Source organism: Citrobacter sp. RHBSTW-00029, assembly GCF_014104295.1.
In the GTDB taxonomy this organism is placed as follows: domain Bacteria; phylum Pseudomonadota; class Gammaproteobacteria; order Enterobacterales; family Enterobacteriaceae; genus Citrobacter; species Citrobacter youngae.
Genome location: NZ_JABXRT010000001.1, coordinates 4,711,079 through 4,761,285, shown reverse-complemented (window position 1 = coordinate 4,761,285; position 50,207 = coordinate 4,711,079). Strand labels below are relative to the sequence as shown.

At 49.9% G+C, this 50,207-nt stretch carries 49 protein-coding genes, 1 tRNA gene and 2 pseudogenes (1 of these 52 cut by a window edge); 26 read left to right on the top strand and 26 right to left on the bottom strand.

Annotated elements, in window-relative coordinates:
• Window positions 1–146: 146 nt before the first annotated feature.
• Window positions 147–1,127, bottom strand: a complete 981-nt coding sequence (locus HV041_RS23070; RefSeq protein ID WP_000019403.1) for an IS5-like element IS5 family transposase — start codon at window positions 1,125–1,127, stop codon at window positions 147–149.
• Window positions 1,128–1,258: 131 nt separating this feature from the next.
• Between HV041_RS23070 and HV041_RS23065 the strand changes: the two genes are divergently transcribed.
• The 8 genes from HV041_RS23065 (at window position 1,259) to HV041_RS23030 (ending at window position 9,091) form a co-directional block, all read left to right on the top strand.
• Window positions 1,259–1,939, top strand: coding sequence for a hypothetical protein (locus HV041_RS23065; RefSeq protein WP_249424105.1), 681 nt, complete (start codon window positions 1,259–1,261; stop codon window positions 1,937–1,939).
• Window positions 1,936–2,955, top strand: coding sequence for a glycosyltransferase (locus tag HV041_RS23060; protein WP_182294272.1), 1,020 nt, complete (start codon window positions 1,936–1,938; stop codon window positions 2,953–2,955). The genes HV041_RS23065 and HV041_RS23060 overlap by 4 nt, the downstream gene beginning before the upstream one ends.
• Entirely contained in the window at window positions 2,955–3,743 is a 789-nt protein-coding gene (locus HV041_RS23055; RefSeq protein ID WP_048213399.1) for a glycosyltransferase family 2 protein, read from the top strand. The genes HV041_RS23060 and HV041_RS23055 overlap by 1 nt, the downstream gene beginning before the upstream one ends.
• An 82-nt stretch (window positions 3,744–3,825) precedes the next feature.
• Window positions 3,826–4,593, top strand: a complete 768-nt coding sequence (locus HV041_RS23050; RefSeq protein WP_053065235.1) for an NAD-dependent epimerase/dehydratase family protein — start codon at window positions 3,826–3,828, stop codon at window positions 4,591–4,593.
• Window positions 4,583–5,410, top strand: a complete 828-nt coding sequence (locus HV041_RS23045) for a TIM barrel protein (RefSeq protein ID WP_048213401.1) — start codon at window positions 4,583–4,585, stop codon at window positions 5,408–5,410. The genes HV041_RS23050 and HV041_RS23045 overlap by 11 nt, the downstream gene beginning before the upstream one ends.
• Window positions 5,404–5,769 (top strand): EamA family transporter, encoded by a 366-nt coding sequence (locus HV041_RS23040; protein ID WP_048213402.1) that lies wholly within the window; start codon window positions 5,404–5,406, stop codon window positions 5,767–5,769. Before HV041_RS23045 ends, HV041_RS23040 begins: the two co-directional genes overlap by 7 nt.
• A gap of 3 nt (window positions 5,770–5,772) precedes the next feature.
• Window positions 5,773–6,939, top strand: a complete 1,167-nt coding sequence (locus HV041_RS23035; RefSeq protein ID WP_048213403.1) for a hypothetical protein — start codon at window positions 5,773–5,775, stop codon at window positions 6,937–6,939.
• Complete coding sequence (locus HV041_RS23030; RefSeq protein ID WP_121585107.1) at window positions 6,932–9,091, top strand: hypothetical protein; 2,160 nt, start codon at window positions 6,932–6,934, stop codon at window positions 9,089–9,091. Before HV041_RS23035 ends, HV041_RS23030 begins: the two co-directional genes overlap by 8 nt.
• A 123-nt stretch (window positions 9,092–9,214) precedes the next feature.
• Here HV041_RS23030 and HV041_RS23025 read toward each other — a convergent pair.
• From HV041_RS23025 to HV041_RS23005, 5 genes and pseudogenes are all read right to left on the bottom strand, one after another.
• Window positions 9,215–9,442 (bottom strand): annotated as a pseudogene (locus HV041_RS23025) (transposase); the annotation flags it as partial.
• A gap of 390 nt (window positions 9,443–9,832) precedes the next feature.
• Window positions 9,833–10,601 (bottom strand): annotated as a pseudogene (locus tag HV041_RS23020) (IS3 family transposase); the annotation flags it as partial.
• 97 nt (window positions 10,602–10,698) lie between these two features.
• Window positions 10,699–10,785, bottom strand: a tRNA-Leu gene (locus HV041_RS23015).
• Window positions 10,786–10,794: 9 nt separating this feature from the next.
• A complete protein-coding gene (secG, locus tag HV041_RS23010) occupies window positions 10,795–11,127 on the bottom strand; it encodes a preprotein translocase subunit SecG (protein WP_006687886.1) in 333 nt (110 codons plus the stop codon).
• A gap of 167 nt (window positions 11,128–11,294) precedes the next feature.
• Window positions 11,295–12,188: a LysR family transcriptional regulator gene (locus tag HV041_RS23005; protein WP_121585108.1), complete on the bottom strand. Its 894-nt coding sequence runs from the start codon at window positions 12,186–12,188 to the stop codon at window positions 11,295–11,297.
• 148 nt (window positions 12,189–12,336) lie between these two features.
• Between HV041_RS23005 and iadA the strand changes: the two genes are divergently transcribed.
• Together iadA and dcuC are read left to right on the top strand one after the other, a co-directional pair.
• Window positions 12,337–13,470, top strand: a complete 1,134-nt coding sequence (gene iadA, locus HV041_RS23000) for a beta-aspartyl-peptidase (protein WP_101741909.1) — start codon at window positions 12,337–12,339, stop codon at window positions 13,468–13,470.
• A 10-nt stretch (window positions 13,471–13,480) separates the two neighbouring features.
• On the top strand, window positions 13,481–14,947 hold the full coding sequence (dcuC, locus tag HV041_RS22995; RefSeq protein ID WP_121585109.1) for a C4-dicarboxylate transporter DcuC: 1,467 nt from the start codon (window positions 13,481–13,483) through the stop codon (window positions 14,945–14,947).
• Window positions 14,948–14,997: 50 nt separating this feature from the next.
• On the opposite strand, the gene glmM is transcribed toward dcuC, so the two are convergent.
• From glmM to rlmE, 4 genes are all read right to left on the bottom strand, one after another.
• Window positions 14,998–16,335 (bottom strand): phosphoglucosamine mutase, encoded by a 1,338-nt coding sequence (gene glmM, locus HV041_RS22990; protein ID WP_101741911.1) that lies wholly within the window; start codon window positions 16,333–16,335, stop codon window positions 14,998–15,000.
• Window positions 16,328–17,176 carry a dihydropteroate synthase gene (gene folP / locus HV041_RS22985; protein WP_048213410.1) on the bottom strand — a complete coding sequence of 283 codons (849 nt, stop codon included), beginning with the start codon at window positions 17,174–17,176 and terminating at the stop codon, window positions 16,328–16,330. The genes glmM and folP overlap by 8 nt, the downstream gene beginning before the upstream one ends.
• A gap of 217 nt (window positions 17,177–17,393) precedes the next feature.
• On the bottom strand, window positions 17,394–19,325 hold the full coding sequence (gene ftsH / locus HV041_RS22980; RefSeq protein ID WP_115642787.1) for an ATP-dependent zinc metalloprotease FtsH: 1,932 nt from the start codon (window positions 19,323–19,325) through the stop codon (window positions 17,394–17,396).
• A 99-nt stretch (window positions 19,326–19,424) separates the two neighbouring features.
• Window positions 19,425–20,054: a 23S rRNA (uridine(2552)-2'-O)-methyltransferase RlmE gene (rlmE, locus tag HV041_RS22975; RefSeq protein ID WP_004106110.1), complete on the bottom strand. Its 630-nt coding sequence runs from the start codon at window positions 20,052–20,054 to the stop codon at window positions 19,425–19,427.
• Window positions 20,055–20,179: 125 nt separating this feature from the next.
• Between rlmE and yhbY the strand changes: the two genes are divergently transcribed.
• A complete protein-coding gene (gene yhbY, locus HV041_RS22970) occupies window positions 20,180–20,473 on the top strand; it encodes a ribosome assembly RNA-binding protein YhbY (protein WP_003025016.1) in 294 nt (97 codons plus the stop codon).
• A 155-nt stretch (window positions 20,474–20,628) separates the two neighbouring features.
• Here yhbY and greA read toward each other — a convergent pair whose 3' ends face one another.
• The gene (gene greA / locus HV041_RS22965; protein ID WP_003025019.1) at window positions 20,629–21,105 is read right to left on the bottom strand and encodes a transcription elongation factor GreA; all 477 of its coding nucleotides are present in this window, start codon (window positions 21,103–21,105) and stop codon (window positions 20,629–20,631) included.
• A 248-nt stretch (window positions 21,106–21,353) separates the two neighbouring features.
• Between greA and dacB the strand changes: the two genes are divergently transcribed.
• On the top strand, window positions 21,354–22,787 hold the full coding sequence (gene dacB, locus HV041_RS22960; protein ID WP_101741912.1) for a serine-type D-Ala-D-Ala carboxypeptidase: 1,434 nt from the start codon (window positions 21,354–21,356) through the stop codon (window positions 22,785–22,787).
• Window positions 22,788–22,885: 98 nt separating this feature from the next.
• On the opposite strand, the gene cgtA is transcribed toward dacB, so the two are convergent.
• The 4 genes from cgtA to rplU form a co-directional block, all read right to left on the bottom strand.
• Window positions 22,886–24,058 carry an Obg family GTPase CgtA gene (cgtA, locus tag HV041_RS22955; protein WP_003828732.1) on the bottom strand — a complete coding sequence of 391 codons (1,173 nt, stop codon included), beginning with the start codon at window positions 24,056–24,058 and terminating at the stop codon, window positions 22,886–22,888.
• A 15-nt stretch (window positions 24,059–24,073) separates the two neighbouring features.
• A complete protein-coding gene (locus tag HV041_RS22950) occupies window positions 24,074–25,039 on the bottom strand; it encodes a DMT family transporter (RefSeq protein ID WP_048213413.1) in 966 nt (321 codons plus the stop codon).
• Between the two features lie 126 nt (window positions 25,040–25,165).
• Complete coding sequence (rpmA, locus tag HV041_RS22945) at window positions 25,166–25,423, bottom strand: 50S ribosomal protein L27 (RefSeq protein ID WP_003025030.1); 258 nt, start codon at window positions 25,421–25,423, stop codon at window positions 25,166–25,168.
• Window positions 25,424–25,442: 19 nt separating this feature from the next.
• A complete protein-coding gene (gene rplU, locus HV041_RS22940; protein ID WP_003025032.1) occupies window positions 25,443–25,754 on the bottom strand; it encodes a 50S ribosomal protein L21 in 312 nt (103 codons plus the stop codon).
• Between the two features lie 258 nt (window positions 25,755–26,012).
• Between rplU and ispB the strand changes: the two genes are divergently transcribed.
• Both ispB and sfsB read left to right on the top strand, forming a co-directional pair.
• Window positions 26,013–26,984, top strand: coding sequence for an octaprenyl diphosphate synthase (gene ispB / locus HV041_RS22935; protein WP_048213414.1), 972 nt, complete (start codon window positions 26,013–26,015; stop codon window positions 26,982–26,984).
• Between the two features lie 221 nt (window positions 26,985–27,205).
• Window positions 27,206–27,490: a DNA-binding transcriptional regulator SfsB gene (gene sfsB, locus HV041_RS22930; protein ID WP_048213415.1), complete on the top strand. Its 285-nt coding sequence runs from the start codon at window positions 27,206–27,208 to the stop codon at window positions 27,488–27,490.
• Window positions 27,491–27,547: 57 nt separating this feature from the next.
• On the opposite strand, the gene murA is transcribed toward sfsB, so the two are convergent.
• From murA to mlaF, 7 genes are all read right to left on the bottom strand, one after another.
• Window positions 27,548–28,807: a UDP-N-acetylglucosamine 1-carboxyvinyltransferase gene (murA, locus tag HV041_RS22925; protein WP_048213416.1), complete on the bottom strand. Its 1,260-nt coding sequence runs from the start codon at window positions 28,805–28,807 to the stop codon at window positions 27,548–27,550.
• Between the two features lie 53 nt (window positions 28,808–28,860).
• Window positions 28,861–29,115 (bottom strand): BolA family iron metabolism protein IbaG, encoded by a 255-nt coding sequence (gene ibaG, locus HV041_RS22920; RefSeq protein ID WP_005121314.1) that lies wholly within the window; start codon window positions 29,113–29,115, stop codon window positions 28,861–28,863.
• Window positions 29,116–29,284: 169 nt separating this feature from the next.
• A complete protein-coding gene (gene mlaB / locus HV041_RS22915; protein ID WP_101741914.1) occupies window positions 29,285–29,578 on the bottom strand; it encodes a lipid asymmetry maintenance protein MlaB in 294 nt (97 codons plus the stop codon).
• Window positions 29,578–30,213 carry a phospholipid-binding protein MlaC gene (mlaC, locus tag HV041_RS22910; protein ID WP_121585110.1) on the bottom strand — a complete coding sequence of 212 codons (636 nt, stop codon included), beginning with the start codon at window positions 30,211–30,213 and terminating at the stop codon, window positions 29,578–29,580. Before mlaC ends, mlaB begins: the two co-directional genes overlap by 1 nt.
• Window positions 30,214–30,231: 18 nt before the next feature.
• Window positions 30,232–30,789, bottom strand: a complete 558-nt coding sequence (mlaD, locus tag HV041_RS22905) for an outer membrane lipid asymmetry maintenance protein MlaD (protein WP_048213507.1) — start codon at window positions 30,787–30,789, stop codon at window positions 30,232–30,234.
• A gap of 4 nt (window positions 30,790–30,793) precedes the next feature.
• Window positions 30,794–31,576 carry a lipid asymmetry maintenance ABC transporter permease subunit MlaE gene (gene mlaE, locus HV041_RS22900; protein WP_048213419.1) on the bottom strand — a complete coding sequence of 261 codons (783 nt, stop codon included), beginning with the start codon at window positions 31,574–31,576 and terminating at the stop codon, window positions 30,794–30,796.
• 7 nt (window positions 31,577–31,583) lie between these two features.
• Window positions 31,584–32,396, bottom strand: coding sequence for a phospholipid ABC transporter ATP-binding protein MlaF (gene mlaF, locus HV041_RS22895; protein ID WP_048213420.1), 813 nt, complete (start codon window positions 32,394–32,396; stop codon window positions 31,584–31,586).
• Between the two features lie 214 nt (window positions 32,397–32,610).
• On the opposite strand from mlaF, the gene HV041_RS22890 reads away from it, so the two are divergent.
• The 11 genes from HV041_RS22890 to npr all read left to right on the top strand — a co-directional run bounded on the left by HV041_RS22890 (window position 32,611) and on the right by npr (window position 40,536).
• Window positions 32,611–33,588 (top strand): calcium/sodium antiporter, encoded by a 978-nt coding sequence (locus HV041_RS22890; RefSeq protein ID WP_048213421.1) that lies wholly within the window; start codon window positions 32,611–32,613, stop codon window positions 33,586–33,588.
• A gap of 13 nt (window positions 33,589–33,601) precedes the next feature.
• Entirely contained in the window at window positions 33,602–34,588 is a 987-nt protein-coding gene (gene kdsD, locus HV041_RS22885; RefSeq protein ID WP_048213422.1) for an arabinose-5-phosphate isomerase KdsD, read from the top strand.
• A gap of 20 nt (window positions 34,589–34,608) precedes the next feature.
• Window positions 34,609–35,175 (top strand): 3-deoxy-manno-octulosonate-8-phosphatase KdsC, encoded by a 567-nt coding sequence (gene kdsC, locus HV041_RS22880; protein WP_121585111.1) that lies wholly within the window; start codon window positions 34,609–34,611, stop codon window positions 35,173–35,175.
• A complete protein-coding gene (lptC, locus tag HV041_RS22875; protein WP_048213423.1) occupies window positions 35,172–35,747 on the top strand; it encodes an LPS export ABC transporter periplasmic protein LptC in 576 nt (191 codons plus the stop codon). Before kdsC ends, lptC begins: the two co-directional genes overlap by 4 nt.
• Complete coding sequence (gene lptA / locus HV041_RS22870; protein WP_048213424.1) at window positions 35,716–36,270, top strand: lipopolysaccharide ABC transporter substrate-binding protein LptA; 555 nt, start codon at window positions 35,716–35,718, stop codon at window positions 36,268–36,270. The genes lptC and lptA overlap by 32 nt, the downstream gene beginning before the upstream one ends.
• Window positions 36,271–36,276: 6 nt before the next feature.
• A complete protein-coding gene (gene lptB, locus HV041_RS22865; protein ID WP_048213425.1) occupies window positions 36,277–37,002 on the top strand; it encodes an LPS export ABC transporter ATP-binding protein in 726 nt (241 codons plus the stop codon).
• A gap of 46 nt (window positions 37,003–37,048) precedes the next feature.
• On the top strand, window positions 37,049–38,482 hold the full coding sequence (rpoN, locus tag HV041_RS22860) for an RNA polymerase factor sigma-54 (protein WP_048213426.1): 1,434 nt from the start codon (window positions 37,049–37,051) through the stop codon (window positions 38,480–38,482).
• A 22-nt stretch (window positions 38,483–38,504) separates the two neighbouring features.
• On the top strand, window positions 38,505–38,792 hold the full coding sequence (hpf, locus tag HV041_RS22855) for a ribosome hibernation promoting factor (RefSeq protein WP_005121327.1): 288 nt from the start codon (window positions 38,505–38,507) through the stop codon (window positions 38,790–38,792).
• A gap of 83 nt (window positions 38,793–38,875) precedes the next feature.
• Window positions 38,876–39,367: a PTS IIA-like nitrogen regulatory protein PtsN gene (gene ptsN, locus HV041_RS22850; protein ID WP_048213427.1), complete on the top strand. Its 492-nt coding sequence runs from the start codon at window positions 38,876–38,878 to the stop codon at window positions 39,365–39,367.
• A 45-nt stretch (window positions 39,368–39,412) separates the two neighbouring features.
• Window positions 39,413–40,267 carry an RNase adapter RapZ gene (gene rapZ, locus HV041_RS22845; RefSeq protein WP_048213428.1) on the top strand — a complete coding sequence of 285 codons (855 nt, stop codon included), beginning with the start codon at window positions 39,413–39,415 and terminating at the stop codon, window positions 40,265–40,267.
• Complete coding sequence (gene npr / locus HV041_RS22840; protein ID WP_003828770.1) at window positions 40,264–40,536, top strand: PTS phosphocarrier protein NPr; 273 nt, start codon at window positions 40,264–40,266, stop codon at window positions 40,534–40,536. Before rapZ ends, npr begins: the two co-directional genes overlap by 4 nt.
• Window positions 40,537–40,547: 11 nt before the next feature.
• Here the strand turns inward: npr and mtgA are convergent, their stop codons facing one another.
• The 4 genes from mtgA to HV041_RS22820 all read right to left on the bottom strand — a co-directional run bounded on the left by mtgA (window position 40,548) and on the right by HV041_RS22820 (window position 45,617).
• Entirely contained in the window at window positions 40,548–41,267 is a 720-nt protein-coding gene (gene mtgA, locus HV041_RS22835) for a monofunctional biosynthetic peptidoglycan transglycosylase (protein WP_121585112.1), read from the bottom strand.
• Complete coding sequence (elbB, locus tag HV041_RS22830) at window positions 41,264–41,917, bottom strand: isoprenoid biosynthesis glyoxalase ElbB (protein ID WP_048213430.1); 654 nt, start codon at window positions 41,915–41,917, stop codon at window positions 41,264–41,266. The genes mtgA and elbB overlap by 4 nt, the downstream gene beginning before the upstream one ends.
• A gap of 229 nt (window positions 41,918–42,146) precedes the next feature.
• Entirely contained in the window at window positions 42,147–44,483 is a 2,337-nt protein-coding gene (gene arcB / locus HV041_RS22825; RefSeq protein WP_048213431.1) for an aerobic respiration two-component sensor histidine kinase ArcB, read from the bottom strand.
• 204 nt (window positions 44,484–44,687) lie between these two features.
• The gene (locus tag HV041_RS22820; protein WP_121585113.1) at window positions 44,688–45,617 is read right to left on the bottom strand and encodes a TIGR01212 family radical SAM protein; all 930 of its coding nucleotides are present in this window, start codon (window positions 45,615–45,617) and stop codon (window positions 44,688–44,690) included.
• A gap of 686 nt (window positions 45,618–46,303) precedes the next feature.
• Here HV041_RS22820 and gltB point away from each other — a divergent pair.
• Window positions 46,304–50,207 carry the 5' portion of a glutamate synthase large subunit gene (gene gltB / locus HV041_RS22815; protein ID WP_182294288.1) on the top strand. It continues 557 nt past the right edge of the window, so only the first 3,904 of its 4,461 coding nucleotides appear in the window; the start codon lies at window positions 46,304–46,306; its stop codon lies off the right edge, out of view.

Below are 50,207 nucleotides of genomic sequence, written 5' to 3'. Positions count from 1 at the left end.
GGAAGGTGCGAATAAGCGGGGAAATTCTTCTCGGCTGACTCAGTCATTTCATTTCTTCATGTTTGAGCCGATTTTTTCTCCCGTAAATGCCTTGAATCAGCCTATTTAGACCGTTTCTTCGCCATTTAAGGCGTTATCCCCAGTTTTTAGTGAGATCTCTCCCACTGACGTATCATTTGGTCCGCCCGAAACAGGTTGGCCAGCGTGAATAACATCGCCAGTTGGTTATCGTTTTTCAGCAACCCCTTGTATCTGGCTTTCACGAAGCCGAACTGTCGCTTGATGATGCGAAATGGGTGCTCCACCCTGGCCCGGATGCTGGCTTTCATGTATTCGATGTTGATGGCCGTTTTGTTCTTGCGTGGATGCTGTTTCAAGGTTCTTACCTTGCCGGGGCGCTCGGCGATCAGCCAGTCCACATCCACCTCGGCCAGCTCCTCGCGCTGTGGCGCCCCTTGGTAGCCGGCATCGGCTGAGACAAATTGCTCCTCTCCATGCAGCAGATTACCCAGCTGATTGAGGTCATGCTCGTTGGCCGCGGTGGTGACTAGGCTGTGGGTCAGGCCACTCTTGGCATCGACACCAATGTGGGCCTTCATGCCAAAGTGCCACTGATTGCCTTTCTTGGTCTGATGCATCTCCGGATCGCGTTGCTGCTCTTTGTTCTTGGTCGAGCTGGGTGCCTCAATGATGGTGGCATCGACCAAGGTGCCTTGAGTCATCATGACGCCTGCTTCGGCCAGCCAGCGATTGATGGTCTTGAACAATTGGCGGGCCAGTTGATGCTGCTCCAGCAGGTGGCGGAAATTCATGATGGTGGTGCGGTCCGGCAAGGCGCTATCCAGGGATAACCGGGCAAACAGACGCATGGAGGCGATTTCGTACAGAGCATCTTCCATCGCGCCATCGCTCAGGTTGTACCAATGCTGCATGCAGTGAATGCGTAGCATGGTTTCCAGCGGATAAGGTCGCCGGCCATTACCAGCCTTGGGGTAAAACGGCTCGATGACTTCCACCATGTTTTGCCATGGCAGAATCTGCTCCATGCGGGACAAGAAAATCTCTTTTCTGGTCTGACGGCGCTTACTGCTGAATTCACTGTCGGCGAAGGTAAGTTGATGACTCATGATGAACCCTGTTCCATGGCTCCAGATGACAAACATGATCTCATATCAGGGACTTGTTCGCACCTTCCCTAATTGAAGAGGTTTTTACCACTAAAGAGTATGCCTTTGACTCCCGAAAACTACGTTCTATTATGCTGTCCCGTCTGGCAGATAGCGGCGTAACCATTAAATATGAAACGGTTGTTACAGGTGTACAGGAAGAAAGCTCAGGCTTGACTGTCAAAACTCAAAATGTCAATGATCCTGATGGCGCATCAATCGAATATTACAAAACAAAACAAGTTTTTAACTGTACTTATTCGATGACGAATTTCGTCTTGCATGAATCAAAAATAGATTTAATTCCTCTCAAGCAGGAATTGACAGAAATGTGTATCGTAAAAGTTCCTGATATTTTTGAGAAAACGGGGATTACAGTGATGTGCGGACCATTCTTTTCTGTCATGCCTTTCCCTTCCAAAGGTCTGCACTCATTTAGTCATGTACGCTATACTCCCCATCATGAATGGAATGAAAGCAACGAAAGTTATTTCCCGTCACATCAATATTTTAATGAAGTACAGAAGAATACTCTTTGGCGCAAAACTATATCCGATGCTAGTCGGTATATACCTGTTTTATCTGAATGCGAATATAAAGAATCGATTTGGGAAGTTAAAACACTTCTGCCAAGAAGTGAAACCGATGATTCTCGCCCTATTCTTTTCAAAGCCAATCACGGTATGAAAGGCTTGCATTGCATTATGGGTGGGAAAATTGACAATGTTTATGATGTTATCACAGTAATTAATGAGTTAGGATTGAACAAATGAATTTAACTAGTGCTACAAAGAAGGATATTTTTGTATCAGTTGTACTATCCTGCAAAGATCAAGCAGAAGATCTAAAAAATAAAGTTAGACCTATTAACGATCTTTTGTCAAAAAACTATGTCGATTTTGAAATCGTAATTATTGACAACCATTCTTTTGATGACTCTGAAACCTACATCACTTCTCTTCTCACTGAATTAGAGTCTATACGATATATTAGACTTTCTTCAGAAGTATCTGCAGATGTATCTCTATCAGCCGGATTAGAAAATGCAATAGGTGATTTTGTCGTATTATTTGATATTAGTACGGACCCAGTTTATGTCATTGAAAATGTAGTCGAAAAATCCCTTGCAGGCAGTGATGTAGTTATTGGTGTTGCTAAACAGAACTCATCTCTTGCGTACGCAATAGTTCGACCTATTATGAATCATTTCTTAAGTCGGATTGGTTATAAGTTGCCAAGAAATGCCACAAATCTCCGTTGTTTAAGTAGAAGAGCTGTCAATGCAGTAACGGCAAACGGTCGCTTCCATCACAAAATGATGATGAGAATATCTAATACAGGATTCACATCTACTACGGAGACCTACGAACTTGCCCAGGTTAATGAGAAAAAAATTCTTCTTTCAGGAATTCGTGACACGATTAAAATAATGATATTTAACTCAACGAAACCACTGCGCTGGATGAGTTTATTGGGAGTATTCGGTAGTTTTTTAGCATTTATTTTCAGCCTATACAGCCTAATTGTTAGAATAATTAATAATCATGTCATTGAGGGATGGACAACACAAATTATATTTATGTCAATCCTATTTATGCTTATCTTTACTATGCTGGCGTTCTTCGGGGAATATTTAGGTCGATTGCTTGATGACCGTTCCGAACATACTGATTACAATATAGTATATGAGAAAAACAGTTCAGTAATGATTGACTCACACCGCGTAAACGTATTAACAGAGTCAACTTCTGATGTAATCAATCTGGTTCAGACAGGGCGTAACAAGTAATGGAAAAAAATTATACCTGGGAAGTACCTGCATATACTGAGACAAGAGTAAGACCTAAACAGAATGACTATTGCACATTAATTTTCGTGATTAATGAAGGTGATAAACTAATAAAGCAACTGGCACGTATGAATGCTGCAAGAAGTTGTACAGATATAATTATTGCCGATGGTGGCAGCACTGATGGATCAACCTCTACTGAAAACTTAGAAAAGTATGGTGTGACAAGCCTGTTGGTTAAAACCGGTGCAGGAAAGCTTGGCAGCCAAATGCGTATGGGTTTCGCATGGGCACTTCTGGAAGGTTATAAAGGCGTTATTGTTGTCGATGGCAATAATAAAGATAGCGTTGATGATATTCCAAACTTCGTTCGCCAATTAGAAAATGGGATGGATCATATACAGGGATCGCGTTTTATTCCCGGTGGCAAACATGTAAATACTCCTATGTCACGACTCATCGGATTAAAGGTAATTCATGTTCCCCTAATGAGATTCTTCTCCGGTTTCAAATATACTGATACCACAAATGGCTTTCGCGCTTACAGCGCCAAATTTTTATCAGATGAGAACGTAGCTGTGTTCCGTAATATTTTTACTGGCTACGAACTTCATTATTACCTGGCGATACAAGCGGCTAAGTTAGGATTTAAATGCATTGAAATACCTGTAATGAGAACTTATCCTAAACATGGCAAGACACCGACAAAAATTAGTCCTATCAGAGGTAACCTACAGGTTATTGCCAGGTTACTACAAGTTTGCTTAGGAAAGTATGACAAAAAGTAGGTAAAGTTACCTGCTATTTTCTTTTCAAGAAGCTAGATAGAGACTATCTAGCTTGATTTTTATATAATTATGGGTTATCACAATGAATGCTCTAATTGGTTATACTGGCTTTGTTGGCGGAAATTTGCTTAAACAATACGATTTCGACGATTTATATAATTCAAAGAATATAAATGACATTCGAGGCAAGCATTATAATAGATTGTTCATCTGCGGAGTTCCGGCTGTAAAATGGTGGGCAAATCAGCATCCTGTTGAAGACTGGGAAAATATTAGCGGCCTCATTGACATTCTAAAAACCGTAACTGCCGAAGAAGTTGTTTTAATTTCTACGGTTGATGTATACCCTAATCCAATCGATTTTGATGAAGATAGTCAGTTATCCCGAGACACTGGACAGCCCTATGGATTACATCGTTTAAAATTCGAAGATTTTGTTACTCAGCATTTTACCAATGCTTATACTCTCCGTCTTCCAGGCCTCTTCGGCGAGGGTTTAAAAAAGAATATTATTTACGATTTTTTGAATAATAATCAGATTGAAAAAATTGATACCGGCAGTTCATTCCAATTCTACTGCCTCAATTTTCTTAAAACTGATATTGATAGAATGATCGAGAATAACATTCGCCTCCTCAACACATCTGTAGAGCCAATCCCAACGGCCGACATTGCAAAAATGATACTTGGTTATCCATATAAAAATATAACGAGTTCACATCCATCTCGCTATGACATCAAATCAAAGTATTCAACGCTTTGGGGACGGGAAAATGGTTACCTTTATAATAGGCAAGACTGCCTCGTTGAGTTAGAAAAATTCATTGAGGAATACCGTCGTGAAAAATAAAGGTCTATCCATTTCAAACATTGCATGGAATAGCGATGAAAACGATGCTGTGCTCGGCATCCTTAAAAAACATAGTATTGGTGCTATCGAAGTCGCGCCAGCAAAAGTTGTTAGCAATGTTCAGAATTTCTCTGATGATGAAGTTCTTTTATATAAAGAAAAAATGAATGATGCCGGAATCGTTATCAGCTCGATGCAGGCATTATTGTTCGGAGGTCCCTCCGGAAATATTTTTGGCAATCAAATTGAAAGTAATGCAATCCAGAATCATTTAAGCAAAATTATCCACATGGCAGGCCTTCTTGGTGCTGAAAAATTAGTCTTTGGTTCGCCTAAAAATAGATTAAGAAATGATATTTCATTTGCTAATGCAATAGAGATTGCAGCGAAGTTCTTTCAACCTTTGGCAATTAAAGCAAAGGATGTTGGTACCATGATTTGTATCGAGCCGAATCCAGAATACTATGGATGCGACTTTATTACAGACTCAAAAGAAGCTGTTGAGCTTGCATGTGCAATTGATCATCCAGGATTTGGTGTTCATTTAGATCTTGCAGGGCTAAGGTTATCTAAGGAAGACGTCTATAATAGAATTGCAATATTAAATGAAAAAATCGCACACTTTCATATAAGTGAGAAAGATTTAGCACCAATTGGTTTAGATATTGAAGCCCACAACCTGGCATGTAAAGGTTTGGAACACATAGCATACCATGGTTGGTTATCAATAGAGATGAAAAGATCAGAAATGCCATTGGTAGATATTGATTCAAGTATCTCGTTGGTAAAAGAAATTTACGGGCCAATATTATGCTAATCTTTGTTATTATTTTCAGCGTATTCTTCTCTTCATCATCTCAGCTTCTGTTAAAGAAAGGAGCCGCGCAAATATCTATTCCTTCTCAAATTGATTTAATAAATCTGACCAAACTTTTTAGTGAGCTGATTTTTAATTTTTATCTTGTTTCTGGTATCTTATTTCAAGTTGTTGCATTGTTAAGCTGGGTTTATGTATTAAAAAAGGTTGATGTGAGCTTCGCCTACCCTTTCATTTCATTAGGTTTTGTTTTTGTCATGCTTATGGGTTATCTGATATTTAATGAATCCTTAACACCAATGAAGGTAATTGGAACATTGGTCATTATACTTGGCGTAGTTATTATGGGGAAAGCATAACAAATGAAATCACTTCAGTCGTCTATAAAAAAATTATTCCTTTCCGATAAATGGCTAAATCTGTATGCTATTGGTATATCATTGCTTTCATTAATATGCGTAAGCATAATATATTATAATTCCGTATTATATTTTAACCGTGAACCTTGGGATGGGTCTTTTCAGACGCTATTCCCCCTTAGATCAATAGATATTGGTTCTTACCCAGCTATCGATTTTTCTTACTTCCATGGAAATGGTATCCCATATTTAATATATCCTCTTTATTACTTATTTTCACACATACTTGGTTTTGGTGTCATTGTGTCCGCATTGAATAGCACATTTATAGTAAATTGTGCATTCTTATACTTACCTATTTATTTTATATTGCGAAAAATAAGTAATTTCTCTACATCACTTATCTTCACGTTGTTCATTTCCATGTTGTTTGATTTTATACCTTACATTGGTGCTTATTTTTCACCTTTATTTTTAGGTGCACCAATGGCAGTAAGATTTTCTCCTCACATTCTATTAGCAATATGTTTCTATAATCTTATAACTTATTATGAAATTGCTGATAAAAAGAAAACATTAAAAACAGTTATAGTAACTCTCTTTGTTGCAGCCATTTCCCCCTTGCTTGGTGCAGAACAGGGGTTTTACGCAATTGCGGCATTTTGTTTAACTGTATTCATTTATTTTTTCATCCATGAAAAAAAGCGTGTCGCAGCTTTAGTCTATTCAGCATCTTTATTTATACTATCCATTTTAGCGCATGTGGCCATCCTTCTTATCCTCTTTCAAAGCCTGGAGTCGATCAGAGCCATAATAACAATCTCGAATGACCAAACCTGGGTTTTCGGCGTGTTCCCAAATTCATTTTTTGATTCATTCACCGAGTTATTCAGACTCGATAATATAAGTGCTGTAGTTACTCAGATTGTCACTTTGATTGCCATAATTTACACGTTAATAATTACATTTGTATACCGAAAATATAATTTAAACTCAAAATTTTACTATGCCTGCCTGGTAATGTTTTGGGGCGGGATATTATCATGGGCATCTAATTTAGGTTATATTGGTGCGCATCAGGCACCTCTTGAAATTAGATATATGACATTGTCGTTCTTCCCTATTCTGTTCTTTATTTTCACTGAAAATGCGAAACTAAAAAATGATTAATATTCTGAGAAATAAAGTTTTCACTCGCGCCCTTATTATAATTCTCTCTCTAATATCTCTTGCCTATTGGTATGGATATATGAGCCTGTCGAAGAGAAGCATTCCAAAAGACCAATATAATCTATCTCACGTCGAGGGAGTAAGATTATCAAAGCACCAGGATCTCCGTGGAGTAATTGGTTCACTTAATCAGAGGCATCAATATGGCGAATACTTATCCGAAGCCAGTTACTATATTTCCAGAGAGACTGGACAACGTTATTTACCAGATAATATCTCCTTTCCGACGTGGTTGAGATATGTCAACAATGATAAGGCATCATTATCTACAGTGCCTTTAGTCCCCATATGGAATCAGGATTACATTTTGGGTTTCAGTAATAAATCCACTTTCAAAATTTTAGAGAAAAACATTTTATTTCAACCAGGAGAGCCTCTAAAAAACGTATTCGTGGGTAAAACTGCCATTCTGAAAAATGATTATGCTGATTTTTATACTACTATTACAGATATAGATGGTTCCGGTAACATAACCGTCCAGGGTTACATTCCTTTCGACTTTTTTCCCAAGTCAATTCTTATCCCTTCGGGAAAGAAAAAGAACAAGCATATGATGTTTGAAAGTGACACTATGGGCTGGATACGTGGTGGACGATTTACACTGGACCCAACCGGATATACGTATGTCATCCGCCCAGTACCTTCTCTCAGTTTGTCCAAAACCACTTTAGAAGATGGAGATACGTTATCCTGGGATGGGATAAATGGACCTACATCAACACGTATTGAGTCTGTATACGGTTTTAACAATACATATATTGTTAAGCTAGATAAGAAACTTCCACCATATTTCGACTTCAGAAAAAACATTATAACTGTTACCCGAAATAAAGACGACTTTGATAAACAAGAAATGCTACTCAACGTCGATACAGACGAAATAAATGAGAAATTCTTTCTTGGTAAAAAGCGCAACATTAGTTTTGTAGTTTCTTCAATTAATGATATTGCGCCAGGTAGTGTAGTGGTTGCAGAAGGAAACAACGTCCCACTGTATGTATCTATGGTAGCTAAAGATAGTAACGTCATTACTATAGATTTATTTAAAAGCGCAGTTATCAAGGAATGCTTAAGTACAAAATCCAAACAAAGCTATGACAGTTGCCTTTATAACATCGACCTATCTAAATTTGAGTATACTAATGTAAAATGGGCAAAAGAAAATCTTGCGAATGATAAGAATTTTGATGGTTTTGGCCCATGGGAAATGTGGAACAAAGGTGGCGCTCTGAATATTCAATATGCCACAAATATTGTTAAGCGCATAGATATCCCTGCAGAAAACTCAAAAAATGAAAATACTATTGCAAGCAAACCACCACAAAAATCACTCAATGGTTTAATTTGGGAGATATACCCAGGTTCATTGCTAAATATATTTTATGGAACCCACAACCCTGCACCGACAGAAATGCTAATACACGTACTTGGTCGAGAGGCGAGGGATAAATACTATTCCTCTTTCGTAAAAACCAAACCTGAGTATATTTCATTTGCGAAGCCTGAGCGATTTACTCCCTGGTTGCTTAACTGGCATTGGCCATTCTTTAGGAATATGATCAACAACTATGATTTAGCCGTAGATAAGAGTGAGTTTTCATTGTGGCATCTAAACAATAATAACAAATGGGATGACTTCGGTCCGGAACAATTAAAAATGCAGGGTGACTTCTCTGTTAATAAGCCCATTGACCTTGATATCAGCAAATCAAAAACACAGTCATGTGATATAAAATTAATGACCGCAGTAGTAAAATATGATATTAAAAACCCGATATCATCTCTGCCGCTTATTGGTAAATTGACACGATACCTGATAGAAATTGAGAATACTGGCCTGCCATCAAATATGCCAGTTAGTTTACCATGGAGTGAACACACTTTCTCTTTCCCGATTTTTTATAGGGAGGGATTTAATCCAACGATTACCCCACGAACCTTATCTAACTTCCTTAATTTGACATCACTAACTATTAAGGAAATCACGCTTTATCAAGAAAATGTTGATGCCAAAAATATATACAGCTTATATTACGACTATCCTGCTGTTGGTGCTGCAGCAAGATATGAGTGTAATGATAGAAAGCACTGAGATAAGGGCTAATTATTCCGGTCAGTAACTATTGACTATTTTGGATAGTGCCGTTCACTTAAGATATTTTAAGTGAACGGTGCATGATGGGCTTGTCAGTAATTCGGTGAAACTGCCGATGTATTAAAGGTGATCGCTCAGGCGGTCACCAATCTCGATAATAAAATGGCTCATTGCCAGCCGCAAGTTCTGGATTGGCATACTCCATTTTTTCAACGCATCCTTGATCGCCAGATAAACAACCTTTCGTACCTAGTCATCTGTCGGGAACACTATGTGTTTCTTAATCGCCGCCCGGATCACGCTATTCAGCGATTCGATTGCGTGTGTGATGTAGATGGCCTTGCGGATGATCTCTCCCCGGTAAACAGTCCCTATCTAAACTGAAGGCTTCGGTCTTTCTTTCATTAAACAAAAAGATCATTCCGTCATGAAAAAGACCCACTATGCTGAAAAACAGATCGCGTTTGCGCTGAAGCAAGCCAAAACCAGCATCCAAGTGGAAAAAATGAGCAAGAGGATGGGCATTTCTTAGGCAACTTTTTAACTCTATGAACTACCTCCGTTTTGCAGGTACTGAATCTGGCTTGGGTTGTTGCTTGCATCTATCCGGCATCAGGAAAATCTGTGCCTAAATGGGTAATCAGCACACAATCGCCTCAACAACTGTACGGCCGCTGAGGCCAGTATAAAAATCTTGTTCCGATTGTGCAGGTGCAACCAGCCACCATTTCTCAGTACGCTGCGCAGAGGGAGGTAAGTAATATCGGCGCCCCGGACCTGCTCTGGTTCAGAGGCGATAACCTGTACAGGGCCAGGCTTTAGCAGGCCTGGATGCAGGTAAGAGTGATGATGGTTGTTAGTAGTTTTGTGATATACCCGCTTCACGGGTACCAGGAGCCGATATTCATCCAGCAGGTTAAACAGGCGGTCCCGCCCGATAGCCAGTGCTTTACCGGCCTGAGCATTCAGCAGGTAGTGCAGTGCCGGGTACGGGCAACAAAATCCGGAACCTTAGCATGATGCTCCTGCCTTTTATTACATCTTGTGTTGTACTGGTACCACGCCTGTCTGCTGTGCCCCAGGAACTAACATGCACGCGTAACTGTTATTTTGAGAGCCTGACTTTGCGTGAGGACTTGCCGGGCCGCTTTTTTACAACACTCACCCCGCAATCATTTTTCAGAACATTGATAACCGATTCAAAAAACTCAGCTTTCTGGTTTGCCAGCTTAAGCTATTCTTCAAGTTCCCTGATTCTTTGCTCGGGTGTAGGCGGAACAGCCGTCTGAGCCACTGGCCGTTTCCTCTTCACCAGGTCAGGAAGTGCGGGGCTCCAGTCAAGCCGGCCATATTTACACAACCAGACAAGAACGGTGGAGCGCCCTTGAATGCCATACCGCTGCTGGGCCTGCTTGTAAGGCATCTCGCCTTTTTCGACCTGCCCGACAACGGCTAATTTAAAGGATAGAGGATAATCACGTTGGGTGCGATTGTACCCGGTCATCATCACGTTCTCCGGACTTAAGCCAGGAACGCGTCAACGCTATTCAGGACGGGTCACAGACGAAAAAAAAGACGCTTTTCAGCGTCTTTTTTTCGGAATTTGGTACCGAGGATGGGACTCGAACCCACAAGCCCGTTAGGGCACTACCACCTCAAGGTAGCGTGTCTACCAATTCCACCACCTCGGTACAGAATACTTAGTGCGGGATATCGCTGGTCGGCTGAGCCGGAGCAGCTGGCTGAGTTTGCTCGGTTTTCGCCGGTGCGCTCAGATTTTCCCACTCACTTCCTTTATTGGTCTTATTGCTGTTCATGTTACCCAGCACCAGACTGATAATGAAGAACAGAGTTCCTAACACAGCTGTCATACGGGTCATGAAGTTGCCAGAACCACTTGAACCAAACAGTGTACCAGAAGCGCCTGCGCCAAAAGAGGCTCCCATATCAGCGCCTTTGCCTTGCTGCAGCATGATCAAGCCTACCAGGCCAATTGCCACAATAAGGAAAACTACTAAAAGAGCTTCGTGCATAATCAACCTGTTCCTTGCGGAGTTGCCGCGTGCAATGCTTCGACCAATAAAGCGGGAATTTCAACTGTTTCCCACTGAAGCGGGTGTGAATACTAACCAAAGCGAATAACCTTCGCAAGGGCAATTTGTTAGCATTGTATCAACTGCGGAAAAAATCGCCACATCAATCAAAAACGCAACAACTTATCCCAGCATCGCTGCATTACTGACCGCTGATCGTCTAGGTTTGCCCAAACAACAATTGGTATCTCACAAACCAGATCCGAATTTTCTGGCCAACAGTGAATGATCTCCTGATTCACCAACTCCTCAGCCACCATTGATTCAGGTAACCACGCCATTCCCATATGGCGCAGTACCATTTCTCGTATTGTTTCGCTTAGCCCAGTCTCAAACACTTTTTTCAACCGTGGGCGCACTCGTTGTTCTGCCGGATCAATAATACGTCTGACAAAGGTATAGTCGCTGTAGCATAGCCAGGGGATCGGGGTATGCAGATCATCCAGCTTGTCTGCGAGTTGCGCAGAAACCACCGGGATAAAACGCTCATATCGCCATAAAGAACGTTTCAGCCCTCCGGCAATCTCCAGCCCCGGTTGTGAAGAGGGTAAATCGTACGTCACCAGCATATCAATTTGCCGGTTTATCAGGGCATTAAAGTGATTATCAATCCCCTGGATGCTGGCATTTACCGTGAAGTTTAACTGCGGTTCACTTTGGCGCAAATAGTTGATCATATCCGGCAAGATATTCACCGACAGCGTATGCAGGCTAACCATTACCAGCGTATTGTCCGTTGCTGGCATCATCGCCGACAGCTCGTGGCGCGCCTCTGTTAACGTGCTGAAGACGTGCCTGGCATAAGGTTCAAAGCGTTCGCCATAACAGGTTAGTGTAACGGGCGTCGTGGTGCGGTCAAACAGCGGGACCCCCAACATCTCCTCCAGAGCCTTTATACGTCGGCTTAGCGCGGGTTGGGTGATATGCCGCTGTATCGCTGCCTGGGAGTAATTCCCATACTGGCTCAACGCCAGAAAATCTTCTAACCACTTCGAATCCACGTCTCATTCCCCATCATGCCATAACCGTATCCACCGATGACAAATCGGCAATAGTCACAGTTATAGTAATGGCTTTAATGTGGGCATCATAACAACAATATTCTGTTTCACCTGCCGACTCTCACCCTAGACGTTTGACAGGACCGATATGTTTACTTTACTGACCAATGCCCGCGTTTTTTCTCCGGAGGATTTAGGCCTCTGTTCCCTGCTCATACATGCCGATCGCATTGTGGCTGTTGAAAAAGATATTGCACTCTTTGATGGTGTCAAAGAGGTCATCGATTGCCGCGGTAAGTGGGTAATTCCCGGAATTATCGATCAGCATGTTCATCTTACCGGCGGCGGCGGTGAAGCCGGCTTTGCCAGCCGGACACCAGCCGTCAAGCTGCGCGATCTGATTCAGGCCGGTATTACGACGGTCGTCGGCGTGCTGGGTACTGATGCGATATCCCGCTCCCCGAAAGATCTTTACGCCAAAATGCAGTCCCTCAATCTGGAAGGCCTGCGTGCGTATATGCATACCGGAGCCTACGCGGTACCCAGCCCGACAATTACACGATCCATTCGCGATGATATGGCATTTATCCCGGCAATCCTGGGTGTCAAAATCGCCCTCGCCGACCACCGTGGCTCTTACCCCTCTTTCCAGGAATTATTGAGGATAGTCAGTGATATCCGCGTGGCTTCACTGCTGGCCGGAAAAAAAGGGTTGCTGCACGTACACCTGGGCAATCTGCCGGAAGGGATGTCACAGCTGATGGAACTGTGTGATGCCGGTATTCCAATTCATCACATTTCACCGACGCATGTCGCGAGGACAGAAGCATTGTTCGAACAGGCTATCGCTTTCGCACATCGCGGTGGCCATATCGACGTGACGTCTGGCGGCAGTCGATTTATGCCCCAGGAGCAAGCGATTCTCCACGCGCTGGAATCACAGGTTCCGGCCGATCGTATCACTATTAGCTCTGATGGCAATGGCAGCGTGCCGCGCTTTAATGCGCAAGGCATCGTAGAAGGGTTAAGCGCCGCGCCGGTAGCTGGCAACCTCAACCTGTTGCCTCGTCTGATTGATGTCGGTATTCCAGTGTCTCAGGCGATCGCGATGTTGACGGCGAACGTCGCACGCTCACTGGGTATTTCTGGCGGCGTACTTTGCGCAGGAGAACGTGCTGATATTTGCGTGCTCAATGACGACCTCTCACTGGCCCACCTGTTTGCCGCTGGAAAGCCGCTACTGCGTGATGGTGAGTGTCTGGTTACCGGCAACTTCGAGTAAGGGGGCGAGAATGTCATTATTACTGGCGCTACTCGCCATCATTTTTGCCGGACGTCTGATCCTGAAAAAGTACCACCCTCAGTCGGTGTTGCTCTTAACCGGGATCGTACTACTGCTTGTCGCGCATTTTAGCGGGATGACCACGCTCAGTAGCCTGGTAAAAAAGAGCACCGGATTTGGCCCCTTTGACGCCTTTGAGTTTATTCGCGACACCCTGAGCGTGCGTCTCGGCGGTCTCGGGCTACAAATCATGCTGATAGGTGGCTTTGCCACCTATATGTCGGCCATTGGCGCAAGTCAGGTGCTGGTGCGCGTCACATCCCGCCCCTTGCAACGTCTGAACTCCCCTTACCTGCTGCTAGGGCTGGCCTTGCTGCTGGGCCAATTTCTGTCGCTATTTATCAGTAGCGCCACCGGACTGGGTCTGCTATTGATGGCAACGCTTTACCCCCTGCTGACCCGTCTTGGCTGCAGCCGCGCCGCCGTTGCTGCAGTTATCGCCAGTACCTGTGCCGTTGAATTTGGCCCGGGTTCCGGGAACTCAGTTCTCGCCGCTAAAACGGCGGGTATCGAGGTAGTTAACTATTTTGTTCAGGATCAGTTACCGATCGTTGTCCCCGTTATTCTGTTCATCGCCCTGCTGCATATTGTTGTACAACGCTTTTTCGATCGCCGGGAGAGCGATGACAATACCGCACAGCAAATGCAGACATTAACCTCAACCGAAGAAGCTGAAGCGCCGGTTGCCTGGCTATTCCTGCCGATGTTACCGCTGGTGTTGATGCTGGTGTGCAGTGATTTAGTATTCAGCTCACTCAAAATTACGCTCGATACCGCCGTACTGATAAGCCTGGCCATTACCCTGATTTGCGAATATTGCCGCCATCGTAAAGCTCGCGACGTGATGGCTGGCGTACAAAAAGTCTTCGACAGCATGGGCAGTGTGTTTGCCACGGTAGTCACGCTGATTATCGCCGGTGAAGTCTTCTCCGCCGGTCTGAAAGCGATTGGTGCGGTTGATGCGCTGCTGTCACTCTCAGGAGAATTTGGCCTCAGCGCAGCTTCCATAATCTTGCTGATGACGCTAATCACCTTTGCGATTTCAGCGTTGATGGGCTCCGGAAATGCAGCATTTTTCTCCTTCGCCCCGATGGTGCCGGATATCAGCCGCCATATCGGCAGCGACGTGGCGGTTATGATGCTACCGATTCAGATCTCAGCGGGCATTGGACGGACATTGTCGCCTATTGCCGGCGTGATTATCGCCATCGCCGGGATCGCAGGTGTATCACCGGTGGATATCGTTAAACGCACCGCAATTCCGATGCTGGGAGGATGGCTGCTGATGATTGCGCTGACATTCGCCCGATCCGGACACTTGTTGGCGGTTCTCCCGTGGCTGAGCGTCCTCGTGCTATTGGTGGTCGGTGGCTACTTCAGGCAGCGCCGACGTAAACAGCCGCTGGCAGTACAGTAAAAAAAAGCCGGAGTCTCTCAGACTCCGGCTCTTACACTTTACGGAAAGGGTTAAACGGCTTTCACTGCATCCGCAATGCGGTGCGCAAACTCCGTAACCTGTGCTTCGTCTTCACCTTCAACCATCACACGGATTAATGGCTCAGTGCCCGACTTACGCAGCAGTACGCGTCCACGGTTACCCAGTGCCGCTTCAACCTCTGCCATCACCGCTTTCACGCTTTCGTGTTCCAGCGGATCGCCGCTGCCTGCGGTGTAACGTACGTTAACCAGCAGTTGCGGGAACATTTTCATGCCGCTGCACAGATCGTGCAGACTCATATGGTTACGCACCATCGCTGCCAGTACCTGCAGACCCGCCACAATACCGTCACCCGTGGTGGTTTTATCCAGCAGGATCACATGACCTGAGTTTTCCGCGCCGATACGCCAGCCTTTTTCCTGCATTTTTTCCAGCACATAACGGTCGCCCACTTTCGCACGAGCAAACGGAATGCCCAGTTGTTTCAGCGCCAGCTCGAGGCCCATGTTACTCATCAGAGTTCCCACCGCGCCACCGCGCAGTTGCCCCTGGCGCAGCGCTTCACGAGCGATGATGTACATGATCTGGTCGCCGTCGACTTTATTACCTTCGTGATCAACCATAATGACGCGGTCGCCGTCACCGTCCAGAGCAATACCCAGATCGGCTTTTTCCGCGATTACGCGCGCCTGCAGCGCACGAACATCGGTCGCGCCGACTTCTTCATTGATGTTCACGCCGTTCGGTTCACAGCCAATCGCAATGACGTTAGCACCCAGCTCGCGCAGTACATTTGGCGCAATGTGGTACGTTGCGCCGTTAGCGCAGTCCACCACAATTTTAAGCTCGTTCAGGCTCAGTTCATTCGGGAATGTGCCTTTGCAGAACTCAATATAACGACCGGCAGCATCGACAATACGACTGGCTTTACCCAGTTCGGCCGAATCCACGCAGGTGATTGCTTTTTCCATCTCCGCTTCAATTGCTTCTTCAACTGCATCCGGCAGTTTGGTCCCGTCGATGGAGAAGAATTTAATCCCGTTGTCATAAAATGGGTTGTGAGAAGCGGAGATAACAATCCCGGCTTCAGCACGGAAAGCACGCGTCAGATAAGCAACGGCAGGTGTTGGCATGGGGCCGGTGAAAGAAGCTGACAACCCCGCGGCAGCCAGGCCCGCTTCCAGCGCGGACTCCAGCATATAGCCGGAAATACGCGTATCTTTACCGATAATGATTTTGCGTGAACCATGACGTGCCAGCACTTTTCCTGCCGCCCAGCCCAGCTTGAGCACAAAGTCAGGAGTGATTGGAGCGTCGCCTACACGACCACGAATCCCATCGGTGCCAAAATATTTACGATTACTCATAGCGTTTGTTTTCCTTTGCAGACAATGTGGCTTCCACCACACGCATCGCTTCTACGGTTTCTTTGACGTCATGGACACGAATAATCTGCGCTCCCTGCATTGCGGCAATGACCGCGCATGCAAGGCTGCCGCTCAAACGCTCAGATGGACCCACATTGAGCAATTGGCCAACCATTGATTTTCGTGACATCCCTACCAGCAGCGGCAGATTAAAATGATGAAATTCCGCCAGACGAGCCAGCAATGTGTAGTTGTGAGTAAGATTTTTACCGAATCCGAATCCTGGGTCGAGTAGCAATTTATCTTTTGTGATTCCGGCCCGTTCACAACGTGCTATTTGCTCAACAAAGTAACGATTTACCTCAGCAAATACATCCTCATACTTCGGTGCTTCCTGCATAGTTTTCGGCTGCCCCTGCATATGCATCAGGCAAACCGGCAATCCAGTTTCTGCCGCAGCTTCCAGCGCGCCCGGCTCCGAGAGTGAGCGAATGTCATTAATGATATGTGCGCCCACTCTGGCGCACTCACGAATGACCTCTGGTTTTGAGGTATCTACCGAAATCCACACTTCAAAACGTTGAGCAATTGCCTCCACCACCGGGATCACTCGCTGCAGTTCTTCTTCCACGCTAACATCCGCCGCTCCCGGTCGCGTAGACTCACCACCCACATCAATGATAGTCGCCCCTGCGTTAATCATCAGATTTGCGTGTTTTACCGCCTCAACCAGAGAGTTGTGCGCCCCGCCATCAGAAAAAGAGTCTGGTGTGACGTTTAAAATCCCCATGACGTGGGGATGGCTGAGATCCAGCGAAGATCCCTGAGCAAAGAGTTTCATAGTGTTATCCCTGGTATATACCCAATGAATTTCGAGTTGCATCTGCATTAGCTTTCCTCGCTCACCCCAGTCACGTACTGATGTACGCTCCAGGGGATTCCCTGCGTCGCCGCCTTGATGCAACTCGAAATTCATTGGGTATAAGTTGATAAATAAAAAAACCCCGGAGCAAGCCCCAGGGTTTTCAATTAAAACATGGTCATCAGATGACGATAACTTATTTGTCGCCTAACTGCTCTGACATGTTGCCCGGGTTCGGCGTACGCGGCTCTTCAGCCGGACGCGGTGCATTCGGGGTGCCATTGTTGCCAGAGTTGTTAGATGAACCAGACTCTTCCCAACCCGCTGGCGGGCGCACATCGCGGCGAGCCATTAGATCATCAATCTGCGGTGCATCGATGGTCTCATATTTCATGAGCGCATCTTTCATCGAGTGCAGAATGTCCAGGTTATCGTTCAGCAGACGGCGAGCACGGTCATAGTTGCGCTCAATCAGTGATTTCACTTCCTGATCGATAATACGCGCGGTTTCATCGGACATATGTTTTGCTTTCGCAACAGAACGACCGAGGAACACTTCGCCTTCTTCTTCCGCGTACAGCAACGGCCCCAGTTTGTCAGAGAAGCCCCACTGAGTGACCATGTTACGCGCCAGATTCGTCGCGACTTTAATGTCGTTGGACGCACCGGTAGAAACATGTTCAGCACCGTAGATGATCTCTTCCGCCAGGCGACCGCCGTACAGCGTGGAGATCTGACTTTCCAGTTTCTGACGGCTGGCGCTAATTGCGTCGCCTTCAGGCAGGAAGAAGGTGACACCCAGCGCACGACCGCGCGGAATAATCGTCACTTTGTGCACCGGATCGTGCTCCGGCACCAGGCGACCGATGATTGCATGGCCAGCTTCGTGATACGCGGTAGATTCTTTCTGCGCTTCCGTCATCACCATGGAGCGACGTTCCGCACCCATCATGATTTTGTCTTTCGCTTTCTCGAACTCAACCATCGATACAACACGCTTGTTACCACGCGCTGCAAACAGTGCCGCTTCGTTCACCAGGTTCGCAAGGTCCGCACCGGAGAAACCAGGCGTACCACGAGCAATGATTGCCGCATCGATATCCGGAGACAGCGGTACGCGACGCATATGCACTTTCAGAATCTGTTCACGACCGCGAACGTCTGGCAGCCCCACCACAACCTGACGGTCAAAACGGCCTGGGCGCAGCAGCGCAGGGTCAAGAACATCCGGACGGTTAGTTGCCGCGATAACGATAATACCTTCGTTACCTTCGAAGCCGTCCATCTCAACCAGCATCTGGTTCAGCGTCTGTTCACGTTCATCGTGACCGCCACCCAGACCAGCGCCACGCTGGCGACCTACGGCGTCGATTTCATCGATGAAGATGATACACGGTGCCGCTTTCTTGGCTTGTTCGAACATGTCACGCACACGAGATGCGCCCACACCAACGAACATTTCCACGAAATCAGAACCGGAAATTGTGAAGAATGGAACCTTCGCTTCACCCGCGATGGCTTTTGCCAGCAGGGTTTTACCTGTACCCGGAGGACCAACCATCAGGACGCCTTTCGGGATCTTACCGCCCAGCTTCTGGAAACGGCTCGGTTCGCGCAGGTATTCAACCAGTTCAGCGACCTCTTCTTTCGCTTCGTCACAACCCGCGACATCAGCAAAAGTGGTTTTGATCTGATCTTCGGTCAACATGCGCGCTTTGCTCTTACCGAACGACATGGCACCTTTGCCACCACCGCCCTGCATTTGACGCATAAAGAAGATCCAGACACCAATCAGCAGCAGCATTGGGAACCAGGAAATGAAGATAGAAGCCAGCAGGCTCGGCTCTTCAGGCGGCTCACCAACAACCTTGACGTTTTTGGTCAGCAGGTTATCAAGCAGCTTCGGATCGTTAACCGGAATGTAGGTCGTGTAACGGTTACTATCTTTCTTGGTAACGTTAATCTCACGTCCGTTGATACGCGCTTCACGAACCTGGTCCTGATTGACCTCTTGCAGGAAGGTAGAGTAATCAACCTTACGGCCATTAGACTCGCTGGGCCCAAAGCTCTGGAATACTGACATCAGCACAACGGCAATGACCAGCCAGAGTATTAGGTTTTTCGCCATGTCACTCAAGGGATTAACCTCATATTACAACTGTGTTAAAAACAGCGTCAGGATACTCTATATCCAGTGTCTTTCAAACTTTCGTTTGAAATCTACCGGTTATGGTTTACGCCCGGTCGCTACAATGTACACTTCACGCGAACGGGCGCGAGAAGAGTCCGGCTTACGAACTTTGACCTTCGTAAACAGGGAGCGAATCTCTCTTAGATACTCATCGAAGCCTTCGCCCTGGAACACCTTCACTACAAAACTACCACCTGGCGCTAATACATCACGAGCCATTCCAAGTGCCAGTTCAACCAGATACATGGCCCGGGGAATATCCACCGCCGGTGTTCCACACATATTTGGCGCCATATCAGACATGACAACTTGTACTTTACTGTCACCTACACGCTCAAGTAACGCTTTCAGGACTAATTCATCACGAAAGTCGCCCTGAAGGAAGTCCACACCAACGATTGGATCCATAGGTAAAAGATCGCAAGCGATAATGCGGCCGCTGTTTCCGATCTGCGTAACCGCATATTGCGACCAGCCACCGGGTGCAGCGCCGAGGTCAACAATCGTCATCCCCGGTTTAAAAATTTTGTCACTTTGCTGTATTTCATCAAGTTTAAACCAGGCACGGGAACGTAACCCCTTTTTCTGTGCCTGTTGAACATATTTATCGCTAAAGTGTTCCTGAAGCCAGCGACTCGAGCTGGCAGAACGCTTTTTACCTGTCATTTCACTTTCCCATCGGGCAGTTCATCGTAACCAATGGTGTAAATATCTACACAGCTATTTGGCGATATATGGGAGATGGCGGTAGAATGACCCGTTTTCAATCCCAACGTAAGCAAAAATATACGATGAATCTGAGTACTAAACAAAAACAGCACCTGAAAGGTCTGGCACATCCGCTCAAGCCTGTAGTTATGCTTGGCAATAATGGTTTGACCGAAGGGGTACTGGCCGAGATTGAACAAGCGTTAGAGCACCATGAGCTTATCAAGGTGAAAATCGCCTCGGAAGATCGCGATACTAAAACCTTGATCGTGGAAGCTATCGTACGCGAAACCGGCGCCTGCAATGTACAGGTCATCGGCAAAACGCTGGTACTGTATCGCCCGACTAAAGAACGTAAAATCTCGCTGCCACGCTAAGAATATCCCAAAGTTGAACACGAAGTTTGTGTAAAACGCGGGAATTTCCGCTAGCAGGAGAGCAAAATGCCACGCTCTCTTCGTTGATAAAAGGCCGCTATGCGGCCTTTTTCCTTTCTTTACAATACATCAACATCTTGAGTATTGGGAAATTCTTACAGGTATTCGACCTTCGTCACTTCATACTCAACTTCGCCGCCCGGCGTTTTGATAACCACCACGTCATCCTGCTCTTTACCAATCAGGCCACGAGCAATAGGTGAGTTCACCGAAATCAGGTTTTGTTTAAAATCGGCCTCATCATCGCCCACAATGCGCCAGGTCTGCTCTTCATCGTTATCAAGATTCAGAACGGTAACCGTCGCACCGAACACAACGCGGCCGTTATTTGGCATTTTAGTGACGTCAATAACCTGCGCGTTAGACAGTTTGGCTTCGATATCTTTAATGCGACCCTCGCAGAATCCCTGCTGTTCACGCGCCGCGTGATACTCTGCGTTCTCTTTCAGGTCACCGTGTTCACGCGCTTCCGCGATCGCGGCAATAATTTCAGGGCGACGCACAGATTTAAGAAAATCCAGTTCTTCGCGCAGTTTTTCAGCACCACGTAAGGTCATCGGGATAGCTTGCATTTGTTATACCTCTTGAACATTCCTGTAGGGGGTGGTTGTCCTCACCCCGGCTGCTAAGCCCACCCTGGCATACGCCATGCCAGAGTCAGAAGCAAAAAAATACCGACCCGGGGCACGAGGTCCCAGGTCAGCTACAATTCTCCATTTGATGTTCATTTTACCCTGGAGTTCCCTATGGGTCATCGTTTACTTTTTGGGGCGTTGCGCCGTAGTATGACGGCCTGTTTCCAGGTTGTTAGCGCGAGATTATGCGATTTTCCAGATTTACTATTGGATTGACTGCCAGTATAGCGTTCAGCGTTCAGGCTGCGAACGTCGACGAGTATATCAATCAGCTCCCTGCCGGGGCCAACCTCGCCCTTATGGTACAGAAGGTTGGCGCTCCTGCTCCTGCTATTGATTTTCATAGCCAGCAGATGGCACTCCCCGCCAGTACCCAGAAAGTGATCACCGCGCTGGCGGCATTGATTCAGCTCGGGCCGGACTTTCGTTTTACCACCACGCTTGAGACGAAAGGCAACGTGGAAGGCGGAGTATTAAAAGGTGACTTAGTAGCGCGATTTGGTGCCGATCCGACGTTAAAACGTCAGGATATCCGCAATATGGTGGCAACCCTGAAAAAATCAGGCGTGACGCAAATTGCCGGAAATGTTCTGATCGACACCTCTATTTTCGCCAGTCATGATAAAGCCCCTGGCTGGCCCTGGAACGACATGACGCAGTGTTTTAGCGCACCGCCCGCAGCAGCCATTGTCGATCGTAACTGTTTCTCTGTTTCACTCTACAGCGCGCAAAAACCTAACGATCTCGCGTTTATCCGCGTGGCATCTTATTACCCGGTCACCATGTTCAGCCAGGTGCGTACTCTCGCTCGAGGCTCTGCGGAAGCGCAATATTGTGAACTGGATGTGGTTCCCGGCGATCTCAACCGCTTTACATTGACCGGATGCCTGCCCCAACGTGCCGATCCGCTGCCGCTGGCGTTCGCCATTCAGGACGGAGCCAGCTATGCCGGGGCGATTATCAAAGATGAGCTAAAACAAGCAGGTATCACCTACAGCGGTACGCTGCTGCGCCAGACGCTGGTCAACGAGCCGGGAACGGTGGTCGCCAGTAAGCAGTCGGCGCCACTGCATGACCTGCTTAAGATTATGCTGAAAAAATCGGACAACATGATTGCCGACACCGTTTTTCGCATGATTGGCCATGCGCGATTTAACGTACCGGGCACCTGGCGGGCAGGTTCAGATGCCGTACGTCAGATCCTGCGTCAGCAGGCGGGCGTCGATATTGGCAACACGATTATTGCCGACGGCTCTGGTCTCTCTCGCCATAACCTGATTGCCCCCGCCACCATGATGCAGGTGCTGCAATACATCGCGCAGCATGACAATGAGCTGAACTTTATCACCATGCTACCGCTGGCTGGCCACGATGGCTCCCTGCAATACCGTGCAGGCCTGCATCAGGCTGGTGTTGATGGTAAGGTTTCAGCGAAAACAGGCTCACTTCAAGGGGTGTACAACCTCGCGGGGTTCATCACCACCGCCAGCGGGCAACGCATGGCGTTCGTGCAGTATCTGTCTGGCTATGCGGTAGAGCCTGCAGACCAGCGCAACCGACGTATTCCACTGGTGCGCTTCGAGAGTCGGCTGTACAAAGATATATATCAAAATAACTGAGTATGTTTGCCGGATGGCGGCGCAAACGCGCCTTATCCGGCCTACAGCGCGTCCTGGAAACAAAAACCCCGGCAACATGGCCGGGGTTTTTATTGGGATTAACGCTTGTAAATGAACTCAACGCCTTCTTCGTCGTCTTCGTCCCAATCATCATCCCAGTCATCTTCCGCTTCGTCTTCGACTTCAGCGAGCTGCTGGCGGTGATAATCATCCCACATGAACTCAACTTTCTCCGGCTGTTTCGCTTCTTCAGCCTGAACGATTGGGTTCTCAATGATAAAGGTCATCACATCCCAGCAAAGATCCTTCACACCCAGCTGGCTGGCGGCAGAGATCAGGTAATATTTACCTTCCCAGCCCAGCGCTTCGGCGATCGCTTTCGCTTTCTCTTCCGCTTCAGCCTTGTCCATCAAATCAATTTTGTTGAACACTAACCAGCGCGGTTTAGATGCCAGATCCTGACTGTATTTTTCCAGTTCGCCAATAATGATACGGGCGTTTTCTACCGGATCGGAACCGTCAATCGGATCGATATCGATGAGGTGCAGCAACACGCGGCAACGCTCCAGGTGCTTCAGGAAGCGGATACCCAGGCCTGCGCCTTCAGCCGCGCCTTCAATCAGACCCGGGATATCAGCAACCACGAAGCTCTTCTCGTTGTCCATACGCACAACGCCGAGGCTCGGTACCAGCGTGGTGAACGGATAATCCGCCACTTTCGGTTTCGCCGCAGACACTGCACGGATAAACGTCGATTTACCGGCGTTTGGCATACCCAGCATACCCACGTCTGCCAGCAGCATCAGCTCCAGCATCAGGTCACGCTTATCGCCAGGTGTACCCATCGTTTTCTGACGCGGGGTACGGTTGACCGACGATTTAAAACGGGTGTTACCCAGGCCGTGCCAGCCGCCTTTAGCGACCATCAGACGCTGACCGTGTTTGGTCATGTCGCCCATGGTTTCGCCCGTGCCCTGATCGATAACACGCGTACCGACAGGCACTTTAATCGTGACATCTTTACCACGCTTACCGGTGCAATCACGGCTCGCGCCATTCTGACCACGTTCCGCACGGAATGATTTTTCAAAACGGTAATCGATCAGCGTGTTCAGGTTTTCGTCGGCTTCCAGCCAGACGTCACCGCCATCACCACCGTCACCACCGTCCGGACCGCCTTTTGGGATGTATTTTTCGCGGCGGAAGCTGACACAACCGTTACCGCCATCGCCTGCAACGACCAGAATCGATGCTTCATCAACAAACTTCATTTTACTCTCCGTAAATCATTCGCCTGAGCGGGGTTGCGAAACCACCGTTTCATGCTTACGTAAACCGCCCCAAATTCGATGACCAATGGCGGAATACATCGCGCCCGCAACCACGATAAACGCACCGAGATAACCTAAAAGGTTTAGCATCGGTCTGGCGAAGAAATCGGGCCAGGCCAGTGATAATAAATCTGAAAATAACAACGTAAACAGCGGCGTGAGCGTAATTATGGCGCTCACCTGCGCCGCCTGCCAGCGAGCCATTGCTTCCGCAAGGGCACCGTATCCTACCAGCGTATTCAGGCCGCAGAACACGAGGCATGCCAGCTGCCAGTCGCTGAGTTGCGCTATTACACCGGGTTTAGCCAGCGGCAACAACGCTATCGTACATAAAGTGTACAGCAAAAACAGGATCTGCGGTGATGCCAGGCGGCGCAATAACACCTTTTGCGCGACCCCATAACACACCCAAACCGTCGCGGCACCGACACCAAAGATCACACCCCAGGTGTAATCGGTCAGCCGGGTAAAAATTTCGATCAGACTGGTATTAAAAAACAGGACCAGCCCGCTCAGAAGCATAATAGCGCCAATAATCTGCGTGCCGCGCATCTTCTCCTTCAGGATAAAGACGCTGGCGATCATCATGCCAACCGGTGACAGTTGACCGATAACCTGCGAAGCCGTTGGGCTCAAATATTGCAAGGATGAACTAAACAGAATGAAGTTACCGAACAGCCCACCGGTAGCGATAGCCAGCAGTACCAGCCAACGCGCTTTGCGAAAAATACGCAATGGAGGGAGCTTTTTTTTAACCGCAAGAATAGCGCCAAGGCCAATACTTGCCATTAAAAAACGGTAAAACACCACGGTAGGAGGCTCCATCACCTCCAGCACTTGCTTCATTGCTATTGGCAAGGCCCCCCAACATACTGCCGTTGTGAGTGCTAACAGAATACCAATGCCTGCCTGCTGCTTCATGCCGTATTCCCTGCAAGGGCTCGTTTCCGGGTTGTCACGCGCGACGAGCGTATTTACCGGCCGTCGAATGTAAAAAGCCCCGCAACGTGTTGCGGGGCTTTTATCCGTTACCGGGACGCGAAAAACTTATTCAGCAACGATGCTGATGAATTTACGGTTTTTCGGGCCTTTCACTTCAAATTTCACTTTACCGTCTGCTTTAGCAAACAGAGTGTGGTCTTTGCCGCAACCAACGTTGGAGCCAGCGTGGAATTTAGTACCACGTTGACGAACGATGATGCTACCAGCCAGAACTGTTTCACCGCCGAAGCGTTTTACGCCCAGACGTTTAGCTTCTGAATCGCGACCGTTACGAGTCGAGCCGCCAGCCTTTTTATGTGCCATTTAATCTGCTCCCCTTAACTTAAGCGCTGATGCCAGTGATTTTCACATCAGTGAACCACTGACGATGGCCCTGCTGCTTACGGTAGTGTTTACGACGACGAAACTTAACAATTTTAACTTTCTCGCCACGACCGTGAGCAACGACTTCAGCTTTGATAACGCCGCCATCAACGAAAGGAACGCCGATTTTGACTTCTTCACCGTTTGCGATCATCAGAACTTCAGCGAACTCAACAGATTCGCCAGTTGCGATGTCCAGCTTTTCCAGGCGAACGGTCTGACCTTCGCTTACTCGGTGTTGTTTACCACCACTTTGGAAAACCGCGTACATAAAAAACTCCGCTTCCGCGCACACCTTTTTGATGATTCAGAGTGCGCTATAAATATTCACAATAGGGCGCGAATATTACGCAAAACGCGAGCCTTTGACAAGTGCTACCGTCAATACATGAAGAAAAAAAACACAACGTGTACCGTAACGTTTATCTGCGGCGTTTTTTCAGTACAATCAGCATATATTTCTAACCCTAAACCCGACGTTACCTTCTCAAATAGTGAGGTAATCGGGGCGAGAAGCCCGGCTTTTGCGATGAATTTAGAAAAAATCAATGAGTTAACCGCGCAAGATATGGCGGGGGTCAATGCGACAATCCTTGAACAGCTCAATTCCGACGTCCAGTTGATCAATCAATTGGGGTACTACATCGTGAGCGGCGGCGGAAAACGCATTCGTCCAATGATCGCTGTACTCGCGGCGCGCGCTGTTGGTTATCAGGAAAATGCCCACGTCACGATCGCTGCCTTAATCGAGTTTATCCACACCGCGACCCTGCTTCATGACGATGTAGTGGATGAATCCGATATGCGCCGTGGGAAAGCCACGGCGAATGCAGCCTTTGGTAATGCGGCCAGCGTTCTGGTCGGCGATTTTATCTATACCCGCGCCTTTCAGATGATGACCAGCCTCGGTTCGCTGAAAGTGCTGGAAGTGATGTCTAAAGCGGTCAACGTTATTGCTGAAGGCGAAGTCCTGCAGTTAATGAACGTCAATGACCCGGATATCACCGAAGAAAACTATATGCGTGTTATCTACAGCAAGACGGCTCGTCTGTTTGAAGCCGCGGCCCAATGTTCAGGTATCCTTGCAGGTTGTAGCGATGAGCAAGAGAAAGGCCTGCAGGATTATGGCCGTTACCTTGGCACCGCTTTCCAGCTTATCGACGATTTACTGGATTACAGCGCAGATGGCGAGCAGTTGGGTAAAAACGTCGGGGATGACCTCAACGAAGGTAAACCTACGCTACCACTGCTGCATGCGATGCGCCACGGTACTCCTGAGCAGGCGCAAATGATTCGCCAGGCGATTGAGCAAGGTAATGGTCGCCACCTTCTGGAGCCGGTTCTGGAAGCAATGAACGCTTGCGGTTCACTGGAATGGACCCGTCAACGTGCAGAAGAAGAAGCCGATAAAGCCATCGCGGCGCTTCAGGTACTTCCAGATACTCCGTGGAAAGAAGCCCTGATTGGCCTGGCGCATATCGCCGTACAGCGCGACCGTTAATTTCCCTCGTCTCGCTTCCCAGCATCCCGTGCAGCACACGGGATGTTCTTATAAGCTCTAAAAAATCACAAAAACAATCAAACAACATGTATGCCCTTGGCATATTCTGAATATGCAAGCACTTTATGAGAACATTTTAGAACATTCGTTCTCGAGGCGTATAGTAACTCCACAGGCTGATTGTGAAACCGTAACTGGTTAACCAAAGGAGATGTGGAACTATGGAAAGCAAATTCATTGACTGGCATCCGGCTGACATCATCGCGGGGCTACGTAAGAAAGGCACGTCAATGGCCGCTGAGTCACGTAAGAATGGCTTGAGTTCATCAACGCTGGCAAATGCGTTAACCCGGCCATGGCCGAAAGGTGAATTGATTATCGCGAGAGCACTGGGAACAGACCCGTGGGTAATTTGGCCGTCACGCTACCATGACACCAGGACGCATGAATTCATCGACAGAACGCGGATGATGAGAGTACGGAAAGAAAAAAAGCGTCTTGAGTAGTGGTGAAACAGCAACCCCCGGATCAACGATCCTGGGGGTTACAACACGCGTAGGCGATTACTCGCCTTTAATGCGCTCTATGTTTGCGCCCAGCGCACGCAATTTATCCTCGATGCGCTCATAGCCGCGATCGATGTGATAAATACGGTCAACAACCGTTGTGCCTTCAGCGATACATCCCGCTAACACCAAACTTGCTGACGCGCGCAGATCGGTCGCCATTACCTGTGCACCGGAGAGCGTTTCAACGCCGTGACAAATCACAGTATTGCTTTCGATTTCCGCGTGAGCCCCCATACGGCTCAGTTCAGGCACGTGCATAAAGCGGTTCTCAAACACGGTTTCCGTAATGAAGCCTGTCCCTTCTGCCACCAGGTTCAACAGCGTGAACTGGGCCTGCATGTCGGTCGGGAAAGCCGGATGTGGCGCAGTGCGCACATTAACCGCTTTAGGGCGTTTGCCGTGCATGTCGAGGCTAATCCAGTCTTCACCGACTTCGATATCCGCACCGGCATCACGCAGCTTCGCCAGAACAGCATCCAGTGTGTCTGGTTGCGCATTACGGCAGATAATTTTGCCGCGAGAAATCGCCGCCGCCACCAGGAACGTCCCGGTTTCAATACGATCAGGCAGAACGCGATACACACCGCCACCGAGGCGTTCAACGCCTTCAATGGTGATACGGTCGGTACCCTGCCCTGTGATCTTCGCACCCAGCGCAATCAGGAAATTCGCGGTATCCACAATTTCCGGCTCACGTGCGGCGTTTTCGATGATGGTCGTGCCTTCGGCAAGCGTTGCCGCGCACATGATAGTGACCGTCGCACCGACGCTTACTTTGTCCATCACGATGTGCGCGCCTTTCAGGCGGCCATCAACGGACGCCTTCACATAGCCTTCTTCCAGCTTGATGGTGGCACCTAACTGCTCCAGACCGGTAATGTGCAGGTCAACCGGGCGCGCGCCGATAGTACAGCCGCCCGGCAGAGAAACCTGACCCTGACCAAAACGCGCAACCAGCGGCCCCAATGCCCAGATAGATGCACGCATGGTTTTCACCAGATCGTACGGTGCACAGAAGACGTTAACGTCACGCGCATCAATGTGCACAGACCCATTACGCTCTACTTTCGCCCCCAACTGGCTCAGCAGTTTCATGGAGGTATCTACGTCCTTCAGTTTTGGGACGTTTTGAATTTCTACAGGTTCTTCAGCCAGCAGCGCCGCAAACAGGATCGGCAGTGCGGCATTTTTAGCGCCTGAAATTGTGACTTCGCCCTGGAGCTTGGTTGGCCCCTGAACACGGAATTTATCCATTATTCTGTTCTCTGTTAAGAATTCATCTTCGCTACCGGCATATCACCCGTAGCTCAAAAACCGTTAAGTTTGCGATCGCGCGCCCATTCCGCTGGGGTAAACGCTTTAATTGACACAGCATGAATGCGGTTATCCGCAATATACTCCATCAATGGGCCATAGACCGATTGCTGCTTCTTTACCCGGCTCATGCCGTCAAACATCTCACCCACGGCAATAACCTGAAAGTGACTGCCGTCACCAGAAACGTGGACTTCCTGGAGGGAGAGTGCGTTCATCAGCACGCTCTGAATTTCATTATTTTCCATGGGCTCTTCATTCGTCAGATAGTGAAAACAGCCCAACATCTTAGAGCAAAGTGGCGCTGTCATAAATAAGCAAAAAGCCTCGCTGATAAATCAGACAAGGCTTTGGCGGCAGATCCCCTTCAGGGGTTTTGCCGGATGGCGGCACAAGGCCTTATCCGGCCTACAAAAATTAACGCGGAAGGACGTCGTCAGGCAAATTGTAAAGCTGTGCCAGGGTGTAAACCTTATCGTTAACACCGGTAAGCGAAACGCGATTCCCCTGTTGCTTGCCCTGGTCAACCAGATGCAACAGCAATGCCAGACCACCGGTATCAACCCGGGAAACCTGGCTCAGATCGATGCAGGTGACCCCTTTCATCGCCTCAATACGTGCATCCCATAACGGATTTAACACGTCCTGATCCAGCTCTCCCGCGAGCGTCAGCTTGTCACCTTCACGCGTCCAGGTGAGTGACTGCGTCATTATTTCTTCTCTTCCAGGGTGATTTTCTGCTGAGAGATAGATTTCAGCTGCGCGGTCAGGCCATCAATACCTTTCGTGCGCAGCAGGTCGCTCCACTCATTTTGCTTGGTGGTGATCATACTTACGCCTTCGGCGATCATGTCATACGCCTGCCAGTTACCGGTCTGAGAATTTTTACGCCACTGGAAATCCAGACGCACCGGCGGACGTCCGTTTGGATCGATGATGGTTACGCGGATAGGCACAATCGTCGCATCACCCAGCGGCTGTTCCGGCGCGATCTGATAGGTCTGACCGTGGTACATTGCCAGCGCCTGACCGTAAGCCTGCTTCAGGTATTCGCGAAACGCGGCGAAATAAGCGTCACGCTGCGCAGGCGTAGCTTCTTTGTAGTAGCGCCCTAATACCAGCGCCCCCGCATATTTTACTTGCACATACGGCAGCAGCTCCTGATCGACAACCTGACGCAGATAGTCCGGGTTGGAACGAATTTTAGGTTGCTCGTTTTTCAGACGATCGAAAGTTTTCTGCGCCGCCTCATTCATCAGTTTATACGGGTTAGTCTGGTCCGCTGCGGTTGCCACGCTAAGTGGGGAAATGACCAGCATAGCCACCATCATCAATCGTTTAAACATACGTCGATTCTCCTGAGATTATTTCGTTGCGCCCGCAGGCGTAGTGGCTTCATTATTGCCTTCAGTTGCGGCTGGCGCATCGCCAGAATTCTTATTGTCATCACCTTTACTGTTGCTGTTGTAGAGGAATTGACCAATCATATCTTCCAGCACCATCGCAGATTTCGTGTCCTGAATCGTACTGCCATCTTTGAGGATAGACGTTCCCAGCTCAGGATCTTCAAAACCCACGTTTAATGCCAGATACTGCTCACCCAACAGACCAGAGGTGCGGATGCTCAGCGAGCTGGTGTCCGGGATATGGTTAAAGCGCGATTCGATGTCCAGCGTTACGCGTGGCAGGTAAGTTTTGGGATCTAACGAGATATCCGAAACTCGCCCCACAACAACCCCACCAATCCGCACGGGAGAGCGCTCTCTCAGGCCGCCGATATTATCAAAGGTCGCATAAACCGTGTAGGTTGGTTCAGTACGCATGGAGGTCACATTAGCCGCTTTCAGGCAGACAAATAGCGCCGCCAGCAGCGCAACCAGCAGGAATACCCCAACCCAAATTTCATTTTTTTTCGTTTGCATGAACTCAATTCCCAAACATCAGTGCGGTCAGCACAAAATCCAGCCCCAGAACGGCAAGAGAGGCGTGCACAACGGTGCGTGTCGTAGCCCGGCTAATTCCGGCGGAGGTCGGAATCGCATCATAACCATTGAACAATGCAATCCAGGTGACCGTAATGGCGAACACCACGCTCTTAATCAAACAGTTGACCAGATCCAGACGCCAGTCGACGGCATTTTGCATAGCCGACCAGAAAAAGCCGGCATCAATACCTTTCCAGCTTACGCCAACCAGTGAACCACCCCAGATCCCCACGGCGACAAAAATAATCGTCAGCAGCGGCAATGAAATGACACCCGCCCAAAAACGCGGAGAGACCACTCGACGCAGAGGATCAACCGCCATCATTTCCAGGCTGGAAAGCTGTTCGGTTGCCCGCATCAGGCCGATTTCCGCGGTTAACGCCGATCCGGCTCGCCCGGCGAACAGCAGCGCCGCAACAACCGGCCCCAGTTCTCGCAGCAAGGACAGCGCCACCAGCATACCGAGACTGGTTTCTGCGCTGTAGGTTGTCAGGACCAGGTATCCCTGCAATCCCAGCACCATCCCGATGAACACGCCAGAAACGATAATGATCAGCATCGACAGGACACCGACATTATAGAGCTGGCGGATCAGCAGCGGCGCATGTTTGCGAAACTCCGGCTTGCCGACTACCGCATTGAACAACATTAATCCGGCTCGCCCGAACGTCCTGAGGGTTTTTATTCCCCGATGTCCGAGTGATGCCAGCGCATTTAACAACATGGGTGGCTTAACTCCCTGTTTTGAGTAAATCGGTGTGGTAGTCGCCCGCTGGGTAGCGGAACGGAACCGGCCCATCGGCAATACCATCGAGGAACTGACGCACGCGCGGATCGGCATTTTCTTGTAGTGCCTGAGCACTACCGTAGGCCACTATCTTTTTGTCCGCCATAATATAGGCGTAATCCGCAATACTCAGTACCTCTGGCACATCATGAGAGACCACCACGCAGGTGACGCCCAGCGCGTTGTTCAGTTCTGAAATCAGCTTCACCAGCACACCCATGGTGATAGGATCCTGACCGACGAACGGTTCATCAAACATAATGAGATCTGGCTCCAGCGCAATGGCGCGTGCTAATGCCGCACGTCGCGCCATCCCCCCGGATAATTCAGAAGGCATGAGTTTTGCCGCACCACGCAGGCCGACAGCTTCCAGTTTCATCATCACCGTGCTCTTGAGCAACGCCTTGGGCAGCGTCGTATGCTCACGCAGTGGATAAGCGACGTTGTCAAACACGTTCATGTCGGTAAACAGCGCCCCGGACTGAAACAGCATACTCATGCGCTTACGCACGGTGTACAAACGTGAACGAGACATGGCTGGGACGTTTTCGCCGTCAAACAGGATTTCGCCCTTATCTGGCGGGATCTGCCCGCCAATCAGACGTAACAGCGTCGTTTTGCCGATGCCTGATGGCCCCATGATCGCCGTCACCTTACCGCGCGGCACCGTCAGGGAAATATTATCAAAGATGCAGCGGTCACCTCGGGAAAAGCTGACATCGCGCATATCGACTAGATTCGCCACAGACTGACCCATTGATTCATCCTTTACTATTGCCTCGTTGATCGAAGAGTTGGCGCTCAATTTAGCCCTGAACTCGACATATTTACAGATTATTGCCTGTCCTGGTTAGCGAAAGCTGGCATTTGTTTTACTTTTTAGCCGCATAAAGTCAAAATTAAGAATTCGTTACGGCTTCCAGAAGATCCTTCAAGTGGACCGGCGAGTATACCTGAAGAAAGGACTTTAGATGCTTTTAGCGACGGCACTGTTAATAATTGGTTTACTTCTGGTGGTCTACGGTGCCGACCGTCTGGTATTTGCTGCATCTATTTTATGCCGCACCTTCGGTATCCCCCCCATCATTATTGGAATGACGGTCGTCAGCATCGGCACATCCCTACCTGAGATTATTGTCTCTGTTGCGGCATCAATGAATGGGCAGCTCGATTTAGCCGTCGGTACCGCCATCGGCTCCAACATCACCAATATTCTTCTTATTTTAGGCCTGTCAGCACTCATTCATCCTTTTACCGTGCATTCCGATGTTCTGCGTCGTGAATTACCGTTAATGTTGCTGGTAAGCATTTTGGCCGCGTCCGTTCTGTATGACGGGCAGTTAAGCCGCAGTGATGGCCTCTTTCTTCTGCTTCTGGCCGTGCTATGGCTGCTATTCATTGTTAAAATCGCCCGTCTGGCAGAACGCCAGGGCAATGACAGCCTGACTCGGGAGCAAGTTGCGGAACTGCCTCGCGAAGGCGGATTGCCTGTCGCATTTTTATGGCTGGGGATAGCGCTGATCATTATGCCAATGGCAACGCGTATGGTGGTTGATAACGCCACTGTACTGGCAAATTACTTTGCCATGAGCGAGCTTACTATCGGTTTGACGGTCGTCGCCATTGGTACCAGCCTGCCAGAACTGGCAACCGCCATTGCAGGTTTGCGTAAAGGTGAAAGCGATATTGCCGTCGGTAACATCATCGGCGCTAACATTTTTAATATTGTTATCGTTCTTGGGTTACCTGCACTGATTACACCGGGCGAGGTCAACCCGATGGCCTTCGTCCGGGACTACAGCGTCATGCTGCTGGTGAGCGTTATTTTTGCATTACTCTGCTGGCGACGTCCGCGCCAGATTGGTCGTGGCGCAGGGGCGCTTCTGACCAGCGGTTTTATCATATGGCTGGCGATGCTGTATTGGTTATCGCCACTTCTCGTTGGATAACTGGAAACGCATTATGTCGCACTTAGAGTTGCAACCGGGTTTTGACTTTCAGCAAGCAGGCAAGGAAGTCCTGACAATTGAACGTGAAGGCCTGGCGGAGCTTGATCAGTACATCAACCAGAACTTTACCCTCGCCTGTGAAAAGATTTTCAGTTGCCCGGGCAAAGTCGTGGTGATGGGAATGGGAAAATCAGGGCATATCGGGCGCAAAATGGCCGCTACGTTTGCCAGTACCGGCACGCCCTCATTTTTTGTGCATCCTGGCGAAGCCGCACATGGCGATCTGGGTATGGTGTCACCGCAGGACGTCGTGATTGCCATTTCTAACTCCGGTGAATCTAATGAGATTGCAGCGTTAATTCCGGTGTTAAAACGCCTGCATGTCCCCCTTATCTGCATGACGGGTCGTCCGGAAAGCAGTATGGCGCGTGCAGCAGATGTCCATCTGTGTGTTAAAGTGCCCAAGGAAGCTTGTCCGTTAGGCCTGGCGCCGACCAGCAGCACGACAGCAACACTGGTGATGGGCGATGCCCTTGCGGTGGCATTATTAAAAGCGCGCGGCTTCACCGCAGAAGATTTTGCGTTATCTCATCCTGGTGGCGCACTGGGGCGTAAGCTTTTGTTGCGCGTTAACGATATTATGCATACGGGAGACGAAATCCCGCATGTGACCAAAAGCGCCAGCCTGCGTGACGCCTTACTGGAGATCACGCGGAAAAATCTCGGCATGACCGTCATTTGCGATGACGCGATGAAGATTGACGGCATCTTTACGGATGGCGATTTACGTCGTGTCTTCGATATGGGCGTTGATGTACGCCAGTTAGGCATTGCGGATGTGATGACCCCTGGGGGCATTCGCGTGCGTCCAGGGATTCTTGCCGTTGATGCGCTGAACTTAATGCAGTCCCGCCATATCACCTCGGTAATGGTTGCTGATGGCGACCAGTTACTGGGTGTGTTACATATGCATGATCTGCTGCGTGCAGGTGTAGTGTAAGAAACTCAAGGATAAAGAAAATGAGTAAAGCAGGTGCGTCGCTTGCGACCTGTTATGGACCCGTCAGCACTGACGTCATCACCAGGGCAGAAAACATCCGTCTGCTGATCCTTGATGTGGATGGCGTACTGTCTGATGGTCTGATTTATATGGGCAACAACGGTGAAGAGCTGAAGGCGTTTAACGTCCGCGATGGCTACGGAATTCGCTGCGCGCTCACTTCCGGCATTGAGGTTGCCATTATTACCGGACGAAAGGCTAAACTTGTAGAAGATCGCTGTGCCACATTAGGGATCACACATCTGTATCAGGGGCAGTCGGACAAACTGGTTGCCTTTGGCGATCTGCTTAGCAAACTGGCGATCGCGCCTGAGAATGTGGCGTATGTTGGCGATGATCTGATCGACTGGCCGGTGATGGCAAAAGTGGGATTAAGCGTAGCGGTAGCGGATGCTCATCCGTTGCTGATCCCGCGGGCCGATTACGTCACCCGTATCGACGGGGGATGCGGCGCAGTGCGCGAAGTCTGCGACTTATTACTGCTGGCGCAGGGCAAACTGGATGAGGCCAAAGGGCAATCGATATGAGCAAAACCAGACGTTGGGTTATCATTCTACTGTCGCTGGCTGTCCTTGTGATGATTGGTATTAACCTGGCAGACAAAGACGACACCGCTCAGGTTGTCGTTAATAACAACGAGCCAACCTATAAGAGCGAGCATACCGACACCGTCGTGTACAGCCCCGAGGGCGCGCTGAGCTATCATTTGATCGCGCAACACGTTGAATATTATTCAGATCAAGCAGTTTCGTGGTTCACTCAACCGGTGTTAACCACGTTTGATAAGGACAAAGTACCGACCTGGTCAATCAAGGCCGATAAAGCCAAATTGACCAACGATCGGATGCTGTACCTGTATGGCCATGTTGAGGTTAACGCGCTGGTGCCTGACTCTCAACTACGCAGAATTACTACCGATAACGCGCAGATCAACCTTGTGACGCAAGATGTCACTTCCGATGATCTGGTCACGTTGTATGGAACAACATTTAACTCCAGCGGACTGAAGATGCGCGGCAACTTACGCAGCAAGAACGCCGAGCTGATTGAAAAGGTTAGAACCTCATATGAAATCCAAAACAAACAAACTCAGCCTTAATCTTGTGCTTGCCAGCTCACTTCTGGCCGCCAGCATTCCGGCATTCGCCGTCACTGGCGATACCGAGCAGCCGATCCACATTGAATCGGACCAGCAGTCTCTGGATATGCAGGGCAACGTGGTGACGTTTACCGGCAATGTCATCGTGACTCAGGGCACGATCAAAATTAATGCCGATAAGGTCGTCGTCACGCGTCCGGGCGGTGAAGACGGTAAAGAAGTGATTGACGGTTATGGCAATCCGGCGACCTTTTACCAGATGCAGGACAATGGTAAACCGGTTAAAGGCCGCGCCTCACAGATGCACTATGAGCTGGCAAAAGATTTCGTCGTCCTTACCGGTAAGGCTTATCTGGAACAACTCGATAGCAACATCACGGGCGATAAGATCACCTATCTGGTAAAAGAACAGAAAATGCAGGCCTTCAGTGAGAAAGGCAAACGCGTCACCACCGTTCTGGTTCCGTCGCAATTGCAGGACAAAAACAAGACCAAGGCTCCGGCAGAGAAAAAAGGTAACTGATTCGTTATGGCAACATTAACTGCAAAGAATCTTGCAAAAGCCTACAAAGGCCGTCGTGTGGTGGAAGATGTCAGCCTGACCGTCAACTCCGGGGAGATCGTCGGTCTGCTCGGCCCTAACGGTGCGGGCAAAACAACAACCTTTTACATGGTTGTCGGCATTGTCCCGCGCGATGCGGGCAACATTATCATTGATGACGAAGATATCAGTCTGTTACCCCTGCATGCGCGCGCGCGTCGCGGCATCGGCTACTTACCGCAGGAAGCCTCTATTTTTCGTCGCCTGAGCGTATTTGATAACCTGATGGCGGTACTGCAAATTCGTGACGATCTTTCCAGCGAGCAGCGTGAAGATCGCGCCAATGAGCTGATGGAAGAATTCCATATCGAACATCTGCGTGACAGCCTTGGACAGGCACTCTCCGGTGGGGAACGCCGCCGTGTGGAGATCGCCCGCGCACTGGCCGCTAATCCTAAATTTATCCTGTTGGATGAACCCTTTGCCGGTGTTGACCCAATTTCCGTCATTGATATCAAACGTATTATTGAACACCTGCGCGACAGCGGGCTTGGCGTGCTGATTACCGACCATAACGTGCGCGAAACGCTGGCTGTTTGTGAGCGCGCCTACATTGTGAGCCAGGGACACCTGATTGCACACGGTACGCCGACAGAAATCCTGCAGGACGAGCACGTTAAACGCGTATACCTTGGGGAAGACTTCAGACTCTGATAGGGTAGTAGACTTCACGTCACCGCAGGAGACAACAACTCTGAACATGAAGCAAGGTTTGCAACTCAGGCTTAGCCAACAACTGGCGATGACGCCTCAGCTACAACAGGCTATCCGTCTGTTGCAGTTGTCCACGCTGGAACTTCAGCAAGAACTTCAGCAAGCGCTGGAAAGTAACCCACTGCTCGAGCAAACCGATCTTCACGACGAAATTGATACCCAGGAAAAGCAGGATAGCGAATCCCTCGATACGGCTGACGCACTCGAACAAAAAGAGATGCCAGAAGAGCTGCCGCTGGATGCCAGTTGGGATGAGATTTACACCGCAGGGACGCCGTCTGGCACCAGCGGGGATTACATTGACGACGAACTGCCTGTGTATCAGGGTGAAACCACGCAATCGCTGCAAGATTACCTGATGTGGCAGGTGGAACTGACCCCATTCTCAGATACCGATCGTGCTATTGCCACGTCAATTGTGGATGCAGTCGACGAAACGGGCTATCTCACCGTCACGCTGGACGACATTCTCGACAGCATGGGCGATGACGACATCGGTATCGATGAAATCGAAGCCGTGCTTAAACGCGTTCAGCGTTTTGATCCCGTGGGCGTGGCGGCAAAAGATCTCCGCGACTGCTTACTGATCCAACTTTCACAGTTTGATAAAGTCACGCCGTGGCTGGAAGAAGCGCGGCTGATCATCAGCGATCACCTTGATCTGCTCGCCAACCACGACTTCCGCACCCTGATGCGCGTAACCCGACTGAAAGAAGATGTGCTGAAAGAAGCCGTCAATCTTATCCAGTCGCTTGACCCAAGACCTGGACAATCTATCCAGACCGGTGAACCAGAGTACGTCATCCCGGATGTGCTGGTGCGTAAGCATAACGATCGTTGGGTAGTCGAACTCAACAGTGACAGCATTCCGCGTTTACAGATCAACCAACACTACGCCGCCCTGTGCAATAACGCGCGCAATGATGCTGACAGCCAGTTCATTCGTAGCAACCTTCAGGATGCAAAATGGCTGATTAAAAGTCTGGAAAGCCGCAATGACACGCTATTGCGCGTTAGCCGCTGTATCGTTGAGCAACAGCAAGCCTTCTTTGAGCAAGGCGAAGAGTATATGAAACCGATGGTTCTGGCCGATATCGCCCAGGCCGTCGAGATGCATGAATCGACCATTTCCCGAGTGACCACGCAAAAGTATCTGCACAGTCCGCGCGGCATTTTTGAATTGAAGTATTTCTTCTCCAGTCACGTTAACACTGAAGGTGGAGGCGAAGCCTCTTCTACAGCTATCCGCGCATTGGTGAAGAAATTAATTGCTGCGGAAAACCCCGCGAAACCGCTGAGTGACAGCAAGTTAACCTCTATGTTGTCAGAACAGGGTATCATGGTGGCACGCCGCACCGTTGCGAAGTACCGAGAGTCTTTATCCATTCCGCCGTCTAACCAGCGCAAACAGCTGGTTTGACCCAACCGATAAGGAAGACACTATGCAGCTCAACATCACTGGAAATAACGTCGAAATCACTGAGGCCCTGCGCGACTTTGTCACCACAAAGTTTGCCAAGCTTGAGCAATATTTCGACCGGATTAATCAGGTCTATATTGTGTTGAAAGTGGAGAAAGTCACACACATCTCGGATGCAACACTGCATGTGAACGGTGGCGAAATTCATGCCAGCGCGGAAGGTCAGGATATGTACGCCGCCATTGACGGTTTAATTGATAAACTGGCTCGGCAGTTAACAAAACATAAAGATAAACTGAAACAGCACTAACTTGTCCGGGCAGTTAGCGGGTGCAGGACGGCCTGTTGTGCAGCACAACGGGCCATTTGTACAGTTAGCGCTTAGGTGAAATTATGACAAATAACGATACGACTCTACAACTGAGCAATGTTCTTAACCAGGAATGTACGCGCGCGGCCGTTCACTGCCAAAGCAAGAAACGCGCACTGGAAATCATCAGTGAACTGGCGGCCAAACAACTCAGCTTGCCTCCTCAGGTGGTATTTGAAGCCATTCTGACGCGCGAAAAAATGGGCAGTACCGGTATTGGCAATGGTATTGCCATTCCGCATGGAAAGCTGGAAGAAGACACCCTGCGTGCGGTTGGTGTATTTGTTCAACTTGAAACGCCAATCGCGTTCGATGCCATTGATAATCAACCCGTCGATCTGCTTTTCGCCCTGCTGGTCCCGGCGGACCAAACCAAGACGCATTTGCATACGTTGTCACTGGTTGCCAAACGCCTGGCAGATAAAACCATCTGTCGTCGCCTGCGCGCCGCACAGAGTGACCAGGAGTTGTATCAAATCATCACTGACACCGAAGGTGGACAGGATGAAGCATAACAACCCAATGGCATCCTTTTCTGTCGTTGTGAGGAGAAACAGTACATGGTACTGATGATCGTCAGCGGTCGTTCAGGGTCAGGTAAGTCTGTCGCCCTGCGAGCGCTGGAAGATATGGGTTTTTACTGCGTGGATAACCTTCCCGTCGTGTTGTTGCCCGAACTGGCTCGAACCCTCGCCGATCGCCAGATATCTGCGGCTGTCAGCATTGATGTGCGCAACATGCCCGAATCCCCGGAGATTTTTGAGCAGGCCATGAGTAACCTGCCTGAAGGCTTCTCACCGCAACTGCTGTTCCTTGATGCCGACCGTAACACGCTAATTCGCCGCTACAGCGATACGCGCCGTTTACACCCGCTGTCCAGCAAGAACTTGTCTCTGGAAAGCGCTATCGATAAAGAAAGCGATTTACTGGAGCCGTTGCGTTCACGCGCTGACCTGATCGTAGACACCTCTGAAATGTCTGTGCACGAGCTGGCGGAAATGTTACGTACCCGACTGCTGGGCAAACGTGAACGTGAATTAACGATGGTATTTGAGTCCTTTGGCTTTAAACACGGAATCCCTATTGATGCGGATTACGTCTTTGATGTCCGTTTCCTGCCTAACCCGCACTGGGATCCAAAGCTACGTCCGATGACCGGTCTGGACAGGCCCGTCGCGGCCTTCCTCGACAGACACACAGAAGTACACAATTTTATCTACCAGACTCGCAGCTATCTTGAGCTATGGTTACCCATGCTGGAGACCAACAACCGCAGCTACCTCACTGTAGCCATCGGCTGTACCGGCGGGAAACACCGTTCGGTGTATATTGCAGAGCAACTGGCAGACTACTTCCGCTCACGCGGTAAAAACGTGCAGTCACGCCATCGTACGTTGGAAAAACGCAAATCATGACCGTGAAGCAAACTGTTGAAATCACGAATAAGCTGGGCATGCATGCCCGGCCGGCAATGAAACTGTTTGAGCTAATGCAGGGTTTTGAAGCAGAAGTTCTGCTGCGTAATGATGAAGGGACGGAAGCCGAGGCAAACAGTGTTATCGCTCTGCTGATGCTGGATTCCGCCAAAGGACGCCAGATAGAAGTTGAAGCCACGGGTCCGCAGGAGGTTGAGGCTCTGGCAGCCGTGATTGCGCTGTTTAATTCGGGGTTTGATGAAGATTAGGGCAGCATCGACTAATACAGCTTATTTTCACGCATAAACGACTCACCGCCCAGCTGGCGCATTTGGCGCATGATCCACGCCTGACGACTGCGTACATAGCCGGAAGGCGCACTCGCCTTAAAACGTAACGGATTGGGCAGCACCGCCGCCAGCAATGCCGCTTCAGACGGGCTAAGACGGCTGGCGGGTTTATGGAAATAGCGCTGTGATGCAGCCTCCACACCGAATACTCCATCGCCAAACTCCGCAATATTCAAATAAACCGTCAGGATTCGTTTCTTGCTCCAGACGGTTTCTATCCCCAGCGTTAACCCGGCCTCGAGCCCTTTGCGCACCCAGCTACGCCCATCCCACAAAAAGAGGTTTTTTGCCGTTTGTTGCGATAACGTCGAAGCACCCCGAATACGGTTTTCATTACGTTCGTTATGCGCCAGCGCTTTCTCTATCGCTGAGACATCAAATCCCCAGTGATCGGGAAATTTCTGGTCCTCAGCGGCAATGACCGCCAGCCCCATCCACGGTGATATCTCATCCATACTGACCCAGTCAGAATGCGCCACATAGCCGAAATTACCCTGTATCCAGGCACCAAGCTGCCGCTCAATCATGACCGCTGAGAAAGGAACGGGCATCACGCTGAAGATCGCTATACCCCCGCCCCAAAACACGGCGAGGACAATAACCGCCCGCAGAAGCAGACGTCGCAGAAAGGCGGTAGCCCCTTTTCTCATTCAGCCAGTACCAGAACACGCGAGACCAGTTTGTCGATCCCACTCGCCGCCTGGGCGATATCCTGCGCCAGCATGTAAGCAGGCGTGGTGACAACTTTATTATCTTCATCAACCACAATGTCATCGACCGGGCAAGGCACATGTTCAGCGCCCATCTCTTCCAGTACTTCTGCCGTATCGATATCAGTACCGATGGTCAGACGCAGCGGGAAGTCAAAAATCTTAGGTAACATAGCAGGAGCAATACACATGAATCCAAGAGGTTTACCGGCCTGATGCAGCGCCTTCGCCAGAGCAGCTAAGTCGCTATCAATCCGACACTCACTGCCCTGGCTGGCAAAATTGCTCAGATTTTTTGCTGCGCCAAACCCGCCAGGCACAATTAGCGCATCCAGCTCCGTTGCGACCGCCTGGGCCAGGGGGCGAATATCACCACGCGTAATACGCGCAGCTTCAATCAGGACATTGCGCGTTTCCGGCATCGGCTCGCCCGTCAGATGATTAATCACATCCGCCTGCTGTTTATCTGGGGCAAAGCAGATAGCTTGAGCGCCATTGCGGGCAATAGCCAGCAGCGTGAGTACGGCTTCGTGAATTTCTGCACCGTCATACACGCCACATCCGCTGAGCACTACGCCAACTTTTTTCATCGTGATACTCCTTTCGCAACTGACTGAAGCATATTAATAATTCTGATTAGAATGCCACGCTTCACACATTTAACTGATTCATGTAACAAATTATTTAAGATTTGCTATCTTAACTGCGTGCGGCCTGAAAATTAGGGCTGCGCCCTTGTAAACAATGATAATAATTTACGGCGCAGCCACGATTTCCCTGGTGTTGGCGCAGTATTCGCGCACCCCGGTCAAGCCGGGGTCATTTTTTTTCCACGCTCGCAACCCAGGCTCTTAACACCGCCACGTCGTGCTGCCACTCCTGCTTCATCTCTTCAATCCATTCAGCCACGTTATCTTCCCAGGCGGGAAGGTCGGGTGATTGAATTTGCTGACCCAACTGTTGCAGGTGGCGCAGACCGACAGATCCGGCTGCACCTTTAATTTTATGACCTTCCTCAACCACGCCTTTTTTATCACGGGCAGTCAGATTAGACTCCAGCACGCTCAAATATCCTGGCATCATTTTCTCAAACACCGCCAGACCGTCGGTGATCAGCTTCGGCCCGACCAGTTCGAGGTATTGTTCCAACATGGGAATATCTAACAGCGCTTGCGATTTACTGCTTTCTTCAGACGTCACAGTGCTCTCCTCTTCGTTTCGGGTATCCCAGTATTTTTTGATCATGGCGGTTAACGCCGGAACTGACAGCGGCTTACTCAGCACGTCGTCCATTCCTGCATCCAGATATTCTTTTTTATCTTTCAGTACGTTGGCGGTGAGAGCCACCAGCGGCGGCAGATCTTCACGGGCGTATTTTTGCGTCAGTTCTCGTGAGATATCGAGCCCTGTCATATCCGGTAGCTGAATATCCAGCAGCACCAGGTCATATTCACCCGGTTTGAACATGTCCAGCGCGGCTTTCCCGGTCATGGCGACATCCACGCTGTTGCCCAGCTTTTCCAGCACCGAACGCGCAACAATAACGTTCAGTTCAATGTCTTCCACCAGCAGCACATTCAGGGCTGGTAACGGCATTTCATCGTCTTCAAAAGCATCTTCAATTTCTTCTGCCACGGCAGGAGCATGCACGGTTAGCGTAAAGATGGAGCCTTTTCCGGCCTGGCTGGAAACCGTAATATCACCGCCCATGTTTTTCGCCAGACGCTTCGAGACGGCCAGTCCAATCCCGGTTCCCGTTGCCGGTTTACCACCATGGCTGTCCTTCACCTGATAGTACATGGCGAAAATTTTATCCTGCTCATCCTGTGGAATACCGATCCCGGAATCCTCCACCTCAAAATGCAGTATGTCTCCCTCGTCATAGCGCGCCCGTACGGTCACCTGCCCCTGCTGAGTAAACTTCACGGCGTTGCTGATCAGATTCCACAGAATCTGGCGCAAACGCGTTCCGTCGGTGATGACCTTATGTGGCAGCGGTAGCGTCGGCTCAAGCACAAAGCGCAGCCCTTTTTGTTGCGCCTGCAGGCCGGAGAGGTTTTCCAGATCAGCCATAAAGCTGGTGAAATCAACAGGCTGGTTATCAAGCTGGACTTTACGCCGCTCCATCTTATCCATGTCAATAATATCGTTGAAAATATTCCCCAGCGTCACGGCGGAAACATGGATAGTTTTGAGATATTTTTCCTGCTCAGCGGTTAAATCTGTATCCAACAGGATCCGGCTTAAGCCGACAATGCCGTTAAGCGGAGTGCGCAGCTCGTGGCTGATGGTGGAAATGAAAGTGGTCTTATCACGGCTGGCGCGCTCAAGCGCGTCCTGATAACGCTTCCGCTCGGTAATATCGCGCCCAAAGCCCATCAGGCCATGTCGCTTCCCGACGCGGTCATAGTAAGGCACTTTACGAATTTCAAAGCAGGCTTTGCGCCCATCCGGGTAGTCCAGCCACTGTTCATAGGTGAGCGAGACGTTATGACGGAATACCTTCTCGTCGGTTTCAATCACCTTTTCAGCCGCCTCTGGCGAATACACATCAGCCGGCTTTAGATTCACCAGTTGCTTTTCGCTCTTACCGGTCAGCAGCTCCATAGCACGGTTACAGCCGGAGAATTCTTTATCTTCATTGCGATAAAAAACCAGGTCCGGTGAAGCATCAAGGAAAGAACGTAAAAATGAAGATTGTTGCTCGAGCTGGATCTGCGCTTCTTCGCGCTCTTTGATTTCAACCTTCAGTTGTTCGAACGTTTCCTGGCGCTCCGCTTCGGCTTTTTCGCGCTCGACAATTTCCTGGTTGAGCTGGGCAATATTATCTTTCAACTGCACATTGAGCTTGAGATCGCGCTCGCGCATCTCTTCCAGCTTTTGTACCAGTCGTGACAAGCGTTGCCGGGACTCTTCCAGTTGCTCCACCACCACAGAAAGGAAGTAGACGGCCCAGGGGGTAATTAACAGGCCAAAAAAGATAGAACGGATGACATCAATGCTTTCTACCTGGCCATGCAGCACCATGGTGACAGCCATCTGCACCACAATTGCCAACACAACCAAAGCCAGAGCCAACAGCAGCGAAAAGCGCACCAGACCTAACTTCATCATCAGGTCGACATAGTATTGCGCCAGCATACGAATTTGCTTCATAGAGGGTTCCTTCACGACAACTTGGCACAATAATACTCAATTCTCAGCGTGACGTTGAAGATTGTGCAAGAAATGCGGGGGTTATCGGTGAAATGACTGGGTAGGCGGTAGGCCGGATAAGGCATAGCCGCCATCCGGCAATGTGCGTCGGGCCGCCTGATGGCGCGCAGCTTTCAGGCCTACATGACTACGGCCTACGGAGGGTCAGATCCCCGGCGGCACCCATGGCGTACCCAGCGCCGAGCCTTGCACGCCGTGCTCGTTAAGGTACTTATCCAGTTCAACCATCCCGGTCCAGCGATTTTCACACCATAGCGGTGCTAACAGCGTTGGGCGACGCGCGCTGGCGGAAATGCGATGATAAATCACCTCTGGCGGCGTATGGCGGATCATCTCCCCAGCGGTAACCGTGTAATCGTCCAGTTCAATGCCGTTCAGCCGCCCGGCTTCCCAGGCTTTCGCCATCGTACTGCCTTTCACAATATGCAGCGGATGCAGCTTAATACCGTCGACACCCGTCTCCACCACACGTTCCATGGTTTGCAGGCATTCTGCCTGCCCTTCTCCCGGCAGACCAACAATCAGGTGCGAACAGACTTTCAGCCCGCGTTCACGCGCCAGTCGCGTGGTGTTCTGGTAGCAGGCAAAATCATGACCGCGGTTAATACGGTGCAGGGTTTTGTCATGTGCGGTTTGCAGACCAAGTTCCAGCCATACCTCATAACCCAGGTCTTTATACTCGCAAAGCAGATCGAGTACCGCATCCGGCACGCAGTCGGGGCGCGTGCCAACGCATAACCCGACGATGCTGGCCTGACTAACCGCCTGTTGGTACATCGAACGCAGCACCTGTACTTCCGCAAAGGTACTGGTATAAGCCTGAAAATAGGCCAGATAGCGCTTCGCGCGATTCACTAATTGCGCCTGATGCTCAAGCTGTTCAGCGATAGAATGATGCTGCTGCGCTTCGTCAGCAAAGGAGGCGACATTACAGAAGGTACATCCGCCACGTCCAATGGTGCCATCGCGATTTGGGCAGCTAAAGCCGCCGTGCAGCGTGAGTTTATGAACCTTTTGCCCATAACGGCGAGAAAGATCCCCACCAAACATATTGACTAATTTCTGTAACTGCATAATCTGGTAGACCGCGCCTTGAAAAGAGGCCAAAGCCTGCCATTTTTTGCCCCAGTCGGCGATGACCTGGATCAATCGCCCTGGCGAGCCTTTATTTATCGCATAACAAATCAAAATAATTGAAATTTCATTCACTCTAAATCTAATTACTTTTCCTTATATTCAGCGGTTTTTTTTATCTTCTTATACTCTCAGCGTAAAAACAGTATCTTTAAGACGCCGGAACTCTAAAAACCAGCATAAAATGCCAGTCATCTCGATAAATAAAGGGAGGACGAGGGATATCAGGCCTTTCTGACAGTGAGACAGATCACACTTCCAGGGGTATACTCCTCAGGTTAAATCAATGTAAAAAATCCTTTTATTTCAACATTTTCATAAAGTTAATCGCCCTATAGCACATTTTTGCATAAATAAGATTGCCATTTGACCTGTGTGTGGATTCCCGATAACTTGGAAATCCGCTGGAAGCTTTCTGGATGAGCAGTCTGCTCATCATATTTATGCAGTAATTGAGATTCCCTCTGAAGCAAGTCCTCAAACTTGTTTGACCTATGCGAAAAGGATAAAGAGGGCGAATGCGAGGTGAGCGTATGAAACGCAAACCCCGTCGCCATGCTCTTGGTGTGCCCGTGCGCAAACGGTATCGGAGAGGTGTCCCGCAGAGCCTGGGGAGGTTCACTGATATGTTGTACGATAAATCCCTTGAGAAGGATAACTGTGGTTTCGGCCTGATCGCCCACATAGAAGGCGAACCTAGCCACAAGGTAGTGCGTACCGCCATACACGCACTGGCACGTATGCAGCACCGTGGCGCAATTCTTGCCGATGGCAAAACCGGCGATGGTTGCGGCTTGCTGTTACAAAAACCTGACCGCTTTTTCCGCATTGTTGCGCAAGAGCGCGGCTGGCGTTTAGCTAAAAACTACGCCGTCGGCATGATCTTTTTAAATAAAGACCCTGAACTGGCGGCGGCATCTCGTCGCATTGTTGAAGAAGAATTACAGCAGGAGACCCTGTCGATCGTAGGCTGGCGCGACGTGCCAACCAACGAAGGTGTTCTCGGTGAAATAGCCCTTTCCTCCCTGCCTCGTATCGAGCAAATTTTTGTTAACGCCCCTGCGGGCTGGCGTCCGCGTGATATGGAGCGTCGCCTGTTCATCGCGCGTCGTCGTATCGAAAAACGCCTCCTGCAAGACAAAGACTTCTACGTCTGTAGCTTGTCGAATCTGGTCAATATCTATAAAGGTCTGTGTATGCCGGCAGATCTGCCGCGCTTCTACCTGGACCTGGCAGACCTGCGTCTGGAATCGGCCATCTGCCTGTTCCACCAGCGCTTCTCCACCAACACCGTGCCGCGCTGGCCGCTGGCGCAGCCGTTCCGCTATCTGGCGCACAACGGTGAAATCAACACCATCACGGGCAACCGCCAGTGGGCGCGCGCCCGTACCTATAAGTTCCAGACCCCGCTGATCCCGGATCTGCACGACGCCGCGCCATTTGTTAACGAAACCGGCTCAGACTCCAGTTCGATGGATAACATGCTGGAACTGCTGCTGGCAGGCGGGATGGACATCATCCGTGCCATGCGCTTACTGGTTCCACCGGCATGGCAGAACAATCCGGATATGGATCCGGAGCTGCGCGCGTTCTTTGACTTTAACTCCATGCACATGGAACCGTGGGACGGCCCGGCGGGCATCGTCATGTCCGACGGTCGCTTCGCCGCCTGTAACCTCGACCGTAACGGCCTGCGTCCGGCACGCTACGTCATCACCAAAGACAAGCTGATTACCTGCGCCTCTGAAGTCGGGATCTGGGATTATCAGCCGGATGAAGTGGTAGAGAAAGGCCGCGTCGGCCCTGGCGAGCTGATGGTTATCGATACCCGCAGCGGGCGCATTCTGCACTCGGCCGAAACCGATGATGACCTGAAAAGCCGTCACCCATACAAAGAGTGGATGGAGAAAAACGTCCGCCGCCTGGTACCGTTCGAAGACCTGGCTGACGATCAGGTCGGCAGCCGTGAACTGGACGATGACACCCTCGCCAGCTACCAAAAACAATTTAACTACAGCGCTGAAGAGCTGGATTCCGTGATCCGCGTGCTCGGCGAAAATGGCCAGGAAGCGGTCGGTTCAATGGGTGATGATACCCCGTTTGCCGTGCTCTCCAGCCAGCCGCGCATCATCTATGACTACTTCCGCCAGCAGTTCGCACAGGTCACCAACCCGCCGATCGACCCGCTGCGTGAAGCGCACGTTATGTCGCTGGCCACCAGCATCGGTCGTGAGATGAACGTCTTCTGCGAAGCTGAAGGTCAGGCACACCGCCTGAGCTTTAAATCGCCGATCCTGCTGTACTCCGATTTCACCCAGCTTACCACCATGAAAGAGGAGCATTATCGCGCTGACCGCCTGGATATCACCTTCGACGCGACCGAAACTACGCTCGAAGAGACCGTCAAAGCATTGTGCGATAAGGCGGAACAGATGGTGCGCAACGGCACGGTACTGCTGGTACTCTCTGATCGCAACATCGCCAAAAACCGTCTGCCGGTTCCGGCGCCAATGGCCGTGGGCGCAGTGCAAACGCGTCTGGTTGAACAAAGCCTGCGTTGCGACGCCAACATCATCGTTGAAACCGCCAGTGCCCGTGACCCGCACCATTTTGCCGTCCTGCTCGGCTTTGGCGCGACGGCCATTTATCCGTATCTCGCGTATGAAACATTGGGACGTCTGATCGACACCCAGGCGATTGCCAAAGATTACCGCACCGTGATGCTGAACTACCGTAACGGCATCAATAAAGGTCTGTACAAAATCATGTCCAAAATGGGCATCTCGACCATTGCCTCCTACCGCTGCTCGAAGCTGTTTGAAGCCGTTGGTCTGCACGATGATGTCGTGGCGCTGTGCTTCCAGGGCGTAGTCAGCCGTATTAGCGGCGCAGGGTTTACCGACTTCCAGCAGGATCTGCTGAACCTCTCCAAACATGCATGGCTGGCGCGTAAGCCCATCAGCCAGGGCGGTCTGCTCAAATACGTCCACGGCGGCGAATACCACGCCTACAACCCGGACGTGGTGCGCACCCTGCAACAGGCAGTACAAAGCGGCGAGTACAGCGACTATCAGGAATATGCAAAGCTGGTCAACGAGCGCCCGGCAGCCACGCTGCGCGATTTGCTGACGATCACGCCTGGTGATGAAGCCGTCAGCATTGACGAGGTAGAACCCGCAACCGAACTGTTTAAACGTTTTGATACTGCGGCCATGTCTATCGGCGCATTAAGCCCGGAAGCACACGAAGCGATGGCCGAAGCGATGAACAGCATCGGCGGTAACTCGAACTCCGGCGAAGGCGGCGAAGACCCGGCGCGCTACGGCACCAACAAAGTGTCGCGGATTAAGCAGGTGGCTTCTGGTCGCTTTGGCGTAACCCCGGCGTATCTGGTGAACGCCGACGTGATTCAGATTAAAGTCGCTCAGGGTGCGAAGCCGGGTGAAGGCGGCCAGTTACCGGGCGACAAAGTCACTCCGTACATCGCCAAACTGCGCTATTCGGTACCGGGCGTGACGCTGATCTCCCCGCCGCCGCACCACGATATCTACTCTATCGAGGATTTAGCGCAGCTGATTTTCGACCTCAAACAGGTCAACCCGAAGGCGATGATCTCGGTGAAACTGGTTTCCGAACCGGGCGTCGGCACTATCGCTACCGGCGTGGCGAAAGCCTATGCGGATCTGATCACCATCGCGGGTTACGATGGCGGCACCGGCGCAAGCCCGCTGTCATCGGTGAAATACGCGGGCTGTCCGTGGGAGCTGGGGCTGGTGGAAACTCAACAGGCGCTGGTGGCTAATGGCCTGCGTCACAAGATTCGTCTGCAGGTCGATGGCGGTCTGAAAACTGGCGTCGATATCATTAAAGCGGCAATTCTGGGTGCAGAAAGCTTTGGCTTCGGTACCGGCCCGATGGTGGCGCTGGGCTGTAAATACCTGCGTATTTGCCATCTGAATAACTGTGCAACCGGCGTGGCGACTCAGGATGAGAAACTGCGTAAGAACCACTATCACGGCCTGCCGTTCAAAGTGACCAACTACTTTGAATTTATCGCTCGTGAAGTGCGCGAGCTGATGGCTTCGCTGGGCGTTACCCGCCTGGTGGATCTGATTGGTCGCACCGACCTGCTCAAAGAGCTGGAAGGGTTTACCGCCAAGCAGCAAAAGCTGGAGCTGTCTCGTCTGCTGGAAACCGCCGAACCGCATCCGGGTAAAGCGCTGCATTGCACCGAGAACAACCCGCCGTTTGATAATGGCGTGCTGAACGCCCAGCTGTTGCAGCAGGCGAAGCCGTTCGTCGACGAGCGCCAGAGCAAAACCTTCTGGTTCGATATCCGCAACACTGACCGTTCCGTCGGCGCATCGCTGTCGGGCTATATCGCTCAGACGCATGGCGATCAGGGGCTGGCTTCTGACCCGATTAAAGCGCATTTCAGCGGTACCGCAGGCCAGAGTTTTGGCGTGTGGAACGCGGGCGGCGTGGAGCTGTATCTGACCGGCGATGCCAACGACTATGTCGGTAAAGGCA

What these genes read in the sequence shown, in the direction of transcription:
- HV041_RS23070 (WP_000019403.1), bottom strand. Translation starts at nt 1,127, where the DNA reads ATGAGTCATCAACTTACCTTCGCCGACAGTGAATTCAGCAGTAAGCGC.
- HV041_RS23065 (WP_249424105.1), top strand. Translation starts at nt 1,259, where the DNA reads ATGCTGTCCCGTCTGGCAGATAGCGGCGTAACCATTAAATATGAAACG.
- HV041_RS23060 (WP_182294272.1), top strand. Translation starts at nt 1,936, where the DNA reads ATGAATTTAACTAGTGCTACAAAGAAGGATATTTTTGTATCAGTTGTA.
- HV041_RS23055 (WP_048213399.1), top strand. Translation starts at nt 2,955, where the DNA reads ATGGAAAAAAATTATACCTGGGAAGTACCTGCATATACTGAGACAAGA.
- HV041_RS23050 (WP_053065235.1), top strand. Translation starts at nt 3,826, where the DNA reads ATGAATGCTCTAATTGGTTATACTGGCTTTGTTGGCGGAAATTTGCTT.
- HV041_RS23040 (WP_048213402.1), top strand. Translation starts at nt 5,404, where the DNA reads ATGCTAATCTTTGTTATTATTTTCAGCGTATTCTTCTCTTCATCATCT.
- HV041_RS23035 (WP_048213403.1), top strand. Translation starts at nt 5,773, where the DNA reads ATGAAATCACTTCAGTCGTCTATAAAAAAATTATTCCTTTCCGATAAA.
- HV041_RS23030 (WP_121585107.1), top strand. Translation starts at nt 6,932, where the DNA reads ATGATTAATATTCTGAGAAATAAAGTTTTCACTCGCGCCCTTATTATA.
- secG (WP_006687886.1), bottom strand. Translation starts at nt 11,127, where the DNA reads ATGCACGAAGCTCTTTTAGTAGTTTTCCTTATTGTGGCAATTGGCCTG.
- iadA (WP_101741909.1), top strand. Translation starts at nt 12,337, where the DNA reads ATGTTTACTTTACTGACCAATGCCCGCGTTTTTTCTCCGGAGGATTTA.
- dcuC (WP_121585109.1), top strand. Translation starts at nt 13,481, where the DNA reads ATGTCATTATTACTGGCGCTACTCGCCATCATTTTTGCCGGACGTCTG.
- glmM (WP_101741911.1), bottom strand. Translation starts at nt 16,335, where the DNA reads ATGAGTAATCGTAAATATTTTGGCACCGATGGGATTCGTGGTCGTGTA.
- folP (WP_048213410.1), bottom strand. Translation starts at nt 17,176, where the DNA reads ATGAAACTCTTTGCTCAGGGATCTTCGCTGGATCTCAGCCATCCCCAC.
- ftsH (WP_115642787.1), bottom strand. Translation starts at nt 19,325, where the DNA reads ATGGCGAAAAACCTAATACTCTGGCTGGTCATTGCCGTTGTGCTGATG.
- rlmE (WP_004106110.1), bottom strand. Translation starts at nt 20,054, where the DNA reads ATGACAGGTAAAAAGCGTTCTGCCAGCTCGAGTCGCTGGCTTCAGGAA.
- yhbY (WP_003025016.1), top strand. Translation starts at nt 20,180, where the DNA reads ATGAATCTGAGTACTAAACAAAAACAGCACCTGAAAGGTCTGGCACAT.
- greA (WP_003025019.1), bottom strand. Translation starts at nt 21,105, where the DNA reads ATGCAAGCTATCCCGATGACCTTACGTGGTGCTGAAAAACTGCGCGAA.
- dacB (WP_101741912.1), top strand. Translation starts at nt 21,354, where the DNA reads ATGCGATTTTCCAGATTTACTATTGGATTGACTGCCAGTATAGCGTTC.
- cgtA (WP_003828732.1), bottom strand. Translation starts at nt 24,058, where the DNA reads ATGAAGTTTGTTGATGAAGCATCGATTCTGGTCGTTGCAGGCGATGGC.
- HV041_RS22950 (WP_048213413.1), bottom strand. Translation starts at nt 25,039, where the DNA reads ATGAAGCAGCAGGCAGGCATTGGTATTCTGTTAGCACTCACAACGGCA.
- rpmA (WP_003025030.1), bottom strand. Translation starts at nt 25,423, where the DNA reads ATGGCACATAAAAAGGCTGGCGGCTCGACTCGTAACGGTCGCGATTCA.
- rplU (WP_003025032.1), bottom strand. Translation starts at nt 25,754, where the DNA reads ATGTACGCGGTTTTCCAAAGTGGTGGTAAACAACACCGAGTAAGCGAA.
- ispB (WP_048213414.1), top strand. Translation starts at nt 26,013, where the DNA reads ATGAATTTAGAAAAAATCAATGAGTTAACCGCGCAAGATATGGCGGGG.
- sfsB (WP_048213415.1), top strand. Translation starts at nt 27,206, where the DNA reads ATGGAAAGCAAATTCATTGACTGGCATCCGGCTGACATCATCGCGGGG.
- murA (WP_048213416.1), bottom strand. Translation starts at nt 28,807, where the DNA reads ATGGATAAATTCCGTGTTCAGGGGCCAACCAAGCTCCAGGGCGAAGTC.
- ibaG (WP_005121314.1), bottom strand. Translation starts at nt 29,115, where the DNA reads ATGGAAAATAATGAAATTCAGAGCGTGCTGATGAACGCACTCTCCCTC.
- mlaB (WP_101741914.1), bottom strand. Translation starts at nt 29,578, where the DNA reads ATGACGCAGTCACTCACCTGGACGCGTGAAGGTGACAAGCTGACGCTC.
- mlaC (WP_121585110.1), bottom strand. Translation starts at nt 30,213, where the DNA reads ATGTTTAAACGATTGATGATGGTGGCTATGCTGGTCATTTCCCCACTT.
- mlaD (WP_048213507.1), bottom strand. Translation starts at nt 30,789, where the DNA reads ATGCAAACGAAAAAAAATGAAATTTGGGTTGGGGTATTCCTGCTGGTT.
- mlaE (WP_048213419.1), bottom strand. Translation starts at nt 31,576, where the DNA reads ATGTTGTTAAATGCGCTGGCATCACTCGGACATCGGGGAATAAAAACC.
- mlaF (WP_048213420.1), bottom strand. Translation starts at nt 32,396, where the DNA reads ATGGGTCAGTCTGTGGCGAATCTAGTCGATATGCGCGATGTCAGCTTT.
- HV041_RS22890 (WP_048213421.1), top strand. Translation starts at nt 32,611, where the DNA reads ATGCTTTTAGCGACGGCACTGTTAATAATTGGTTTACTTCTGGTGGTC.
- kdsD (WP_048213422.1), top strand. Translation starts at nt 33,602, where the DNA reads ATGTCGCACTTAGAGTTGCAACCGGGTTTTGACTTTCAGCAAGCAGGC.
- kdsC (WP_121585111.1), top strand. Translation starts at nt 34,609, where the DNA reads ATGAGTAAAGCAGGTGCGTCGCTTGCGACCTGTTATGGACCCGTCAGC.
- lptC (WP_048213423.1), top strand. Translation starts at nt 35,172, where the DNA reads ATGAGCAAAACCAGACGTTGGGTTATCATTCTACTGTCGCTGGCTGTC.
- lptA (WP_048213424.1), top strand. Translation starts at nt 35,716, where the DNA reads ATGAAATCCAAAACAAACAAACTCAGCCTTAATCTTGTGCTTGCCAGC.
- lptB (WP_048213425.1), top strand. Translation starts at nt 36,277, where the DNA reads ATGGCAACATTAACTGCAAAGAATCTTGCAAAAGCCTACAAAGGCCGT.
- rpoN (WP_048213426.1), top strand. Translation starts at nt 37,049, where the DNA reads ATGAAGCAAGGTTTGCAACTCAGGCTTAGCCAACAACTGGCGATGACG.
- hpf (WP_005121327.1), top strand. Translation starts at nt 38,505, where the DNA reads ATGCAGCTCAACATCACTGGAAATAACGTCGAAATCACTGAGGCCCTG.
- ptsN (WP_048213427.1), top strand. Translation starts at nt 38,876, where the DNA reads ATGACAAATAACGATACGACTCTACAACTGAGCAATGTTCTTAACCAG.
- rapZ (WP_048213428.1), top strand. Translation starts at nt 39,413, where the DNA reads ATGGTACTGATGATCGTCAGCGGTCGTTCAGGGTCAGGTAAGTCTGTC.
- npr (WP_003828770.1), top strand. Translation starts at nt 40,264, where the DNA reads ATGACCGTGAAGCAAACTGTTGAAATCACGAATAAGCTGGGCATGCAT.
- mtgA (WP_121585112.1), bottom strand. Translation starts at nt 41,267, where the DNA reads ATGAGAAAAGGGGCTACCGCCTTTCTGCGACGTCTGCTTCTGCGGGCG.
- elbB (WP_048213430.1), bottom strand. Translation starts at nt 41,917, where the DNA reads ATGAAAAAAGTTGGCGTAGTGCTCAGCGGATGTGGCGTGTATGACGGT.
- arcB (WP_048213431.1), bottom strand. Translation starts at nt 44,483, where the DNA reads ATGAAGCAAATTCGTATGCTGGCGCAATACTATGTCGACCTGATGATG.
- HV041_RS22820 (WP_121585113.1), bottom strand. Translation starts at nt 45,617, where the DNA reads ATGCAGTTACAGAAATTAGTCAATATGTTTGGTGGGGATCTTTCTCGC.